Annotated in this window: 31 protein-coding genes (1 of these 31 running past the window's edge); 27 read left to right on the forward strand and 4 right to left on the reverse strand. The window is 71.5% G+C overall.

Going from position 1 to position 57671, the window contains the following annotated elements; translation table 11 throughout:
• Together ACIQRW_RS32380 and bldD are read right to left on the reverse strand one after the other, a co-directional pair.
• A partial coding sequence (locus ACIQRW_RS32380; RefSeq protein ID WP_403767195.1) for a helix-turn-helix domain-containing protein occupies window positions 1-591 on the reverse strand: 591 nt, incomplete at its 3' end.
• 201 nt (window positions 592-792) lie between these two features.
• Entirely contained in the window at window positions 793-1293 is a 501-nt protein-coding gene (gene bldD, locus ACIQRW_RS32385) for a transcriptional regulator BldD (RefSeq protein WP_003970358.1), read from the reverse strand.
• Window positions 1294-1515: 222 nt separating this feature from the next.
• On the opposite strand from bldD, the gene pyrR reads away from it, so the two are divergent.
• The 14 genes from pyrR (at window position 1516) to ACIQRW_RS32455 (ending at window position 18183) form a co-directional block, all read left to right on the forward strand.
• On the forward strand, window positions 1516-2100 hold the full coding sequence (gene pyrR / locus ACIQRW_RS32390) for a bifunctional pyr operon transcriptional regulator/uracil phosphoribosyltransferase PyrR (RefSeq protein WP_403767199.1): 585 nt from the start codon (window positions 1516-1518) through the stop codon (window positions 2098-2100).
• Window positions 2101-2194: 94 nt separating this feature from the next.
• A complete protein-coding gene (locus tag ACIQRW_RS32395) occupies window positions 2195-3181 on the forward strand; it encodes an aspartate carbamoyltransferase catalytic subunit (protein ID WP_403767416.1) in 987 nt (328 codons plus the stop codon).
• Window positions 3182-3183: 2 nt separating this feature from the next.
• On the forward strand, window positions 3184-4470 hold the full coding sequence (locus ACIQRW_RS32400) for a dihydroorotase (protein ID WP_403767202.1): 1287 nt from the start codon (window positions 3184-3186) through the stop codon (window positions 4468-4470).
• Window positions 4467-5075: a hypothetical protein gene (locus ACIQRW_RS32405; protein WP_403767204.1), complete on the forward strand. Its 609-nt coding sequence runs from the start codon at window positions 4467-4469 to the stop codon at window positions 5073-5075. Before ACIQRW_RS32400 ends, ACIQRW_RS32405 begins: the two co-directional genes overlap by 4 nt.
• Window positions 5072-6235, forward strand: coding sequence for a glutamine-hydrolyzing carbamoyl-phosphate synthase small subunit (gene carA / locus ACIQRW_RS32410; protein ID WP_403767207.1), 1164 nt, complete (start codon window positions 5072-5074; stop codon window positions 6233-6235). The genes ACIQRW_RS32405 and carA overlap by 4 nt, the downstream gene beginning before the upstream one ends.
• Entirely contained in the window at window positions 6228-9536 is a 3309-nt protein-coding gene (gene carB, locus ACIQRW_RS32415; RefSeq protein WP_403767210.1) for a carbamoyl-phosphate synthase large subunit, read from the forward strand. Before carA ends, carB begins: the two co-directional genes overlap by 8 nt.
• A gap of 85 nt (window positions 9537-9621) precedes the next feature.
• Entirely contained in the window at window positions 9622-10734 is a 1113-nt protein-coding gene (locus tag ACIQRW_RS32420) for a quinone-dependent dihydroorotate dehydrogenase (protein ID WP_403767213.1), read from the forward strand.
• Complete coding sequence (gene pyrF, locus ACIQRW_RS32425) at window positions 10731-11570, forward strand: orotidine-5'-phosphate decarboxylase (protein WP_403767215.1); 840 nt, start codon at window positions 10731-10733, stop codon at window positions 11568-11570. The genes ACIQRW_RS32420 and pyrF overlap by 4 nt, the downstream gene beginning before the upstream one ends.
• 244 nt (window positions 11571-11814) lie before the next feature.
• Window positions 11815-12138, forward strand: a complete 324-nt coding sequence (locus ACIQRW_RS32430) for an integration host factor (RefSeq protein ID WP_003970367.1) — start codon at window positions 11815-11817, stop codon at window positions 12136-12138.
• A gap of 38 nt (window positions 12139-12176) precedes the next feature.
• Entirely contained in the window at window positions 12177-12770 is a 594-nt protein-coding gene (gmk, locus tag ACIQRW_RS32435; protein WP_026290991.1) for a guanylate kinase, read from the forward strand.
• A 61-nt stretch (window positions 12771-12831) separates the two neighbouring features.
• Entirely contained in the window at window positions 12832-13104 is a 273-nt protein-coding gene (gene rpoZ / locus ACIQRW_RS32440; RefSeq protein WP_003970369.1) for a DNA-directed RNA polymerase subunit omega, read from the forward strand.
• Between the two features lie 148 nt (window positions 13105-13252).
• Window positions 13253-14497 (forward strand): bifunctional phosphopantothenoylcysteine decarboxylase/phosphopantothenate--cysteine ligase CoaBC, encoded by a 1245-nt coding sequence (coaBC, locus tag ACIQRW_RS32445; protein ID WP_403767219.1) that lies wholly within the window; start codon window positions 13253-13255, stop codon window positions 14495-14497.
• Between the two features lie 199 nt (window positions 14498-14696).
• Complete coding sequence (gene metK / locus ACIQRW_RS32450; RefSeq protein WP_403767222.1) at window positions 14697-15905, forward strand: methionine adenosyltransferase; 1209 nt, start codon at window positions 14697-14699, stop codon at window positions 15903-15905.
• 133 nt (window positions 15906-16038) lie between these two features.
• The gene (locus tag ACIQRW_RS32455; RefSeq protein ID WP_403767225.1) at window positions 16039-18183 is read left to right on the forward strand and encodes a primosomal protein N'; all 2145 of its coding nucleotides are present in this window, start codon (window positions 16039-16041) and stop codon (window positions 18181-18183) included.
• A gap of 84 nt (window positions 18184-18267) precedes the next feature.
• Here the strand turns inward: ACIQRW_RS32455 and ACIQRW_RS32460 are convergent, their stop codons facing one another.
• Window positions 18268-18828: a hypothetical protein gene (locus ACIQRW_RS32460; protein WP_403767228.1), complete on the reverse strand. Its 561-nt coding sequence runs from the start codon at window positions 18826-18828 to the stop codon at window positions 18268-18270.
• Window positions 18829-19096: 268 nt separating this feature from the next.
• On the opposite strand from ACIQRW_RS32460, the gene fmt reads away from it, so the two are divergent.
• The 4 genes from fmt to ACIQRW_RS32480 all read left to right on the forward strand — a co-directional run bounded on the left by fmt (window position 19097) and on the right by ACIQRW_RS32480 (window position 23603).
• Window positions 19097-20029 (forward strand): methionyl-tRNA formyltransferase, encoded by a 933-nt coding sequence (gene fmt, locus ACIQRW_RS32465; protein WP_403767231.1) that lies wholly within the window; start codon window positions 19097-19099, stop codon window positions 20027-20029.
• A 138-nt stretch (window positions 20030-20167) separates the two neighbouring features.
• On the forward strand, window positions 20168-21601 hold the full coding sequence (locus ACIQRW_RS32470) for an RsmB/NOP family class I SAM-dependent RNA methyltransferase (protein ID WP_403767234.1): 1434 nt from the start codon (window positions 20168-20170) through the stop codon (window positions 21599-21601).
• Window positions 21602-21790: 189 nt separating this feature from the next.
• The gene (gene rpe / locus ACIQRW_RS32475) at window positions 21791-22474 is read left to right on the forward strand and encodes a ribulose-phosphate 3-epimerase (protein WP_403767237.1); all 684 of its coding nucleotides are present in this window, start codon (window positions 21791-21793) and stop codon (window positions 22472-22474) included.
• A 133-nt stretch (window positions 22475-22607) separates the two neighbouring features.
• Window positions 22608-23603 carry a sugar-binding transcriptional regulator gene (locus ACIQRW_RS32480; RefSeq protein WP_398067517.1) on the forward strand — a complete coding sequence of 332 codons (996 nt, stop codon included), beginning with the start codon at window positions 22608-22610 and terminating at the stop codon, window positions 23601-23603.
• 77 nt (window positions 23604-23680) lie between these two features.
• On the opposite strand, the gene ACIQRW_RS32485 is transcribed toward ACIQRW_RS32480, so the two are convergent.
• Window positions 23681-24757: a terpene cyclase gene (locus tag ACIQRW_RS32485; RefSeq protein WP_403767240.1), complete on the reverse strand. Its 1077-nt coding sequence runs from the start codon at window positions 24755-24757 to the stop codon at window positions 23681-23683.
• Between the two features lie 308 nt (window positions 24758-25065).
• On the opposite strand from ACIQRW_RS32485, the gene ACIQRW_RS32490 reads away from it, so the two are divergent.
• The 9 genes from ACIQRW_RS32490 to ACIQRW_RS32530 form a co-directional block, all read left to right on the forward strand.
• Window positions 25066-26532: a GuaB1 family IMP dehydrogenase-related protein gene (locus ACIQRW_RS32490; protein ID WP_403767243.1), complete on the forward strand. Its 1467-nt coding sequence runs from the start codon at window positions 25066-25068 to the stop codon at window positions 26530-26532.
• A 166-nt stretch (window positions 26533-26698) separates the two neighbouring features.
• Window positions 26699-28156, forward strand: coding sequence for an aldehyde dehydrogenase family protein (locus ACIQRW_RS32495; RefSeq protein WP_403767246.1), 1458 nt, complete (start codon window positions 26699-26701; stop codon window positions 28154-28156).
• Between the two features lie 141 nt (window positions 28157-28297).
• A complete protein-coding gene (locus tag ACIQRW_RS32500) occupies window positions 28298-28756 on the forward strand; it encodes an Lrp/AsnC family transcriptional regulator (protein ID WP_007453204.1) in 459 nt (152 codons plus the stop codon).
• Between the two features lie 426 nt (window positions 28757-29182).
• Window positions 29183-29980 carry a carbon-nitrogen hydrolase family protein gene (locus ACIQRW_RS32505; protein WP_403767249.1) on the forward strand — a complete coding sequence of 266 codons (798 nt, stop codon included), beginning with the start codon at window positions 29183-29185 and terminating at the stop codon, window positions 29978-29980.
• Window positions 29981-30028: 48 nt separating this feature from the next.
• The gene (locus ACIQRW_RS32510) at window positions 30029-31723 is read left to right on the forward strand and encodes a flavin monoamine oxidase family protein (protein ID WP_403767252.1); all 1695 of its coding nucleotides are present in this window, start codon (window positions 30029-30031) and stop codon (window positions 31721-31723) included.
• Between the two features lie 902 nt (window positions 31724-32625).
• Window positions 32626-35484, forward strand: coding sequence for an AAA family ATPase (locus tag ACIQRW_RS32515; RefSeq protein ID WP_403767419.1), 2859 nt, complete (start codon window positions 32626-32628; stop codon window positions 35482-35484).
• A gap of 263 nt (window positions 35485-35747) precedes the next feature.
• The gene (locus ACIQRW_RS32520; RefSeq protein WP_403767255.1) at window positions 35748-36149 is read left to right on the forward strand and encodes a nuclear transport factor 2 family protein; all 402 of its coding nucleotides are present in this window, start codon (window positions 35748-35750) and stop codon (window positions 36147-36149) included.
• Window positions 36150-36881: 732 nt separating this feature from the next.
• The gene (locus ACIQRW_RS32525; RefSeq protein ID WP_403767258.1) at window positions 36882-52238 is read left to right on the forward strand and encodes a type I polyketide synthase; all 15357 of its coding nucleotides are present in this window, start codon (window positions 36882-36884) and stop codon (window positions 52236-52238) included.
• Window positions 52235-57671, forward strand: the 5' portion of a protein-coding gene (locus tag ACIQRW_RS32530) for an SDR family NAD(P)-dependent oxidoreductase (protein ID WP_403767261.1). 1076 nt of this gene lie beyond the right edge of the window; 5437 of the gene's 6513 nt are visible here — the first part of the coding sequence; its start codon is at window positions 52235-52237; its stop codon lies beyond the right edge, outside the window. Before ACIQRW_RS32525 ends, ACIQRW_RS32530 begins: the two co-directional genes overlap by 4 nt.

Consider the following 57671-nt stretch of genomic DNA (forward strand, 5'->3'; position numbering starts at 1 on the left):
GTAGAGGGCCTGGTAGACGGTCTCGTGGACCACGTGCATCTCCGGCCGGTCGGGGAACTGTGCCCGCAGAGCGTGGCATATCTGCTCCGGGCTCCGCTTCTCGTCCAGCATTGCCTGGACGGCGGCCCGCAGCCCGGGGTCCTGGAGGATCTTGCGGGGCTTGGGGCGCGGACGGCGGGCATCCGCGCGGGCCTGGGCCGCATGCGGACGGTACTGGCCGTTGCCCGGGTGCCGGTTGCGGCGGATCTCCCGGCTGACCGTCGAGGGGCTACGGCCCAGCTCGGCCGCGATCGCCCGGACCGTCGCCTTCTCCCGCAGCCGGTCGGCGATGTGGATCCGCTCGTCCTCACGCAGGTGCCTGGACATGCCGGAAGGCGGTACCACCGACGAAATCGGTGGTACCGCCTTCTGCCGGCGGTCAGCGCCGCGGCCATTACGCCACTTGTTGCCGGTCCGCCGGTCAACACCGACGATCCGGCAAGCTTCCGTGTTGCTGTATCCCTGCGCCACGAGCCGGGAGTATGCCTCCCGCTCCCGACGCAGCTTCACAGGCCCCTGCGCGGTCCGCACCTCACGGATCCCGAAGTCCATCGCACCCCTTGAGCTGGGGTGTTGCAACGACCAATAGAATCTAAGGCCCCGACCGTGGGCCCTTCGTCGTACCCGGGAGCCCGCGCCGGGTCCGTCGTCCCCGGGCAGGGGCGCGGACACGGAAACGCCGGGCGGGCGGGGGCCCGAAGGTCCCCGCCCACCCGGCGGCACGTTTCTGCTGTGGGGTCCCGCCCCGCTCGCTCAGCCCTCGTCGTGGGAGACCGCGCGGCGCGCGTCCGCGTCCAGCACGCCCCAGCTGATGAGCTGCTCCGTGAGCACGGAAGGCGACTGGTCGTAGATGACGGCGAGCGTGCGCAGGTCGTCCTGGCGGATCGAGAGCACCTTGCCGTTGTAGTCACCGCGCTGGCTCTGGATGGTCGCCGCGTAGCGCTGCAGCGGACCGGCCTTCTCCGGCGGGACGTGGGCGAGGCGCTCCAGGTCCAGGACGAGCTTCGGCGGCGGCTCCGCGGCCCCGCCCGGCGTCGTACCGGGCAGCAGCTCCTGCACCGGGACCCCGTAGAAATCCGCCAGCTCGGCGAGGCGCTGTACGGTCACGGCACGGTCGCCGCGCTCGTACGAACCGACCACGACGGCCTTCCAGCGACCCTGGGACTTCTCCTCCACGCCGTGGAGGGAAAGGCCCTGCTGGGTGCGGATGGCACGGAGTTTGGCCCCGAGCTGTTTTGCGTATTCGCTGGACATATGGCTCCCCGGACGCTGGAACAGTGTGCGGCTCCGCCGCGTGGCTGGTAACTCACTGTGAGGTTACGCAGCGTTACTTGGATGCGTCAAGCCGAATGGTCCGGACCGGTACCTCCCGGGGGCGGGGCCAGGGCCGAGCGCAAGCCCTGGTAGCGTGGATGACGCAATTTCGACGTCCTTTAACGATCCGTCCCGTGAGGCGGAGAAGGAGGTCCGTTTCTTATGGACGCACAGCACGACCACACCGGCAACGTGGCACGCCCCGTTCTCGAGGCCCCCGACATCGCCCGTGTTCTGACCCGTATCGCCCACGAGATCGTCGAACGCGCCAAGGGCGCCGACGATGTGGTGCTGCTCGGCATCCCGACCCGAGGCGTCTTCCTCGCCCGTCGGCTGGCCGAGAAACTCCAGGAGATCACCGGCCGGAAGACGCCGGTCGGATCGCTCGACATCACCATGTACCGCGACGACCTGCGGATGCGCCCGGCGCGCGCCCTGGCCCGTACCGACATCCCCGGCGAGGGGATCGAGGGCAGCCTGGTCGTCCTGGTCGACGACGTGCTCTTCTCCGGCCGCACCATCCGCGCCGCCCTCGACGCGCTCGGCGACATCGGCCGCCCGCGCGCGGTGCAGCTCGCGGTCCTCGTCGACCGCGGCCACCGGGAGCTCCCGATCCGCGCGGACTACGTCGGCAAGAACCTCCCCACGTCGCTGCGGGAGACGGTCAAGGTCCAGCTCGCCGAGGAGGACGGCCGCGACGCCGTGCTGCTGGGCGTCAAGCAGGCCACCCCCGCGGACACGCAGTAGCGCGAGCCCTCCCGTACGCCCTTTCGGGGACGTACGGCCGCTCCCGCGCGCCCGCATGCCTGAAACTCCCTCCAGCACCCCGGAGAACCCCCAGATGATGCGTCACCTCATCTCGGCCGCCGACCTCACCCGCGACGACGCCGTCCTGATCCTCGACACCGCCGAGGAGATGGCCCGGGTCGCGGACCGGCCGATCAAGAAGCTCCCCACCCTGCGCGGCCGTACCGTCGTCAACCTCTTCTTCGAGGACTCGACCCGCACCCGCATCTCCTTCGAGGCGGCCGCCAAACGGCTGTCCGCCGACGTCATCAACTTCTCCGCCAAGGGCTCGTCCGTCTCCAAGGGCGAGTCCCTGAAGGACACCGCGCTGACTCTGGAGGCGATGGGCGCCGACGCCGTCGTCATCCGGCACGGCGCCTCCGGAGCCCCCTACCGGCTCGCTACCTCCGGCTGGATCGACGGGGCCGTGGTCAACGCCGGCGACGGCACCCACGAACACCCCACCCAGGCCCTGCTGGACGCCTTCACGATGCGCCGCCGGCTCGTCGGCGCCGATGCCGGGCTCGGCCGCGACCTGGACGGCCGCCGCATCACGATCGTCGGCGACATCCTGCACAGCCGCGTCGCCCGCTCCAACGTCCACCTGCTCACCACGCTCGGCGCGCACGTCACCCTGGTGGCCCCGCCCACCCTGGTGCCCGTCGGCGTCGAGAAGTGGCCCTGCGACGTCAGCTACAGCCTCGACAACGTGCTGGCGAAGTCCGATGCGGTGATGATGCTGCGTGTGCAGCGTGAACGGATGAACGCCGCGTACTTCCCGACCGAGCGCGAGTACTCCCGCCGCTACGGCCTGGACGGCGAGCGCATGGCGAAGATGCCCGAGCACGCCATCGTCATGCACCCCGGCCCGATGGTCCGCGGCATGGAGATCACCGCCGAGGTCGCCGACTCCGACCGCTGCACGGTCGTCGAGCAGGTCGCCAACGGCGTCTCCATCCGCATGGCCGTGCTCTACCTGCTGCTCGGCGGCTCCGACACCGCACTGTCCGCCGCCCCCGCCCGTACCGAGGAGAACAAGTAACCATGAGCAAGATTCTTATCCGCGGTGCGCGGATCCTCGGCGGCGAGCCTAGGGACGTACTGATCGACGGCGAGACCGTCACCGAGGTGGGCACCGGCCTCGACGCCGCCGGGGCCACCGTGATCGAGGCCGAGGGGCAGATCCTGCTGCCCGGCCTGGTCGACCTGCACACCCATCTGCGCGAGCCCGGCCGCGAGGACTCCGAGACCGTCCTCACCGGCACCAGGGCCGCGGCCGTCGGCGGCTTCACCGCCGTGCACGCCATGGCCAACACCTTCCCCGTCGCCGACACCGCCGGCGTCGTCGAGCAGGTCTGGCGCCTCGGCAAGGAGTCCGGCTACTGCGACGTGCAGCCCGTGGGCGCCGTCACCGTCGGCCTGGAGGGCAAGCAGCTCGCCGAGCTCGGCGCGATGCACGACTCCGCCGCCGGCGTGAAGGTCTTCTCCGACGACGGCAAGTGCGTCGACGACGCGGTGATCATGCGCCGGGCCCTGGAGTACGTGAAGGCCTTCGACGGCGTCGTCGCCCAGCACGCCCAGGAGCCCCGCCTCACCGAGGGCGCCCAGATGAACGAGGGCATCGTCTCCGCCGAACTCGGGCTCGGCGGCTGGCCCGCCGTCGCCGAGGAGTCGATCATCGCCCGCGACGTCCTCCTCGCCGCCCACGTCGGCTCCCGCGTCCACATCTGCCACCTCTCCACGGCCGGCTCCGTCGAGATCGTCCGCTGGGCCAAGTCCAAGGGCTGGAACGTCACCGCCGAGGTCACCCCGCACCACCTCCTCCTCACCGACGAGCTGGTCCGCACCTACAACCCGGTCTACAAGGTGAACCCGCCGCTGCGCACCGAGGCCGACGTCATGGCCCTGCGCGAGGCGCTCGCCGACGGCACCATCGACTGCGTCGCCACCGACCACGCCCCGCACCCGCACGAGGACAAGGACTGCGAGTGGGCCGCGGCCGCCATGGGCATGGTGGGCCTGGAGACCGCGCTCTCGGTCGTCCAGCAGACGATGGTGGACACCGGCCTGATCGACTGGGCGGGCGTCGCGGACCGCATGTCCTTCCGCCCCGCGGCCATCGGCCGGCTCGAAGGGCACGGCCGCCCCGTCTCGGCGGGTGAGCCCGCCAACCTCACTCTGGTCGATCCGGCATACCGTGGAGCCGTGGACCCCGCGGGCTTCGCGTCCCGCAGCCGAAACACCCCCTACGAGGGCCGTGAGCTGCCGGGCCGCGTCACCCATACCTTCCTGCGGGGCCGTGCCACGGTCGTCGACGGGAAGCTCGCGTGACTACTCTGACCCCCCTGTACCACCTGGCCGCCGAGCAGAAGTCGGCGGAAGTGACGGACTGGGCCGCCCGCATCGCCTGGGTGATCGGCCTGCTCGTCTTCATCGCCTTCGTCTACTGGCTGATGCGCCAGGGCTGGAAGTGGCGCGCCAGCCTCCAGTCCGGCCTGCCGGAGCTCCCGGAGACCCCCGAGGACTTCGCCTCCGACGAGACGCTGCTGACCCTTCAGGGGCGCTACCACGCCTCCACCACCGCCGGGCAGTGGCTCGACCGGATCGTCGCGCACGGCCTCGGCACCCGCAGCCGCACCGAGCTGACGCTCACCGCCCGCGGCCTGGACGTCGTACGCCCCGGGGCGGCCGACTTCTTCATCCCGGCCGACGCCCTGCGCGAGGCCCGCCTCGACAAGGCGCTCGCGGGCAAGGTCCTGCCCGAGGGCGGCCTGCTGATCATCACCTGGGCGCACGGCGAGACGCTGATCGACTCCGGCTTCCGCTCCGACCGCGCCGCCGAGCACCAGGCCTGGGTCGACGCCGTCAGCCGGCTCACCGGCGCACCGGCCGCCACGGAACTCACCAGCACCACTACGGAAGGCACCGCACGATGACGATCTCCACCCGGGGGGACCAGACCCCCGCCGTACTCGTCCTGGAGGACGGTCGCGCCTTCCGCGGCCGTGCCTACGGGGCCGTGGGGGAGACCTTCGGCGAAGCGGTGTTCTCCACCGGCATGACCGGCTACCAGGAAACGCTGACCGACCCCTCGTACCACCGCCAGGTCGTCGTCATGACGGCCCCGCACGTCGGCAACACCGGCGTGAACGACGAGGACCCCGAGTCCGCTCGCATCTGGGTCTCCGGCTACGTCGTCCGCGACCCCGCCCGTAAGCCCTCCAACTGGCGCTCCCAGCGCTCGCTGGACGAGGAGCTGGTGGCGCAGGGCGTCGTCGGCATCAGCGGCGTCGACACCCGCGCCCTCACCCGCCACCTGCGCGAGCGCGGCGCGATGCGCGTCGGGATCTTCTCCGGCCCTGCGCTCACTGGCGGCTCCGCCGCGGGGATCCCCGACGAGGGCACGCTCCTCGCCAGGGTCCGCCAGGCCCCCGAGATGACCGGCGCCGACCTCTCCGCCGAGGTCGCCACCAAGGAGGCCTACGTCGTCCCCGCGATCGGCACCAAGAAGTTCACCGTCGCCGCGATCGACCTCGGCATCAAGGGCATGACCCCCCACCGGTTGGCCGAACGCGGCATCGAGGTGCACGTGCTGCCCGCCACCGCCACCCTGGAGGAGGTGTACGCCGTGAACCCGGACGGCGTCTTCTTCTCCAACGGCCCCGGCGACCCCTCCACCGCCGACCACCCGGTCGCCCTCATGCGTGGGGTCCTGGAACGGTCCACCCCGCTCTTCGGCATCTGCTTCGGCAACCAGATCCTCGGCCGCGCGCTCGGCTTCGGCACCTACAAGCTGAAGTACGGCCACCGCGGCATCAACCAGCCGGTGCAGGACCGCACCACCGGCAAGGTCGAGGTCACCGCGCACAACCACGGCTTCGCCGTCGACGCCCCGCTGGACGAGGTGTCCGACACGGAGTTCGGCCGCGCCGAGGTCTCCCACGTCTGCCTGAACGACCAGGTGGTCGAGGGCCTCCAGCTTCTGGACCGGCCCGCCTTCAGCGTCCAGTACCATCCCGAGGCGGCCGCGGGCCCGCACGACGCCGCGTACCTCTTCGACCGTTTCACCACCCTGATGGAGGGCCAGCGTGCCTAAGCGCTCCGATATCCAGTCCGTCCTGGTCATCGGCTCCGGTCCGATCGTCATCGGCCAGGCCGCCGAGTTCGACTACTCCGGCACCCAGGCCTGCCGCGTCCTCAAGGCCGAGGGCCTGCGCGTCATCCTGGTGAACTCCAACCCGGCGACGATCATGACCGACCCGGAGATCGCCGACGCCACCTACGTCGAGCCGATCACCCCCGAGTTCGTCGAGAAGATCATCGCCAAGGAGCGCCCCGACGCGCTCCTGCCCACCCTCGGCGGCCAGACCGCGCTGAACACCGCGATCTCCATGCACGAGAACGGCGTGCTGGAGAAGTACGGCGTCGAGCTCATCGGCGCCAACGTCGAGGCGATCAACAAGGGCGAGGACCGCGACCTCTTCAAGGGCGTCGTCGAGGCCGTCAAGGAGAAGATCGGGTACGGCGAGTCCGCCCGCTCCGTCATCTGCCACACCATGGACGACGTCATCGCCGGCGTCGACACCCTCGGCGGCTACCCCGTCGTCGTCCGCCCCTCCTTCACCATGGGCGGCGCCGGCTCCGGCTTCGCCCACGACGAGGAGGAGCTGCGCCGCATCGCCGGACAGGGCCTCACGCTCTCGCCGACCACCGAGGTGCTCCTGGAGGAGTCCATCCTCGGCTGGAAGGAGTACGAGCTGGAGCTGATGCGCGACAGGAACGACAACGTCGTGGTCGTCTGCTCCATCGAGAACTTCGACCCGATGGGCGTCCACACCGGCGACTCCATCACCGTCGCCCCGGCGATGACCCTCACCGACCGCGAGTACCAGCGGCTGCGCGACGTCGGTATCGCGATCATCCGCGAGGTCGGCGTCGACACCGGCGGCTGCAACATCCAGTTCGCCATCGACCCCGCCGACGGCCGGGTCATCGTCATCGAGATGAACCCGCGCGTCTCCCGCTCCTCGGCGCTCGCCTCCAAGGCCACCGGCTTCCCGATCGCCAAGATCGCCGCCAAGCTGGCCGTCGGCTACACCCTGGACGAGATCCCCAACGACATCACCGAGAAGACGCCGGCCTCCTTCGAGCCGACCCTCGACTACGTCGTCGTCAAGGCCCCGCGCTTCGCCTTCGAGAAGTTCCCCTCCGCCGACTCCACCCTCACCACCACCATGAAGTCGGTGGGCGAGGCCATGGCGATCGGCCGGAACTTCACCGAGGCCCTCCAGAAGGCCCTGCGCTCCCTGGAGAAGAAGGGCTCGCAGTTCACCTTCACCGGCCCGGTCGGCGACAAGGCCGAGCTGCTGGCCGAGGCGGTCCGCCCCACCGACGGCCGCATCAACACCGTCATGCAGGCGATCCGGGCCGGAGCCACCCAGGAGGAGGTCTTCGACTCCACGAAGATCGACCCCTGGTTCGTCGACCAGCTCTTCCTGATCAAGGAGATCGCCGACGGGCTGGCCTCCGCCGAGCGCCTGGACGCCGGCCTGATCGCCGAGGCCAAGCGGCACGGCTTCTCCGACACCCAGATCGGCGAGATCCGCGGGCTGCGCGAGGACGTCGTCCGCGAGGTCCGGCACGCGCTCGGCATCCGCCCGGTCTACAAGACGGTCGACACCTGCGCCGCCGAGTTCGCCGCGAACACGCCGTACTTCTACTCCTCCTACGACGAGGAGAGCGAGGTCGCGAGCCGCACCAAGCCGGCCGTGATCATCCTCGGCTCGGGGCCCAACCGCATCGGCCAGGGCATCGAGTTCGACTACTCCTGTGTGCACGCCTCCTTCGCCCTGAGCGACGCGGGCTACGAGACCGTCATGGTCAACTGCAACCCGGAGACCGTCTCCACCGACTACGACACCTCCGACCGGCTCTACTTCGAGCCGCTCACCCTGGAGGACGTCCTGGAGATCGTGCACGCCGAATCGCTGGCGGGCCCGATCGCCGGTGTCATCGTGCAGCTCGGCGGCCAGACCCCGCTCGGCCTCGCGCAGGCCCTCAAGGACAACGGCGTGCCCGTCGTCGGCACCTCCCCGGAGGCCATCCACGCCGCCGAGGACAGGGGCGCCTTCGGCCGGGTCCTGGCCGAGGCCGGACTGCCCGCGCCCAAGCACGGCACCGCCACCACCTTCGGCGAGGCCAAGGCCATCGCCGACGAGATCGGCTACCCGGTCCTGGTCCGCCCGAGCTACGTGCTCGGCGGGCGCGGCATGGAGATCGTGTACGACGAGACGCGCCTCGCCTCGTACATCTCCGAGTCCACCGAGATCAGCCCCACCCGGCCGGTCCTGGTCGACCGCTTCCTCGACGACGCCATCGAGATCGACGTGGACGCCCTCTACGACGGCACCGAGCTGTACCTCGGCGGCGTCATGGAGCACATCGAGGAAGCCGGCATCCACTCCGGCGACTCGGCCTGCGCCCTGCCCCCGATCACGCTCGGCGGCTTCGACATCAAGCGGCTGCGCGCCTCCACCGAGGGCATCGCCAAGGGCGTCGGCGTGCTCGGACTGATCAACATCCAGTTCGCGCTCTCCGGCGACATCCTCTACGTCCTGGAGGCCAACCCGCGCGCCTCCCGCACGGTCCCCTTCACCTCGAAGGCGACCGCCGTGCCGCTCGCCAAGGCCGCCGCCCGCATCTCGCTCGGCGCGACCATCGCCGAGCTGCGCGCGGAGGGCCTGCTGCCGAAGACCGGCGACGGCGGCACCCTGCCGCTGGACGCGCCGATCTCCGTCAAGGAGGCCGTGATGCCGTGGTCGCGCTTCCGCGACATCCACGGCCGGGGCGTCGACACGGTCCTCGGCCCGGAGATGCGCTCCACCGGCGAGGTCATGGGCATCGACTCGGTCTTCGGCACGGCGTATGCCAAGTCGCAGGCCGGCGCCTACGGCCCGCTGCCCACCAAGGGCCGCGCGTTCATCTCGGTCGCCAACCGCGACAAGCGCTCGATGATCTTCCCGGCCCGCGAGCTGGTCGCCCACGGCTTCGAGCTGATGGCCACCTCCGGCACCGCGGAGGTCCTCAAGCGCAACGGCATCAACGCCACCGTCGTGCGCAAGCAGTCCGAGGGCACCGGTCCGAACGGCGAGAAGACCATCGTCCAGCTCATTCACGACGGCGAGGTCGACCTCATCGTCAACACGCCGTACGGCACCGGCGGCCGGCTCGACGGCTACGAGATCCGCACCGCGGCCGTCGCACGCTCCGTACCGTGCCTGACCACGGTCCAGGCGCTCGCCGCCGCCGTCCAGGGCATCGACGCCCTGAACCACGGTGACGTCGGGGTCCGTTCCCTCCAGGAACACGCGGAACACTTGATCGCGGCCCGCGAATAGCAGCCCGGAGAGGGGGACACCGTCAAACGGTGTCCCCCTCTTTGCGAGCCACGTCGAGCACACCGAGCACCAAGGACATCTCCTCATGTACAAGCTCTTCTTCCGGCTGGTCTTCAAGCGGATGGATCCCGAGCAGGCCCACTACGCCGCCTTCCGCTGGATCCGCCTCGCCGCCCGGATCCCCGTCCTGCGCACCTTCGTCGCCGCCGCCCTCGCCCCGCGCTTCAAGGAGCTGCGCACCGAGGCTCTCGGCCTGCGGATGCACGGTCCCTTCGGCCTCGCCGCCGGCTTCGACAAGAACGCCGTCGCGATCGACGGCATGGCGATGCTCGGCTTCGACCACATCGAGATCGGCACCGTCACCGGCGAACCGCAGCCCGGCAACCCCAAGAAGCGCCTCTTCCGGCTGGTCGCGGACCGCGCGCTGATCAACCGCATGGGCTTCAACAACGAGGGCTCCGCCGCCGTCGCCGCCCGTCTGGCCGCCCGCAACCCCGTCTTCCGCACCACGGTCGGCGTCAACATCGGCAAGACCAAGGTCGTCCCGGAGGCCGAGGCCGCCGCCGACTACGTGAAGTCCACCGAGGCCCTCGCCGGCCACGCCGACTACCTGGTCGTCAACGTCTCCTCGCCCAACACCCCCGGCCTGCGCAACCTCCAGGCCACCGAGTCGCTGCGGCCGCTGCTCACCGCCGTACGCGAGGCCGCCGACCGCACCGTCACCACCCGGCGCGTCCCCCTGCTCGTCAAGATCGCCCCGGACCTCGCGGACGAGGACGTCGACGCCGTCGCGGACCTCGCCGTGGAGCTGGGCCTTGACGGCATCATCGCCACCAACACCACCATCGCGCGGGAAGGCCTGGGCCTGAAGTCGGCCCCCGGCCTGGTGGGGGAGACCGGCGGACTGTCCGGCGCGCCCCTCAAGGAGCGCTCGCTGGAGGTCCTGAGCCGCCTGTACGCCCGTGTGGGGGACCGGATCACGCTGGTGGGCGTCGGGGGCGTCGAGAACGCCGAGGACGCCTGGCAGCGCATCCTCGCCGGGGCCACCCTCGTCCAGGGCTACAGCGCCTTCATCTACGAAGGTCCCTTCTACGCCCGGGCGATCCACAAGGGCCTCGCCGCCCGGCTCGCCACCTCTCCGTACGCCACCCTCGCCGAGGCCGTCGGCGCCGAGACCCGGAAGAAGGCCGCCCTGTGACGCTCGAACCCTTCGGCGCCCGCCTGCGCCGTGCCATGGACACCCGCGGGCCGCTCTGCGTCGGCATCGACCCGCACGCCTCCCTGCTCACCTCCTGGGGCCTGAACGACGACATCGCCGGCCTGGAGCGCTTCACCCGGACCGTCGTGGAGGCGCTGGCCGACCGGGTCGCCGTCCTCAAGCCGCAGTCCGCGTTCTTCGAGCGCTTCGGCTCGCGCGGCGTCGCCGTCCTGGAGAAGGCCGTCGAGGAGGCACGCGCCGCCGGGGCGCTCGTTCTGATGGACGCCAAGCGCGGCGACATCGGCTCCACCATGGGCGCCTACGCGGCGACCTACCTGGACAAGGACTCCCCGCTCTTCTCCGACGCGGTCACCGTCTCCCCGTACCTGGGCTTCGGCTCGCTGCGCCCGGCGCTCGACGCGGCCGCCGTCTCCGGCGCGGGCGTCTTCGTCCTCGCCCTCACCTCCAACCCGGAGGGCGCCGAGGTCCAGCGGGCCACGGCGGCCGACGGCCGCTCGCTCGCCCAGCTGATGCTCGACCACATGGCCGCCGAGAACGCCGGGGCCGTCCCGCTCGGCTCGGTCGGCGCGGTGGTCGGCGCGACGCTCGGCGACGCCGGGGTGAACCTGGCGATCAACGGGCCGCTCCTCGCGCCCGGCATCGGCGCCCAGGGCGCGACCCCGGCGGATCTTCCGGCGGTGTTCGGCGACGCGGTGGGCAACGTGGTCCCCAGCGTGAGCCGGGGCGTGCTGCGCCACGGCCCGGACGTGTCCGGGCTGCGCGAAGCCGCCGAACGGTTCGCGGACGAGGTCCGCGGCGCCGTATCCGGCAGCTGACCCTGACACGTTTACAGCGTGTTGACGAAATACTGACGAGAAACCTGGTCGATATGTCGCGAAAATCCTGGTCGGCCACAGCTGACCAGGACTTTTCGTCTGTTCTCGCTGACTACAGCGGTCCTTGCCGCTAGTCTCCGTCGAGAGCGGCCGAGCACAGTGTGTTCTCCGCTCACCTGGTGGGTGGCGTCCAGCTTCCCCGCCGGTCCGTATCCGACAGATCGACATCCGAGGTGACGTAGGCGTGGCTCTTCCGCCCCTTACCCCTGAACAGCGCGCAGCCGCGCTCGAAAAGGCCGCCGCGGCTCGCCGGGAGCGGGCCGAGGTCAAGAATCGACTCAAGCACTCCGGCGCTTCCCTCCACGAGGTCATCAAGCAGGGCCAGGAGAACGACGTCATCGGGAAGATGAAGGTCTCCGCACTGCTGGAATCCCTGCCGGGCGTCGGCAAGGTCCGCGCCAAGCAGATCATGGAGCGTCTCGGTATCTCCGAGAGCCGCCGGGTCAGGGGTCTTGGCTCCAATCAGATCGCATCCTTGGAGCGTGAGTTCGGCGGCAGCCCCGCCTGACGTTCTCAGGCACTCCTGAGAGCGGGGATAATCGCCCCATGGCTGCAACATCCCGGGGGACGTCCCCCGTACCCCCGGACGTACGTCCGCGGCTGACCGTGCTCTCCGGCCCCTCAGGGGTCGGCAAGAGCACGGTCGTCGCTCATATGCGCACCGTGCACCCCGAGGTCTGGCTCTCCGTGTCGGCGACGACACGCAAGCCACGCCCCGGGGAGCGCAACGGTGTGCACTACTTCTTCGTGGACGACGAGGAGTTCGACAAGCTCGTCGCCAACGGCGAACTGCTGGAGTGGGCCGAGTTCGCGGGCAACCGCTACGGCACGCCCCGGCGCGCCGTGCTCGACCGCCTGGAGGCCGGCGAACCGGTCCTGCTGGAGATCGACCTCCAGGGCGCCCGGCTGGTCCGCCAGTCGATGTCCGACGCGCGGCTGGTCTTCCTGGCCCCGCCGAGCTGGGAGGAGCTGGTGCGCCGGCTCACCGGCCGGGGCACCGAGGCCCCCGAGGTCATCGAGCGCCGGCTCGCCGCCGCGAAGATCGAACTGGCCGCCGAGGCCGAGTTCGATACGACGCTCGTCAACACCTCCGTCGAGGACGTGGCGCGTGAGCTGCTAACGTTGATGCTTCAGGCCTAGATCTCCGCGTTCGCTCAGATCACGTTGATCTTTGATCTACACCCCCTTCGGAAGGCAGAGAGTGTCCTCTTCCATCACCACGCCCGAGGGCATCATCAACCCGCCGATTGATGAGCTCCTCGAAGCCACCGACTCGAAGTACAGCCTGGTGATCTACGCGGCCAAGCGCGCCCGCCAGATCAACGCGTACTACTCGCAGCTCGGTGAAGGCCTCCTTGAGTACGTCGGTCCGCTCGTCGACACCCACGTGCACGAGAAGCCGCTCTCGATCGCACTCCGCGAGATCAACGCGGGCCTGCTGACCTCCGAGGCCATCGAGGGCCCCGCGCAGTAACGCAGGAGCACCACGGCACCTTCACTCCAGGCCCGGCGGCCCGTCCGCCGGGCCTGAGGTGTGTCCGGGGCCGGGTGAACGCGTTCTGCGCGGTGAGGCAGCATGGGACGCACACGTTGCCTTACGTTGCCGAGTGCGGGGAGACGCAGTGGACAAGCCGAAGGTCGTCCTGGGGGTCAGCGGGGGCATCGCCGCCTACAAGGCGTGCGAACTGCTGCGCCGGCTGACCGAGTCCGGCCACGACGTACGGGTCGTCCCGACCGCCGCGTCGCTGCACTTCGTGGGGGCCGCCACCTGGTCGGCGCTCTCCGGTCACCCGGTCTCCGACGAGGTCTGGCAGGACGTCCACGAGGTCCCGCACGTGCGGATCGGGCAGGGCGCCGACCTCGTGGTGGTCGCCCCGGCCACCGCGGACATGCTGGCCAAGGCCGCCCACGGGCTCGCCGACGACCTGCTCACCAACACGCTCCTGACCGCCCGCTGTCCGGTGGTCTTCGCCCCCGCGATGCACACCGAGATGTGGGAGCACCCGGCCACCCAGGAGAACGTCGCCACCCTGCGCCGCCGGGGAGCCGTCGTCATCGAGCCCGCCGTCGGGCGGCTCACCGGCGTCGACACCGGCAAGGGCCGGCTCCCCGACCCCGGCGAGATCTTCGAGGTCTGCCGCCGGGTGCTGGCGCGCGGGGTCACCGAGCCCGACCTCGCGGGCCGCCATGTGGTGATCAGCGCCGGCGGCACGCGCGAGCCGCTCGACCCGGTGCGCTTCCTGGGCAACCGCTCCTCCGGCAAGCAGGGGTACGCGCTGGCGCGCACCGCCGTGGCCCGGGGGGCGCGGGTCACCCTGATCGAGGCCAACACCGGGCTCCCCGACCCGGCCGGGGCGGACGTCCTCCGCGTCGGCACGGCCGTGCAGCTGCGCGAGGCCGTGCTGAAGGCCGCCCCCGACGCGGACGTCATCGTGATGGCGGCCGCGGTGGCCGACTTCCGCCCCGCCGCGTACGCCTCCGGCAAGATCAAGAAGAAGGACGGCGAGGAGGCGCCCGTCGTCACCCTGGTCCGTAATCCCGACATCCTCGCCGAGGTCTCCGGCGAGCGGGCCCGCCCGGACCAGCTCGTCGTCGGATTCGCCGCCGAGACCGACGACGTGCTGCTCAACGGCCGTGCGAAGCTCCGCCGCAAGGGCTGCGACCTCCTCGTGGTCAACGAGGTCGGGGAGCGCAAGACCTTCGGCTCGGAGGAGAACGAAGCGGTCGTCCTCGCCGCCGACGGCCAGGAGACGCCGGTACCGTACGGCCCCAAGGAAGCGCTTGCCGACACGGTCTGGGATCTGGTTTCGGGAAGGTTCCGGCCGATTTCACAATCAACCCTCCGGGTGAGCCAAATCGTCCCATAAGGCCTAAAACGCAGGTCGGGAAGGGTGGATTGTCCTACTGGTTCCCCGGGTGGCGCACGTCACGAACCTCCCAAAGGGCGAGACACCTGACCCGGTCGCCGGATGCGACCGATAAACTGGCCGACGGTACGGGCCGAGCGCAGCTCTCGGTCGTGCCACCCATGATCAGCCAGCAGCCGCTGCAACCCCAGGGAGCGATGTGTCCCGCCGTCTCTTCACCTCGGAATCCGTCACCGAGGGTCACCCCGACAAGATCGCTGACCAGATCAGCGACACGATTCTCGACGCGCTCCTGCGCGAGGACCCCACCTCGCGTGTCGCCGTCGAGACCTTGATCACCACAGGTCTGGTGCATGTCGCGGGCGAGGTCACCACCAAGGCCTACGCCGACATCCCCAACCTCGTGCGCAACAAGGTTCTGGAGATCGGTTACGACTCCTCCAAAAAGGGCTTCGACGGTGCTTCCTGTGGCGTCTCGGTGTCTATCGGCTCGCAGTCGCCGGACATCGCACAGGGCGTCGACACCGCGTACGAGCAGCGGGTCGAGGGTGATGAGGACGAGCTCGACAAGCAGGGCGCCGGCGACCAGGGCCTGATGTTCGGCTACGCCTGCGACGAGACCCCGGAGCTGATGCCGCTCCCGATCCACCTCGCGCACCGCCTCTCCCGGCGACTGTCCGATGTGCGCAAGAACGGGACCATCCCCTACCTGCGCCCCGACGGCAAGACCCAGGTCACCATCGAGTACGACGGTGACAAGGCGGTCCGGCTGGACACGGTGGTCGTCTCCTCGCAGCACGCCTCCGACATCGACCTGGACTCGCTGCTCGCGCCCGACATCCGCGAGTTCGTCGTCGAGCACGTGCTCGCGCAGCTCGTCGAGGACGGCATCAAGCTGGACACCGAGGGCTACCGCCTCCTGGTGAACCCGACCGGCCGCTTCGAGATCGGCGGCCCGATGGGCGACGCCGGCCTGACCGGCCGCAAGATCATCATCGACACCTACGGCGGCATGGCCCGGCACGGCGGCGGCGCCTTCTCGGGCAAGGACCCGTCCAAGGTCGACCGCTCCGCCGCGTACGCGATGCGCTGGGTCGCCAAGAACGTGGTGGCCGCCGGGCTCGCCGCGCGCTGCGAGGTCCAGGTGGCGTACGCGATCGGCAAGGCCGAGCCCGTCGGACTGTTCGTGGAGACCTTCGGCACCGCCGCGGTCGACACCGAGAAGATCGAGAACGCGATCGGCGAGGTCTTCGACCTCCGCCCGGCCGCGATCATCCGGGACCTCGACCTGCTCCGCCCGATCTACGCCCAGACCGCCGCCTACGGCCACTTCGGCCGTGAGCTGCCCGACTTCACCTGGGAGCGCACCGACCGCGTGGACGCCCTGCGCGCCGCCGCCGGTCTGTAGCGAGACCCGCCCGCGTACGACAGCGGGGCGGGCGTCATCGAGTACGACAGCGGGGCCCGGACACCGAACGCGGTGTCCGGGCCCCGCTGCCGTGCCCCCGCCGCTGTCAGTGCTCTCTGGTAGGAATTCAGCTGTGAGCAGCGAGAACGAGCAGTCCGCCGAACCCGGTGCCGGGGCGCCGGAGCAGCTTGCGCTGATCCGGGAGACCGTGCGCCGGGCGAAGGTGCCGCGCGCCAAGCCGCGTACCTGGCGCGGCGCGGCCCTCGCCGAGGAGCTGCCCGTCGCCCGCGTCCTGGTCAACAAGGGCGTCCTCCACCTCGACCAGTACTTCGACTACGCGGTCCCCGAGGAGCTGGACGCCGACGCACAGCCGGGCGTCCGGGTGCGGGTCCGGTTCGGGGCCGGAGGGCGCAACATCCAGGGCGGGCGGCGCGAGGGCGGCGGGCTGATCGACGGCTTCATCGTCGAGCGCCGCGCCGACTCCGACTACCAGGGGGCGCTGGCCGCCCTCGCCTCCGTGGTCTCCCCGGAGCCGGTCCTCGGGCCCGACCTGCTCGCCCTCTGCCGCGCCGTCGCCGACCGGTACGCGGGCAGCCTCGCCGATGTCCTCCAGCTCGCCGTCCCGCCCCGCAACGGCCGCGCCGAGTCCAAGCCGTCCCCGGACCCGCTGCCCCCACCCCCCGCCCCGGAGCCGGGCACCTGGGAGCGGTACGGCCAAGGCCCGGCCTTCCTGCGCGCGCTGGCCGAGGGCGGCGCTCCGCGCGCGGTGTGGACTGCCCTGCCGGGCCCGCACTGGCCCGCCGAGATCGCCGGCGCCGTCGCCGCGACGCTCTCCTCCGGGCGCGGCGCGCTCGTCGTCGTTCCGGACGGACGGGCCGCCGGACGGGTCGACGCGGCCCTGACCGAGGCGCTCGGCGCGGGCCGGCACGCCCTGCTGACCGCCGACTCCGGCCCCGAGAAGCGCTACCGGCAGTGGCTCGCGGTGCGCCGGGGCTCGGTGCGGGCGGTCGTGGGGACCAGGGCCGCCATGTTCGCCCCCGTCCAGGACCTCGGCCTGGTCGTCGTCTGGGACGACGGGGACTCCAGCCACAGCGACGACAACGCCCCCTTCCCGCATGTCCGCGAGGTCCTGGAGCTGCGGTCGGCCCAGGGCCGCTGCGGCTTCCTCCTCGGCGGCACCAGCTGCACGGTCGAGGCCGCCCAGCTCGTGGAGAGCGGCTGGGCGCTGCCGCTCCTCGCGGACCGCGAGCGGCTGCGCCGGGCCGCGCCCCTCATCCGTACGGTCGGGGACGGCGAGCTGGCCCGGGACGGCGCCGCCCGTACCGCCCGGCTGCCCAGCCTCGCCTGGGGGGCGGTGCGCGACGGTCTGCGCAGCGGTCCGGTGCTGGTCCAGGTGCCCCGCCGGGGTTACGCCCCCCGCCTCGCCTGCGAACGCTGCCGCACCCCCGCCCGCTGCCGGCACTGCGCGGGCCCCCTCCAGGCCCCGGACCAGCAGGATCTGAACTGCGCCTGGTGCGGGCGGGCCGAGCGGGCCTGGCACTGCGCGGAGTGCGGCTCCGCCCGGCTGCGCGCCCAGATCGTCGGCGCCCGCCGCACGGCGGAGGAGCTGGGCCGGGCCTTTCCCGCCGTGACCGTCCGCACCTCGGGGCGCGACCACATCCTGGACGCGGTGCCGGACACCCCGGCCCTGGTCGTCTCCACGCCCGGCGCCGAGCCCGTCGCCGAAGGCGGCTACGCGGCGGCCCTGCTCCTGGACGGCTGGGCCATGCTCGGCCGGCCCGATCTGCGCGCGGGGGAGGAGGCGCTGCGCCGGTGGACGGCTGCGGGGGCGCTGGTGCGGGGCCAGGACGAGGGCGGCACGGTGGTGATCGTGGCCGAGCCGACGGAGCGCGCGGTGCAGGCGCTGGTCCGCTGGGACCCGGCGGGATTCGCCCGGCGGGAGCTGGCGGAGCGGGCCGAGCTGGGCTTCCCGCCGGTCTCCCGGATGGCCTCCGCGACCGGCCCCGCCGAGGCCCTGGCCGCGTTCCTCCGGACCGCCGGGCTGCCGCCGGAGGCCGAGATCCTGGGTCCGGTGCCGGTCCCGTCGGCCGAGCCGGGCAGGCCCCGCCGATCGGGGGACGCCCCGCCGGGCGAGACCTGGGAGCGGGCCCTGATCCGGGTGGTCCCGGGACGGGGGGCGGCGCTCGCCCGCGCCCTGAAGACGGCGCTCGCGGCCCGCATGGCCAAGGGGGCGACCGACCCGGTCCGCATCAGGATCGACCCGCCCGACATCGGCTGAGGCCGCGGGGGAGGCTCTTCGGGTCCGGACAGGGGGCTGCCCCGCCGTGCGACCGGCACGGTGGGGCAGAGGGGCGGCGTGCGGTCAGCCGTTGCGGGGGCCCGGGAAGGCGCCGGGACGCAGTTCCTCGCGGACCGGCTGGGCCGACGGCTGCGGCGGCATCGAGCGGGCCGCCGGGACCGAGGGCACCGGGGAGCCGGGCCCCCCGGCGGAGGATCCGGCCAGCCCCGTCCCGACGGAGACCGGGCGCGGCACGGCGGTGCTCTCGCCGCCCGTCTCGGCGGCGGGCTGCGGCGTGGCCCGGCGCGTTCCGTAACGGCGGTGCACGGCCTGCTTGGTGACGCCGAGGGCGGAGCCCACCGCGTCCCAGGAGAAGCCGAGCGAGCGGTCGAAGTCCACCGCGGCCGTGACCAGGGTCTCGACGCTGTCCCGCAGTTCCTGCGCGAGGCGGACGGTGGGGGCCGGGGCCCTGCCGTAGACGACGAAGCCCGCGGAGGGGCCGGAGCGGCGCGGACGGTAGACGTTGCCCAGCTGGGCGGTGAGGGTGCGCAGCGCGTCCACCTGCCGCCGGACCCGCTCGATGTCCCGCACCAGAAGATGCAGACTGGCCCGCGCTTGGGCGTCGTGGGTTGCGTGGTCGGCCATGAAGAAGCCTCTCGAACCGGCGTTGAAAGGGATCGGGCCGCATCATGGCGGCCCGCTTCGGTCAATCTCCTTTGACCAACGCCCGAGCCGGGTATGTGGTCACGCTATCGGGGCGTATGTGCATATGCACGGGGCGTGCGCGGCGCGCGTACGCCCCCCGCGCGGCGCTCGCCCGCAAGGGCCGGACCGGGCCCCGTCCGGAGGGAGACCCTAGACTGGTGTGCTGCTCGTCACCGTACGTCTTGGCCCGAGAGGCAGTCAGCCACCCATGAAGCTCGTCTTCGCCGGCACCCCTGAAGTCGCCGTCCCCGCACTGGACGCCCTGATCGCCTCCGGCCGCCACGAGGTGGCCGCCGTCGTGACCCGTCCGGACGCCCCCGCCGGGCGGGGCCGCCGGCTGGTCGCGAGTCCGGTGGCCGAGCGGGCGGAGGAGGCCGGGATCGAGGTGCTCAAGCCCGCGAAGCCCCGGGACGAGGAGTTCCTGGCCCGGCTGCGCGAGATCGCCCCGGACTGCTGCCCGGTCGTCGCCTACGGGGCCCTGCTGCCCAAGGTCGCCCTCGACGTGCCCGCCCGGGGCTGGGTCAACCTGCACTTCTCGCTGCTGCCCGCCTGGCGGGGCGCTGCGCCGGTCCAGCACGCGGTGATGGCCGGGGACGAGGTGACCGGCGCGTCGACCTTCCTCATCGAGGAGGGGCTGGACTCCGGCCCGGTCTACGGCGTCCTCACCGAGGAGGTCCGTCCCACCGACACCAGCGGCGACCTGCTCACCCGGCTCGCCTTCGCGGGCGCCGGGCTGCTCGCCGCCACCATGGACGGCATCGAGGACGGCACGCTGCACGCCGTGCCCCAGCCGCACGACGGCGTCACCCTGGCCCCGAAGATCACCGTCGAGGACGCCCAGGTCCAGTGGTCCGCGCCCGCCCTGCGGGTCGACCGGGTGGTGCGGGGCTGCACCCCGGCCCCCGGCGCGTGGACCCTGTTCCGCGGTGAGCGGCTCAAGCTGATCCAGGCCACGCCGGTCCCGGACCGCACCGACCTGGCCCCCGGCGAGCTGTCGGCGGCGAAGAACAACGTGTACGTGGGCACCGGATCGCACGCGGTCGAGCTGCTGTGGGTCCAGCCGCAGGGCAAGAAGCCGATGAAGGGCGCCGACTGGGCGCGCGGCGTCCGCATCGTCCACGGAGAGCTGCTCGGCCTGTAGGCAGGCGCCCCGAGCGGGCAGAGCCGGCCCGGGGCCCGGGGGGTGTTCGAGGGGCCCGGGCTGCCGTTCGGGCGCCCGGGGACGGCGACGTACGCTGGGAGGGTTCGCACCTCTCACCATCAGCGGAGCACCTTTCACGTGAACGACCAGCCGCGTCGCCGTCCCGCCAAGCCCCACCGCCGACCGCAGAAGGACCCGGTCCGTTTCCTCGCCTTCGAGGCGCTCCGGGCCGTCGACGAGCGTGACGCGTACGCCAACCTCGTGCTGCCCCCGCTGCTGAAGAAGGCCCGTGCCAAGGGCGACTTCGACGGCCGGGACGCGGCGCTGGCGACCGAGCTGGTCTACGGGACGCTCCGCCGCCAGGGCACGTACGACGCGATCGTGGCGGCCTGCATCGACCGGCCGCTGCGCGAGGTCGACCCGCCGGTCCTCGATGTCCTGAACATGGGCGTCCACCAGCTGCTCGGCACCCGTATCCCCACGCACGCGGCCGTCTCCGCCAGCGTGGAGCTGGCCCGGGTGGTGCTGGGGGAGGGGCGTGCGAAGTTCGTCAACGCGGTGCTGCGCAAGGTCACCGCGCACGACCTCGACGGCTGGGTGGAGAAGGTCGCCCCGCCGTACGACGAGGACGCCGAGGACCACCTGTCCGTCGTGCACTCGCACCCCCGCTGGATCGTCTCCGCCCTCTGGGACGCGCTGGGCGGCGGCCGGGCGGGCATCGAGGACCTGCTGGAAGCCGACAACGAGCGGCCCGAGGTGACGCTGGCGGCCCGCCCCGGCCGCTCCACCACTGACGAGCTGGCCGAGGCGCTCGGCGAGGACAACTCCCTGCCGGGCCGCTGGTCCCCGTACGCCGTCCGGATGGCCGAGGGAGGCGAGCCCGGCGCGCTGGAGGCCGTCCAGGAGGGCCGGGCGGGCGTCCAGGACGAGGGCAGCCAGCTCGTCGCCGCCGCCCTGGCCGCCGCACCCGTCGAGGGCCGTGACAGCCGCTGGCTGGACGGCTGCGCCGGCCCGGGCGGCAAGGCCGCCCTGCTCGCCGCCCTCGCCGCCGGGCGGGGCGCCGCCCTGCTCGCCGCCGAGAAGCAGCCGCACCGCGCCCGGCTGGTCGAGCGGACGCTCGCCGGCAACCCCGGCCCGTATCAGGTGATCACCGCGGACGGCACCCGTCCGCCGTGGCTGCCCGGCACGTTCGACCGGATCCTGATGGACGTGCCCTGCTCCGGCCTGGGCGCTCTGCGGCGTCGTCCGGAGTCCCGCTGGCGGCGTCGGGCCGAGGACCTGGAAGCGTTCGCCCCGCTCCAACGAGGCCTGCTGCGGGAGGCGTTGAAGGCTGTACGGGTCGGCGGAGTGGTCGGCTACGCGACCTGCTCGCCGCATCTCGCGGAGACCCGTGTGGTGGTCGAGGACGTCCTGAAGGGCCGGGGCGGGGAGCCGGTGGAGGCGGAGTGGATCGACGCCCGCCCGCTGATGCCCGGGGTGCCCGCGCTGGGGGACGGCCCCGACGTCCAGCTGTGGCCGCATCTGCACGGCACGGACGCGATGTACCTGGCGCTGCTGCGCCGGACCGGCTGAGCTTCCCGCGCGCGGACGGGCGGCCGTGTACCGGCCTTCGGTCCCGCATCGCCCGGTCTCGCCCCGAGAACGGCAAAGGAACAGTAAAGCGCTGGCAAAATGCGCAGAATGTGCGAAGTGTGATGGCCCTGTGAGGCTTCGGAGCGCATCGAGGCGGGGAACGGGCGGGAGACGTGGCAGGCTTGGGTCATGGCGCAGATCAACCCCAGCATCCTGTCCGCCGATTTCGCGCGTCTCGCCGAGGAGGCGAAGGCCGTCGAAGGCGCGGACTGGCTCCACGTCGATGTCATGGACAACCACTTCGTGCCCAACCTGACGCTCGGCGTGCCGATCGTCGAGGCGCTCAGCAAGGCCACGGACACCCCGCTGGACTGCCACCTCATGATCGAGGACGCGGACCGCTGGGCCCCTCAGTACGTGGAGGCGGGGGCCGGGTCCGTCACCTTCCACGCGGAGGCCGCGGCGGCTCCGGTGCGCCTGGCGCGGGAGATCCGGGCGAAGGGGGCGCGCGCCTCGATGGCGCTCAAGCCCGCGACGCCCATCGAGCCGTACGAGGACCTGCTCCCCGAGCTGGACATGCTGCTGATCATGACGGTCGAGCCGGGCTTCGGGGGCCAGTCCTTCCTGGACATCATGCTGCCGAAGATCCGCCGCACCCGGGAGCTGATCAACAAGCACGGTCTCGAACTGTGGCTCCAGGTCGACGGCGGGGTATCGGCCACCACCATCGAGCGCTGCGCCGAGGCCGGCGCCGACGTCTTCGTGGCGGGCTCCGCGGTCTACGGTGCGCAGGACCCGGCCGCGGCGGTGCGGGAGCTGCGGGCCCAGGCGGACGCGGCCACGGCCGGAGCCCCCTGGGCATGCGGACACTGAACCAAGGGCAGATGAACGCGGTCCGACAGGGCCGATCAAGGATCGCCGGATCTGACAGGATGAACGGCGTATCGGGCGTGTGAACAGCAGTGAGGAGATCGCGGTGTCTGGCATCTCGGCGGGTCGGTCAGCCATGCGGATGGGACCCGCGGAGCTGGTGCAGGCGGCGGCCATGGCCCGCCGGTTCTACCTGGAGGGCAAGTCCAAGATCCAGATCGCCGAGGAGTTCGGCGTGAGCCGCTTCAAGGTGGCCCGGGTCCTGGAGACGGCCCTCGAACGCGATCTCGTACGCATCGAGATCCGGGTGCCGGCCGAGCTGGACGCCGAACGCTCCGACGCCCTGCGGGCCCGTTACGGGCTGCGGCACGCGGTGGTCGTCGAGTCCCCGGCCGAGGAGCAGGAAGACGCCCCCGACCCGGAGAACCTCGGCGAGGTCGCGGCCGACCTCCTCGGCGAGCTGGTCGCCGAGGGCGATGTGCTCGGCCTGGCCTGGGGCCGCTCCACCATCCACATGGCGGCCGCCCTCGACCGGCTCCCGCCGTGCACGGTCGTCCAGCTGACCGGCGTGTACGACGCGGGCACCGCCGAGCGCGGCTCGGTCGAGGCGGTCCGCCGGGCGGCGCAGGTCTCCGGCGGCGAGGCGCACCCCATCTACGCGCCGATGCTGCTGCCCGACCCCGCGACGGCCGCCGCCCTGCGCGAACAGACCGGCATCGCCCGGGCCTTCGAGTACTTCGACAAGGTGACGGTCGCCGCCGTCTCCATCGGTTCCTGGGAGCCGGGCATCTCGACGGTCCACGACATGCTCTCGGACGCCGAACGCGCCCATTACGCCTCGCTCGGCGTCGCCGCCGAGATGTCCGCGCACCTCTTCGACTCCGAGGGCCGCCGGGTCGGCCGTGACCTGGGGGAGCGCTGCATCACCGTGGAGGCGGACCGGCTGCGCCGGATCCCCGAGGTGGTCGCGATCGCGGGCGGTCTGCGCAAGGCGGCGGCGATCGGCGCGGTGCTGCGCTCCGGACTCGTCACCAGCCTGGTGACGGACACCGCCGCGGCCGACTTCCTGCTCACCGAGTCCCCCGCGGGCGTCCGTCCGGCACTGGAGCGGGCCGACCCCGACGGGGAGTGACAGGCCGGAACACACCGAGGGCCGTGCACCGCATCCGGTGCACGGCCCTCGGCCCGTCCTGATCCGCCGGACAGCCCTTAGCCGGTCGGCGGGGCCTTGGCCACGCACGGGGCGGGGGCGGTGGTCTCGGTGCGCGCGGACGGAACGCCCAGCACGGTCTCCTCCAGATACTCCTCGGGCTCCTCGTACTGACCCACGTCGGCGGGGTTGTAGCGCGGCGTCTGGCGGGACCAGTCCAGGTTGCCGCGCATCCAGCTCCGCATCCCGTCGAGGTAGGGCACCAGCATCCCGGACAGCTCCGGATACAGCTCCAGCAGCTCGTCCTCGGCGGTCAGGAACCGCTCGGTCTCCATCGCGAGACGCTCCGCGACGTGGTCCAGCGCCTGCTGCTCCCCGAAGCCCCGGTGGTGGCGGACCAGGTGGACGAGATTGTGGATCTCGCCGAGCACCTGCTCCTTCTCGAAGGAGTACACGTCGTTGGCCCAGCACACGTGGTTGCACGCGGCTTCCAGGGCGGTGATGAAGCGGGGGTCGTTGTGGATCGACTCCGGGGCGTCGATGCCCGCCACGATCTCTATGAGGTCCATGCAGACATGGATGGCCCCGGTGTGCCGCCGCTTGGCGATGTACGTGTCCTCCGAGGGCACCACGTCCTCGGCGCGGTTCCCCGCCTCCCAGGTGGTGGCGGTCGTGAGGTAGGTGACCAGGTGCCAGGCGAACCGGGTCCGCCAGTGCGGGGCGGCGTTCGGCATCGTACGTTTCCACAGGTCGGCCAGGGCCGTCACGGCGGCCGGGACGTCCTCGCCCGGCAGCGGCTCGGGGGCGGAGCCGTCGACCACCGCGCGCATCCGGTCGACGACGTCTCTCACCCGGTCGGGTGAACGCCCGAGGTGGCCGTCGTCGAGCTGGTCGTCGACCAGGAAGAGCCAGACGAACCAGTCGGCCACCAGATCGAGGTGTTCCTCGTCGGCCGTCGGATAGACCATGCCGACGAACGCCCCGAAATCGGCCTGTTCGAATCGGTTCCTCGCGGACTCGCGGTGGACCAGGCCCGTCCGTCTGGTCCAGCTGTCCAGATGCCCACGGGTGTGCGCCACGTGCGGGTTGGTCCGCTGCGGGAACGGGCAGTAGATGTCCGGCAGTTCGCTGTCCACAGGCGGATCGGGATCCTCTCCGGTCAAACGGTGTGCCCAGGGGTGCCGACGAGCCGGATCGACGCTTCGGACACCCACGGGACCTGCGGGTTTGAAGCTACCTGACCCCTTGTCACCCGGTCCAGGGATGGTGATCACGAATGATTCGAATCCTGTTCGGGTAGGGTCCGTGGGTAAGGCAGGTTCCACTTGCCCGGAGCCCCCGGCCGCCTCTTCGCGCCTCTTCGGAGGAAGAGACGAACGCGGGGGTCCTTTGTTGTGTCTTCGTGGAAACGACCTGCACCGTTTCGTATGAAAAAATGAGTGTTATGCGTTTTCTTGAGCCGGGCACCGGTCGCTACACAGAGTCCCCCGCGGTCCCGTACGACCTCACGTACGACGATGTCTTCATGGTCCCGGGCCGTTCCGCGGTCGGCTCCCGGCAGGGCGTGGACCTCTCGTCGCCCGACGGGACCGGCACCACCATTCCGCTCGTGGTCGCCAACATGACCGCCATCGCGGGCCGCCGGATGGCCGAAACCATCGCCCGCCGGGGCGGCCTCGTCGTCATCCCCCAGGACATCCCGATCGAGGTCGTCACCGACGTCATCTCCTGGGTCAAGACGCGCCACCTCGTCCTCGACACCCCGATCGAGCTGGCCCCCGGCCAGACCGTCGCCGACGCGCTGTCCCTGCTGCCCAAGCGGGCCCACGGCGCGGGCGTCGTCGTCGACGCCGACCGCCGTCCGGTGGGCGTCGTCACCGACCACGACCTCACGGGCGTCGACCGCTTCACCCAGCTCTCCGAGGTCATGTCCAAGGACCTGGTGCTGCTCGACGCGGACATCGACCCGCGCGACGCCTTCAACAAGCTCGACGGCGCCAACCGCAAGCTCGCCCCCGCGGTCGACGCGCAGGGACGCCTCGTCGGCATCCTCACCCGCAAGGCCGCCCTGCGCGCCACGCTCTACACCCCCGCCACCGACGCCGAGGGCAAGCTGCGCATCGCGGCCGCCGTCGGCATCAACGGTGACGTGGCCGGCAAGGCCAAGCAGCTCCTGGACGCGGGCGCCGACGTCCTCGTCGTGGACACGGCCCACGGCCACCAGGAGTCCATGATCAGCGCGGTGAAGGCCGTCCGGGCGCTCGACCCGCGGGTGCCGATCGTCGCGGGCAACATCGTCGCCGCCGAGGGCGTGCGCGACCTGATCGAGGCGGGCGCGGACATCATCAAGGTCGGCGTCGGCCCCGGCGCCATGTGCACCACCCGGATGATGACCGGCGTCGGCCGCCCGCAGTTCTCCGCCGTCCTGGAGTGCGCCGCCGAGGCGAAGAAGCACGGCAAGCACGTCTGGGCGGACGGCGGCGTCCGGCACCCGCGCGACGTCGCGATGGCGCTCGCCGCCGGCGCGTCCAACGTGATGATCGGCTCCTGGTTCGCGGGGACGTACGAGTCGCCCGGCGACCTCCAGCAGTCCGCCGACGGCCGCCTCTACAAGGAGTCCTTCGGGATGGCCTCGGCCCGCGCCGTGAAGAACCGCACCTCGGACGAGTCCGCGTACGACCGCGCCCGCAAGGCGCTCTTCGAGGAGGGCATCTCCACCTCGCGGATGTTCCTCGACCCGACCCGCCCGGGAGTCGAGGACCTCATCGACTCGATCATCGCGGGCGTCCGCTCCTCCTGCACCTACGCCGGCGCCGGCTCCCTCGCGGAATTCGCCGAGAAGGCGGTCGTCGGCGTCCAGAGCGCCGCCGGTTACGCCGAGGGCAAGCCGCTGCACGCCAGCTGGAGTTGATCCCGGAAACACCGCAACGACCCTGCCCCCTCCGACACTTCGCGCCGGAGGGGGCAGGGTCGTTTTCGGGCATCCGGAGGCGGGTCGGGGGTGCGCTTCAACTTCGTTGAATGGTAAGTAATATGAAGCCCACTCAGCTGCCCGCCTCTCTGCGGTAAGGGATCTCATGTCCTTCTTCACTGACCTGGCCCACCAGTACATCGACGGCGAGTGGAGGCCGGGGAAGGGGTCCTGGGACATCATCGACTTCAACCCGTTCGACGGGGAGAAGCTCGCCTCGATCCCGGTCGCCACCGCCGACGAGGTCGACCAGGCCTACCGCGCCGCCGAGCGCGCCCAGCAGGCGTGGGCGGACACCAACCCGTACAGCAGGCGGACCGTCCTGGAGAAGGCGCTGCGCCTCGTCGAGGAGCGCGAGCCGGAGATCAGCGACGCGATCGTCGCCGAGCTCGGCGGCACCCGGCTGAAGGCCGCCTTCGAACTGCACCTGGCCAAGGAGTTCCTCCGCGAGGCGATCCAGCTGGCGCTGCGCCCCGCCGGACAGATCCTCCCCTCGCCGACCGAGGGCAAGGAGAACCGCGTCTACCGCGTGCCCGTCGGGGTCGTCGGTGTGATCAGCCCGTTCAACTTCCCGTTCCTGCTCTCCCTCAAGTCCGTCGCCCCCGCGCTGGCCCTCGGCAACGCCGTCGTCCTCAAGCCGCACCAGAACACCCCGATCTGCGGCGGCACCCTGCTGGCCAAGATCTTCGAGGACGCGGGGCTGCCCGCCGGGCTCCTGAACGTCGTGATCACCGACATCGCGGAGATCGGCGACACCCTGCTGGAGCACCCCGTTCCGCAGGTCATCTCCTTCACCGGCTCGGACAAGGTCGGCCGCCACGTCGCCACCGTCTGTGCCCGGAACCTCAAGCGCGCCGTCCTCGAACTCGGCGGCAACAGCGCCCTGATCGTGCTCGACGACGCGGACGTGGACTACGCCGTCGACGCGGCGGTCTTCAGCCGGTACGTCCACCAGGGCCAGGTCTGCATGGCCGCCAACCGCATCCTGGTCGACCGCGCCGTGGAGGCGGAGTTCACCGAGAAGTTCGTCGCCAAGGTCGCCTCGCTCACCGTCGGCGACCCCGCCGACCCGGCCACCCAGATCGGCCCGCTGATCAACTCCTCGCAGGCCGAGTCCATCTCCAAGCTCGTCGACCAGACCGTGGCGGCCGGGGCGACGGCCCTCCTGCACGGCCGCGCCGACGGCAACCTGGTCAGCCCCTCCGTGCTGACCGGTCTCGCCGCCGACTCGCCCGTCCTGCACCAGGAGATCTTCGGCCCCGTCGCCCTGCTGGTGCCCTTCGACGGTGAGGACGAGGCCGTCCGCATCGCCAACGACACCCCGTACGGCCTCAGCGGCGCCGTCCACACCGGCAACATCGAGCGCGGGGTGCGGATCGGCCAGCGCATCCACACCGGCATGATCCACATCAACGACGGCACCGTCCACGACGAGCCGATCGTCCCCTTCGGCGGCGAGAAGAGCTCCGGCCTCGGCCGGCTGAACGGCGACTCGATGGTCGAGGCCTTCACCACCCAGAAGTGGATCTCCATCCAGCACGGCCGCTCGCAGTTCCCCTTCTGAGCGCCTCCCCGCCCGGTCCGGGCCGGCCGGGGGCCCCATCGTGCCGGGCACGCCCGTGACGGCGGCGCATGGTCTACTGCGGGAGGCGGCACGCTCCGCCTCCCGCAAGCCGACCCATCGCAGAGAAGTGAACCGTCCGACGTGCGCCTGAACGACCTCGACGAACGCATCGTCCACGCCCTCGCCGAAGACGCCCGGCGCTCCTACGCCGACATCGGCGCGATCGTCGGCCTCTCCGCCCCCGCCGTGAAACGCCGCGTCGACCGGCTGCGGGCCGAGGGGGCGATCACCGGCTTCACCGTGCGGGTCGACCCGGCGGCGCTCGGCTGGGAGACCGAGGGTTTCATCGAGATCTACTGCAGCCGCAACACCTCCCCGGACGCCATCAAGCAGGGCCTCGCCCGCTATCCGGAGATCGCCTCGGCCTCGACGGTGACCGGCGAGGCGGACGCGGTGGTCCAGGTCTTCGCCGCCGACATGCGCCACTTCGAACAGGTCCTGGAGCGGATCGCGGGAGAGCCGTACGTCGAGCGCACCAAATCCGTCCTGGTGCTCTCGCCGCTGCTGCGGCGGTATTCGGCGGAGGGCCCGCCCGCCTAGGGCGTGTTTCGAAAGTAGCGCCGTCCGCCCGGAGGGCGGGCTCGGCGGCGTCTGGTGCGTGCGATCGCAAGGCGGAGGGTCGCCCCGATACTGGATGTATCGGGGTGATCCCGACAACGCGGCGAGGGATGGGGTCTCCCCTGCTCGAGCGGAGCCGAGAACTTGGGGAAGTGCCAGGCGTCGCCGAGCAGGCGGGACTTTCGAAACACGCCCTAGGGTGCGCTCCTCGGGGTCCCCCGGCAGTGGCGCACATCACCCCGCTGACCTGCGATGACGCCCCACGCAACGATTCGCCGCGCCAGGCCCTCCCCACGCAACGAATCAACGGTTGGTGCGCAACACTCGCGCCTTGTCCGGGCCGATCAGGGCCACGTACCTTCGATACGTCTCCCCACCCCGCCCGCACCGCCCCGCCCGAGGTCAGCCATGCCGTCGTTGCGCACCGCCCTGCTCCAGAGCTCCGGACGCCCGGGTGCCGTCGCCGAGAACCTGAAGGTGCTGGACGAGGCCGCCGCACGGGCCGCCGGTGCGGGGGCCCGGCTGCTGGTCTCGCCCGAGCTGTTCCTCACCGGATACGCCATCGGCGACGCCGTCCCCGAGCTGGCCGAGCCCGCCGACGGCCCCGGCGCCGAGGCCGTCGCCGAGATCGCCGTACGCCACGGCCTCGCGGTCCTCTACGGCTACCCGGAGCGCGACGGGGAGCGGATCTTCAACGCGTCCCAGCTCATCGGCCCCGACGGCGGGCGGCTCGCGAACTACCGCAAGACCCACCTGTTCGGCTGCTTCGAGCAGGAGTGGTTCACCCCGGGCGACCAGCCGGTCGTCCAGGCCGACCTCGACGGCATCCGCATCGGCCTGCTGATCTGCTACGACGTCGAGTTCCCGGAGAACGTCCGGGCGCACGCCCTGGCCGGCACCGATCTGCTGCTGGTGCCCACCGCGCAGATGCACCCCTTCCAGTTCGTCGCCGAATCCGTCGTCCCCGTACGGGCCTTCGAGAGCCAGATGTACGTGGCGTACGTCAACCGCACCGGGCCGGAAGGCGAGTTCGAGTTCGTCGGGCTCAGCTGTCTGGCCGGCCCCGACGGCACCGTGCGCACCCGCGCCGGACGCGGCGAGGAACTCGTCGTCGGCGAGGTGGACCCGGAGGTCCTGGCCGCTTCGCGCGCCGCCAACCCGTATCTGCACGACCGCCGCCCCGGCCTGTACGGCTCCCTCGCCTGAGCCCGCCTCCTCCCCGAACTTCCGTACCGCGCAAGGAGTCCGTACCCCATGACGTCCACGGTGCCCAACGCCGTCCAGCACACCGACGCGGCCGCCCCGCCGATCACCATGTTCGGGCCGGACTTCCCGTACGCGTACGACGACTTCCTCGCCCACCCGGCGGGCCTCGGGCAGATACCGGCGACCGAGCACGGCCAGGAGGTCGCCGTCATCGGCGGCGGGCTCTCCGGGGTCATCGCGGCGTACGAGCTGATGAAGATGGGCCTCAAGCCCGTCGTCTACGAGGCCGACCAGATCGGCGGCCGGCTGCGCACCGTCGGCTTCGACGGCTGCGACCCCTCGCTCACCGCCGAGATGGGCGCCATGCGCTTCCCACCCTCCTCCACGGCGCTCCAGCACTACATCGACCTGGTGGGCCTGGAGACCCGGCCCTTCCCCAACCCGCTCTCCCCGGCGACGCCCTCGACCGTCGTCGACCTCAAGGGCGAGTCGCACTACGCCGAGACCATCGACGACCTGCCGCAGGTCTACCGCGACGTGGCCGAGGCGTGGAGCGCCTGTCTGGAGGAGGGCGCCGACTTCTCCGACATGAACCGGGCGCTGCGCGAGCGCGACGTACCGCGCATCCGGGAGATCTGGTCGCAGCTCGTCGAGCGGCTCGACAACCAGACGTTCTACGGATTCCTCTGCGACTCCGACGCGTTCAAGTCCTTCCGGCACCGCGAGATCTTCGGGCAGGTCGGCTTCGGCACCGGCGGCTGGGACACCGACTTCCCCAACTCCATCCTGGAGATCCTGCGCGTCGTCTACACCGAGGCCGACGACCACCACCGCGGCATCGTCGGCGGCAGCCAGCAGCTCCCGCTGCGCCTGTGGGACCGCGAGCCGCGGAAGATCGTCCACTGGCCGCTCGGCACCTCGCTGGCCTCCCTGCACGAGGGCGAGCCGCGTCCCGCCGTGACCCGGCTGACCCGTACCGCGGGCAACCGCATCACGGTCACCGACGCCACCGGCGACATCCGCACCTTCCGGGCCGCGGTCTTCACCGGCCAGTCCTGGCTGCTGCTCTCCAAGATCGACTGCGACGACGCGCTCTTCCCGATCGACCACTGGACGGCGATGGAGCGCACCCACTACATGGAGTCGTCCAAGCTGTTCGTCCCGGTCGACCGGCCGTTCTGGCTGGACAAGGACGCGACCACCGGCCGCGACACCATGTCGATGACGCTCACCGACCGGATGACCCGGGGCACGTACCTCCTGGACGACGGCCCCGACAAGCCCGCCGTCATCTGCCTCTCCTACACGTGGTGCGACGACAGCCTGAAGTGGCTCCCGCTCTCCCCGAAGGAGCGCATGGAGGTCATGCTCAAGTCGCTCGGCGAGATCTACCCGAACGTCGACGTCCGGAGCCACATCATCGGCAATCCGGTCACCGTCTCCTGGGAGAACGAGCCCTGGTTCATGGGCGCGTTCAAGGCGAACCTGCCCGGCCACTACCGCTACCAGCGGCGGCTGTTCACCCACTTCATGCAGGACGGACTGCCCGCCGACAAGCGGGGCCTGTTCCTGGCGGGCGACGACATCTCCTGGACGGCCGGCTGGGCCGAGGGCGCGGTGCAGACCGCGCTGAACGCCGTGTGGGGCGTCATGCACCAGTTCGGCGGGGCGACCGACGCGACCAACCCCGGGCCCGGCGACGTCTTCGACGAGATCGCCCCGGTGGAACTCCCCGAGGACTGAGCGAAGGACCGGGCGTCTTCACCGAAGTGGCCGGCTTCACCGAAGTGGCCGGCTTTCGCCCCACCGCGGACCGGAGGTCCTGCGTCCGCCGGCTGCCTGGTCGGCGGCTGCGGTGTGTCGGGCCTGACCATGGGATGTCGTCCGTGAGCGCGGCAGGTGGGCGGTGCGCTGCGGCATGTCAGCGGTGTGCGCCCTGACGCGCCGACGGCGTGTGCGGCATCGAGAGGGAAACCCGTGGTCTCCTCGGGGAACCGTACCGCCGGAACCCGACTGGTTCCCGACCGGGAGCAAAAAGTCGCCACACCATAACTTTTCAGCCATCCTCGACGGCTTCGAGCCCGCCGTTGTGGAACCCCGCTGTTGATGTTGTGGCTGCTCATGCAGGATGGTGATCGATACGCACAGTGGGTTCCGATCACAGGTGGTCAGCAAAAGTCGTCTAGATTCTGCTACTCGTAAAGTGTTGGTCATATTCGTTCTTTATGATGGCCAAACCTTGCAGTGAGGGCTGTTGCTCCTCCTGGCCTCTGGGGCCTCGCACCTGACGCAACGCGAGTGACCGCAGGTCAGAGGGTGTTCCGTCGCCCCGCGGCAGGACGGTTGACGGGGTGCGCTGAGAACCAGACGGTTGGGGGAGTCGTTGTGGTTCGTACGACTGTGAGTGAACGTTTCACGCCGATCCACGGCACACGGTGCGCCGCATACTGCCGGCGTCCACCCCACCCCATGCCCGGGCCGCCCCCGACGTCGCACCCTTCCGGCCCGGAAAAACGGAAGCCTCTCGCGCGATCCGCTCGTCCTCCCCGACTCCACGGGTAAGGCCGGAGCCACGCGGACATCACCGGGGGGCCGTTCACGGGCGCCCCGGGTCGAATCAGAAGAAGAACGGGGGTTCCTCATTGTTGCGCCACAGGGAATCGGCAGGGTCGAACGACTTTCCTCTGATTGAACGGCAACACCACATTCAGAACCTCGACGACGCCGTTCGCGAGTGTCAGAAGAGCAACGGTGGCCTGCTCCTCGTCGAAGGAAGGTTCGGCACCGGAAAGACCTCCCTGTTAAGGACAGTCCGATCGTTGCCGTCCGTCGAGGGCTTCAGCGTCCTGCACGCCCGGGGCAACGAGACCGAGTCCGGATTCTCCTACGGGCTGGTGCGACAGCTCTTCGAGTACCTGCTCGCCTCCGCGACGCCGGAGGAACGCTCCGCTCTTCTGGCGGGGCCCGCCGCCATGGCGGCGGGCCTCTTCGAGCACGCGGAGAGCGGTGTCCGGGGCGAGGTCGCCGTCGACCGAGAGCACGATCTCCTGCGCGGCCTCTACTGGATGCTCGTCAACCTGTCGCGGCGTCAGCCCGTGCTCGTACTCGTCGACGACCTCCACTGGGCGGACGAACCCTCGCTCCGGTTCCTCCAGTACATCGAGTGCCGCCTGGGGCAGCACCCGATCCTCTGCGTCGCCGTCACCGCACTCGTGCACCACGGCAACGCACCCGAGGCCGAACACTTCATCACCATGCCCAGCATGCCCGCCATCTGCCTCGATGACCTGAGCCGGGACGGTGTGCGTGACCTGTTCTCCGCCGTCTTCAACCGCGACCCCGATCCCGACGTCGTCCGGGTGCTCCACGAGGTCACCGGGGGCAACCCCTTCTTCCTCAGCGAACTCCTCACCGAGTTCCGGCGCCAGGGCGACGACACCCCCGGCATCGGCGCCGCCGCCCGTACCGCCCCACGCACCCTGGCGCGCGCACTGCCCCGCTGGGTCGGGCTCGTTCCGCCGGAGTACCGCGAGAACGCCCACGTCCTCGCGCGCAGCCTCGCCGTACTCTGCACCAGCGGTGACTTCGCCCAACTGGCCTCCGCCACCGGCCTCCACCAGGACGAGGTCACCGATGCGGCCAGCGCCCTCATGGACATAGGTCTCCTCGCCCAGGGCACCCCCCTGCGCTTCCGGCACTCCGTCATGCGCAATGCCGTCTACGCCCATCTCCCCAACACCTTCCGCTTCCGCGCCCACTCCAGCGCCGCCAAAGCCCTCGACCGCGACGGCGCCCCCGCCGAACACGTCGCCGAGCACCTCCTGCACGCCCCACCCAGCGAGGACCGGCGCGCCGTCGACATCCTCGTCGCGGCCGGCGAGAAGGCACTCGCCAACGGCAACCCCTGCGCCGCCGTCGCCGTCCTGCGACGCGCCATGCAGGAGAAGGCCCCCGACGACATGCTCGCGGACCTCCTCCTCCGGCTCGGTGAGGCCGAACACCGGGCACGCGACCCCAAGGCCGTCGAACACCTCACCCAGGCCATGAGCCTGGCCAAGACGCCCACCGCCCGCGCCTCCATCGCGTTCAGCCTCAGCGGCGCCCTCAGCATGGCCATGCGCTTCGGGGAAGCCCTCGACCTGCTGCGCAGCGTGCATGCCGAGGTCGAACCCCACGACCGCGAACTCGCCCTGCGGCTCCGCTCCGAACTCATCAAGCTCGCCAGTCTGTCCCCCAACACCAAACCCGCAGCCGAACAGGACCTCGCCGCCATCATCGGCGCCGACGGCTCCGAGAACTCCACCAGTCTCATCCGTGCCCAGCAGGCCCAAGCAGCCCTGCTGAACGGCGAGTCGGCCAAGAAGGTCGCCGACCTGAGCGAGGACGCCCTGCCCTCCGGCGCCCTGGTCGCCGAGCCGGACGGCGGTGCCCAGGCCTCCTGGATCGCCGCCTTCTGCCTCCTGTGCTGCGGGCGGCTCACCCAGGCGCTCAGCATCCTCGACGAAGCCCTCCAGGAGGCGGAGGCCAAACACCTGCGGCTCGCCGCCGAGGACATCCGTGCCCTGCGCGCCCTGGTCAACATGCGCCGCGGCGCGCTCGGCGAGGCCGAGGTCGACGCGCTGAGCGCCCTCAAGGGCCTGGGCGCCGGATCGGTCCCCGCCCTCGGCCGCCCCCTCGCCGTACTCTCCCTGGTCGGTGTGCTCCTCCACCGCAACCAGCTCGGCGCCGCCGTGGAGGCGTACGAGCGGTACGGCATCCCCACGCACATACCCCAGTTCTCCATCTTCCTGCCCTTCATGATCGCCCGCGGTCAGCTCCGCATCGCCCAGGGGGAGATCGAGTCCGGTATGGGTGAACTGCTCCGCACGCACGAACTGCTGCAGGAGTGGGGAGCCAGATGCCCCGCCTTCTCCCCGGCGACCGAGGCCGTCCACGCACTGTGCGCCCTCGGACGGCGGGAGGAGGCCCATGCCCTCGCCGAGAAGCAGCTGGAGGCCGCCCGCGCTTTCGGCAGTGACCGGGAGATCGCTCTCGCCCTGTGCGCCCGGGCGCGGGCGACCGGCGGGGCGACGCACCTCGAAGACCTCGAACAGGCCGTCGAACTCTTCAGCGGTACGGCCGACGCCCTCGACGAGTGCGCCGCTCTGATCCAGTACGGCACCGCGCTACGGATCGCCGGACAGCCATCGGCGGCGCGCCGAAGACTCAGGGCGGCCAGCGATCTCGCCGACGGCATGGGTGCCACCGCACTGAGCAAGCAGGCCCGGCAGGAACTCGCCGTCATGGGGGTGCGGGTCCGCGAATCGGCCCGCACCGGGGTCTCCGGACTCACCCCCAGGGAGCACCGGGTGTGCCTGCTCGCGGCCGAGGGGAAACGCAACCAGGAGATCGCCCACATGCTCTTCGTGACCGTCAAGACCGTCGAGTGGCATCTCAGCCAGGTCTACCGGAAGCTGGGCGTCGCCTCACGCATCGAACTCCGCGACGCCCTGGGCCAGAACTGACCCGGATTGAACCCGGCTGACCCGGAACGGACCCGGCCGACCGGAACGCCCGCAAGCGACCCGGTATCCGGCCCCGGCACACGGCCCTGCCGTGCTGCCCCGGGGCCGAATACTGGGGGCTGGCTGGGGGCGAACCCGGCCCTGTCGCTCCGACCGGCCCACGAGAATCTCAGCGCGGCCACCGCAGACCTGACGGCGTCGGTGGCCGCGCGAGCGACCGTTCGCGTCGCCTCGCAGGCAACCGAAAGGCACTGGAGAACCCCGTGATCGACGAGACTCAGCGCAAGGCCACCGTCCTGGAGTACTTCGAGCGCGTCAACGCCAAGGACCTCGACGGCGTCGTCAAGCTCTTCGCCACCGACGCCGTCGTGGCAGACCCGGTCGGCGCTCCTCCCGTCACCGGCGAGGAGGCCCTCCGCGCCTACTTCCAGCGCGTCCTCCACGAGTTCGACACCCACGACGTCCCCGGCGTGCCCAGCGGAGCCCAGGACGGACAGAGCGTCGCCCTGCCGCTCAAGGCGACCATCAACAACCCGCAGGACCCCACCGGCGGTGGCCGCCTCGACGTCAACCTCGTCTCGGTCTTCACCATCGGTGAGGACGGTCTCATCCGCGAGATGCGCGCCTACTGGGGTCTGACCGACATCGCACCCGCCGGCGCCTGACAACCCCTGGGTGCCCACGTGCCCCCGGGGATACGCCTGGGGCAGGTGGGAACAACGATGCTGGGGTGGCGGCCAGGGGTGAACCCCGAAGCCAGGCCGCCACTTCTGGCGCAGAATCGATCCGTAGAACAGAACAGAACGTCACATCGGAGGTCGGGGAGCGGGGCCGGACACCGGTCAAGCACCCTTCCGGCCGTGACCCACCACCGGCCCGGAACCCGAACTCACGACACCACGCCCGCCAGGGCCGCCGCACCGTACCGCCGTCGACCCACCTCACCAGCCGGAACACATCATCGCCCGACACGGATCCGACAGAGCTCCGACATGGTCCGCACCGATCCGCAATGGACGGAAAGGGTTTCGGAAGAGTCGGAAAGGGTTCGCAAGGGTCCAGAAGGGTCCGGTAGAGGCCGACAGGGTTCGAAGCGCACCGACACGGTGCGCACGGACCGACGCACAGCACCAACCATCGACACCGCACGACTCGGGGGACTACCAGTGAAGGATCATCCGCTCCGGCATGCCGAACCATCGCCGCGACCACGGTCCGTCGCGGGAGCCCGGTCCCAGTAAGAGGACCGCCATCCACCGCATGCCGTGACCTCCCGGCAGCGGACCTTCACCGACACCGCAGGCGCCGTGAGGCCTCCGCGCGCCCTGCTGCCGTGCCAGCGATCTCCCCACTGCCGTGCCGTCCCCGTGCCCCTTCCGCCTGTGGAGTTGTGTTACATGCCTGCCACCTCGCCCAACGAAGAGAAGCTCCGCGACTACCTGAAGCGCGTCACGGCCGATCTCCGGCAGGCCCGGCAGCGTCTGAGCGCGGCAGAGTCCCGCAACCGCGAGCCCATCGCCATCGTGGGCATGGCCTGCCGCTTCCCCGGGGGCATCGGCTCCCCGGAGGACCTGTGGCGCATGGTCGCCGACGGGGCCGAGGGAATCTCCGCGCTCCCCACCGACCGCGGCTGGGACCTCGACGCACTCTTCGACGCCGACCCGCTCCGGGCCGGCACCAGCTACATCCGCGGGGGCGGATTCCTGCACGGCGCGGCCGAGTTCGACGCGGGGTTCTTCGGGATCTCCCCGCGCGAGGCCCTCGCGATGGACCCCCAGCAGCGGCTGCTGCTGGAGACCGCCTGGGAGACCGTGGAGCGCGCCGGCATCGTTCCCGCCGCACTGCGCGGGGAGAACGTCGGCGTGTTCGTCGGCGCGGTCCCGCAGGACTACGCCCCCCGCCACGGCGACCCGGCCGCCGAGGATGTGGAGGGATACCTGGCCGTCGGCAACACCACCAGCGTGATGTCCGGCCGGGTCGCGTACACCCTCGGCCTGCGCGGCCCGGCCGTGACCGTCGACACCGCGTGCTCGTCGTCGCTGGTCGCCCTGCACCTTGCCGTGCAGGCGCTCCGCCAGGGCGAGTGCACCATGGCCCTCGCCGGCGGCGTCACGGTGATGGCCGCCCCCAACTGGATCGTCGATCTCAGCCGTCAGCAGGGCCTGGCCCCCGACGGCCGCTGCAAGGCGTTCGCCGAAGGCGCCGACGGCTTCGGCCCCGCGGAGGGCGTCGGCCTCCTCCTGGTGGAACGCCTCTCCGACGCCCTGCGCAACGGGCACCGCGTGCTGGCGGTGGTGCGGGGTTCGGCCGTGAACCAGGACGGTGCCTCCAACGGCCTCACCGCCCCCAACGACGAGGCGCAGGAGGACGTCATCGGCCGCGCTCTCGCCAACGCCGGCGTCTCCGCCCGCGATGTGGATGCGGTGGAGGCGCACGGTACGGGGACCCGGTTGGGTGATCCGATCGAGGCGCAGGCGTTGTTGGCGACGTATGGGCAGGGGCGTGAGGGGGTTGATGCGCTGCTGTTGGGGTCGTTGAAGTCGAACATCGGTCATGCGCAGGCGGCTGCGGGTGTGGCTGGTGTGATCAAGATGGTGATGGCGATGCGGCATGGTGTGTTGCCGCGGACGTTGCATGTGGATGAGCCGTCCTCGCATGTTGATTGGTCCGCGGGGGACGTGTCGTTGTTGACGGAGTCCCGGGAGTGGCCGGAGACGGGTCGTCCGCGCCGCGCGGGCGTCTCCTCCTTCGGTATCAGTGGCACCAACGCCCACGTCATCCTCGAACAGGCCCCCCGGCCGGACGCGACGGACGCGACGGACGAGGCAGAGACCGGGGCCGCGCCCGGGACGATGCCGGAGTCGGCGTCGGGCACGGCCACCCCCGCCCCCGCAGTGCCCTGGACGCTCTCCGCCCGCACCGCCGAAGGCCTGCGCGAGCAGGCCGCCCGCCTGCTCGCCCACCTGGAGGAGCACGACGGCGCCCGCCCGGCCGACGTCGGCCACTCGCTCCTCGCCACACGATCGCTGTGGGACCACCGCGCCGTGGTCGTCGGCACCGACGACACCTCCCTCCGTACCGCCCTGGCAGCTGCGGCGGCGGGTGAGCCGGGTGTGGTGTCGGGTGTTGCGGGTGCGGTTGCGCGGCCGGTGTTCGTGTTTCCGGGGCAGGGGGCGCAGTGGTCGCGGATGGGGTTGGAACTGGCGGATGCCTTCCCGGTGTTCGATAAGTCGCTGCGTGAGTGTGCTGCGGCGCTTACCCCGTTCGTGGGGTGGGATCTGCGGGTGGAGTTGGCGGGTGATCTGGCCCGGGTTGATGTGGTGCAGCCTGCTTCGTGGGCGGTGATGGTGTCGCTGGCCCGGTTGTGGGAGTCGTTCGGTGTGGTGCCGGCTGCGGTGGTGGGTCATTCGCAGGGGGAGATCGCTGCTGCTGTGGTGGCGGGTGCGTTGTCGTTGGAGGACGGTGCCCGGATCGTTGCTGAGCGCAGCCGTGTGATTGGTGAGCGTCTCGCCGGTCGGGGTGGGATGGCGTCGGTGGCGCTGCCGGCCGAGACCGTACGAGAACGGCTTAAGCGGTTCGGTGACCGTCTGGCGGTCGCTGCGGTCAACGGGCCTTCCTCCACGGTGGTTTCGGGTGAGCCGTCCGCGTTGGACGAGCTGCTGGCAGGCTTGGAGGGTGAGGAGGTTCGGGTCCGGCGTATTGCGGTGGACTATGCCTCGCACTCCTCGCACGTGGAGTCGATCCGAGACGTACTCGTTGACGTTTTGGCCCCGATTACGCCGCGTTCGGCGGCGGTTCCGTTCTATTCCACGGTGACTGGTGGTCTGCTGGACACCGAGGTTCTGGATGCCGCTTACTGGGTGCGGAATCTGCGGCAGACGGTCGAGTTCGAGGCGACGACGAAGGCGCTGATAGCCGACGGGCTGTCGGCCTTCGTGGAGTGCAGCGCCCATCCCGTTCTCGCCGTGGGGGTGGAGGAGTCCGGTGCGTCCATCGTGGTCGGGTCCCTGCGCCGTGATGACGGGGGAGCTCAGCGGTTCGTCACGTCGCTTGCGCAGGCCTTCGTCCACGGACTGCCCGTCGACCTGGGACTGCTCGTCGCTGACGGACGCACCGTCGACCTGCCGACGTACGCCTTCCAGGGCACGCACTACTGGCTGCGCCCGACGGCCGGCCGCGCCGACTTCAACGCCGCCGGACTGGGCGCCGCGCACCACCCGCTGCTCGGTGCCGTCGTCAGGCTCGCCGACACCGACGGCGCCCTGCTGACCGGGCGCCTCTCGCTCGCCGACCACCCGTGGCTCACCGACCACACCGTCGACGGACACGTCATCCTGCCCGGCGCGGCCTACGTGGAACTCGCCGTACGCGCGGGCGACGAGGTCGGCTGCGGACGGATCGCCGAGCTCACGCTCCAGGCACCGCTGGCCTTGGTCGACGGCCGGCCCGTCGCCGTCCAGGTCGCCGTCGGCGCCGCCGAGGCGGACGGCAGCCGCCCCCTGACCGTGCACGCCCGGACGGACGACTCCGGCGACGCCTCGTGGACGTGCCACGCCACCGGCACCCTCGTTCCCGCCGACGCCGCCGAGCCTTCCTTCGACCTCGTCGCCTGGCCGCCGCCCGGTGCCTCCGGCGTCCCCCTCGACACCTTCTACGACGACGTCACCGCCGCAGGGTACGGATACGGCCCCGCCTTCCAAGGGCTGCGCGCCGTGTGGACCGCCGGAGACGACGTGTACGCGGAGGTCACATCGGTCGCAGCCGAGGAAGCCGAACGATTCCTGCTGCACCCGGCGGTCCTCGACGCGGCGCTCCACGCGATCCTCGTCCATACCGGCCACGCCGGGGACACCGCTGCCCTGCGGCTGCCGTTCTCGTGGAGCGGCGTCGAGGTGTACGCCACCGGCACGGCGGACCTGCGCGTCCAGCTCACCCGAACCGGCGACGACACCGTGAGCGTGCGCCTCACCGACACCGACGGGGCGCCCGTCGCCCGCATCGAGTCGCTCGCCCTGCGCGCGCCGGCCACCGACGCGCTCGGCACGACGGGCGCCGCCGATCTCCTGCACGTCGTGTGGGACCCGATCGTCGGCCTTCCGGCCCCGACCGGCGCGACCGACGTCACCTTCCTGGACGCCGGGGCCCCGGATCTCGACACCCTCGGTGCCCTCGACGGCCCGGCTCCCGCCGTCGTCGCCCTCGCCCTGCCCGACGACGCCACCGACGTGCGCGACCTCGTCGGATCGGTACTCGCACTGGTCCGCCGTTGGCTCTCCGACGACCGCTGGAGCACCTCGCGCCTCGCCTTCGTCACCCTCCGCGACTCCCTGGTGCACGCCGCCGTCCGGGGTTTCGTACGGTCCGCACAGACCGAGCACCCCGGCCGTTTCCAGCTCCTCGACATCGAGCGGGACGCCGAGCCGTCGCAGGATGCCGTGACCGCCGCCCTCGCCACCGCCGAGCCGCAGCTCGCCCTCGGCCCGAACGGCATCAGCACACCCCGCCTCGCCCCCGTACCCGCCGGCCCGGACACCATTGACACCCCCTTCGACGCCGAGGGCACCGTCCTCGTCACCGGCGGCACCGGCACCCTCGGCAGCCTCCTCGCCCGGCACCTCGTCACCGCACACGGCGTGCGCCACCTGCTGCTCCTCAGCCGCGGCGGCCCCGACGCCCCCGGCGCAGCCGAACTGTCCGCCGACCTCGCGGCCCACGGCGCCAGGGTGCGCATCGTCGCCTGCGACGCAGCCGACCGCGACGCCCTCGCCGCGGCCCTCGCCGACATCGATCCCGCGCACCCGCTGACCGCCGTCGTCCACACCGCCGGTGCGCTCGCCGACACCGTCGTCACCTCCCTCACCGACGGCCACGTCGACCAGGTGCTCCGCCCCAAGTCCGACGCCGCCCAGCACCTCCACGACCTCACCGCGCACCTCGGCCTCTCCGCCTTCGTGCTCTTCTCCTCCGCCGCCGGCGTCCTCGGCACCGCCGGCCAGGCCAACTACGCGGCTGCCAACGCCTACCTCGACGCACTCGCCGTCCGGCGCCGGCAGGAGGGGCTGCCCGCCGTCTCGCTGGCCTGGGGCTACTGGGAGCAGGCCAGCGGCCTCACCGGCCACCTGGACCGCGGCGACGTGCTGCGCCTCGCCAGGACCGGCGTGGCACCCATGACCACCGCCCAGGGCCTCGCCCTCTTCGACGCCGCCCTGCACACCCCGCACGCGGCGGTCGTCCCGCTCGTACTGGACCGGGCCGCCCTGCGCGATGCCGCCCGCAGCGAAACGCTGTCGCCGCTCCTGCGCGCGTACGCGCCCCGTCCTCGGCGCCGCACCACCGCCGCCGCCCGGGGGACCTCCGTCGTCAGCGACCTCGCGCGTCGCCTCCTCGGGCTGACGCCCGAGCAGCGGGAGCACACCCTGACGGAACTGGTGCGCGCCCAGGCCGGAGCGGTGCTCGGCCACGACTCGGCGGCCGCCGTCGACGCCGGGCAGCCATTCCGTGCCCTCGGCTTCGACTCACTCGCCGCCGTCGAACTGCGCAACCGCCTCAACACGGCGACCGGCCTCCGCCTGCCGGCCACCGCCGTCTTCGACCACCCGACACCGGACCGTCTCGCCGCCCACATCGGCACCCTGCTCGACGGCGGTTCGGAGCCGCGCACGGAGCCGAGTGCCCCGCGTGCCTCCGCCGTCGACGAGCCGATCGCGATCGTCGGCATGGCCTGCCGTCTTCCCGGCGGCGTGGGCTCCCCGGAGGAGCTGTGGCAACTCGTCGCCGACGGCGTCGACGCCGTGTCCCCGTTCCCCACCGACCGCGGCTGGGACATGGACGCCCTGCTCGGAGCCACCGACGGGACCGGCGGCACCTCGTACGTCCGCGAAGGCGGATTCCTGTACGACGCCGCTGACTTCGACGCGGGGTTCTTCGGGATCTCGCCGCGTGAGGCGCTGGCGATGGACCCGCAGCAGCGGCTGCTGCTGGAGACGTCCTGGGAGGCGCTGGAGCGGGCCGGGATCGACCCCACCTCGCTCAACGGCACCCGCACCGGTGTCTTCACCGGCGTCATGTACCACGACTACGCCAGCCGTCTCGACCGCGTGCCGGACGAGGTCGGCGGCTACCTCGCCACCGGCACCTCCGGCAGCGTCGCCTCGGGCCGGGTCGCGTACACCCTCGGTCTCGAAGGCCCGGCCGTGACCGTCGACACCGCGTGCTCGTCGTCGCTGGTCGCCCTGCACCTCGCGGCGCAGGCGCTCCGTCAGGGCGAGTGCACCATGGCCCTCGCCGGCGGCGTCACCGTCCTCTCCAGCCCCAGTGTCTTCTCCGAGTTCAGCCGACAGCAGGGCCTCGCCACCGACGGGCGCTGCAAGTCGTTCGCCGACGCCGCCGACGGCACCGGCTGGGCCGAGGGCGTCGGCGTCCTTCTGGTGGAGCGCCTCTCCGACGCCCGCCGTAACGGCCACCGGGTGCTGGCGGTGGTGCGGGGTTCGGCCGTGAACCAGGACGGTGCGTCCAACGGGCTCACCGCCCCCAACGGCCCCGCCCAGCAGCGCGTCATCCGCCAGGCCCTGGAGAGCGCCCGCCTGTCCCCGACCGATGTGGATGCGGTGGAGGCGCACGGTACGGGGACCCGGTTGGGTGATCCGATCGAGGCGCAGGCGTTGTTGGCGACGTATGGGCAGGGGCGTGAGGGGGGTGATGCGCTGCTGTTGGGGTCGTTGAAGTCGAACATCGGTCATGCGCAGGCGGCTGCGGGTGTGGCTGGTGTGATCAAGATGGTGATGGCGATGCGGCATGGTGTGTTGCCGCGGACGTTGCATGTGGATGAGCCGTCCTCGCATGTTGATTGGTCCGCGGGGGACGTGTCGTTGTTGACGGAGTCCCGGGAGTGGCCGGAGACGGGTCGTCCGCGCCGCGCGGGCGTCTCCTCCTTCGGCGTCAGTGGCACCAACGCCCACGTCATCCTCGAAGCCGTCGAGCACGCGGACGCCCCCGCGCAGTCCAAGCCCGCCGTTGGCGGGGGAGCGACCCCGTGGGTCCTGTCGGCCGCCTCCGACGACGCCCTGCGCGCCACCGCCGAGAGGCTGCGCGCCCACCTCCGCTCCGCGACCGACGCCGATCAGGACCTGCTCTCCGTCGCCGGCGCCCTGTTGCGTTCGCGGGCGCGGCTGGAGCATCGCGCGGTGGTCGTGGGCCATGACCGTGAGGAACTGCTCGCCGGCCTGTACGCGGTCGCGGCGGGTGAGCCGGGTGTCGTGTCGGGTGTTGCGGGTGCGGTTGCGCGGCCGGTGTTCGTGTTCCCGGGGCAGGGGGCGCAGTGGTCGCGGATGGGGTTGGAACTGGCGGATGCCTTCCCGGTGTTCGATAAGTCGCTGCGTGAGTGTGCTGCGGCGCTTGCCCCGTTCGTGGGGTGGGATCTGCGGGTGGAGTTGGCGGGTGATCTGGCCCGGGTTGATGTGGTGCAGCCTGCGTCGTGGGCGGTGATGGTTTCTCTGGCCCGGTTGTGGGAGTCGTTCGGTGTGGTGCCGGCTGCGGTGGTGGGTCATTCGCAGGGGGAGATCGCTGCGGCTGTGGTGGCGGGTGCGTTGTCGTTGGAGGACGGTGCCCGGATCGTTGCTGAGCGCAGCCGTGTGATCGGTGAGCGTCTCGCGGGCCGGGGCGGTATGGCGTCGGTGGCGCTGCCGGCCGAGACCGTACGAGAGCGGCTCCAGCGGTTCGGTGACCGTCTGGCGGTCGCCGCCGTCAACGGACCTTCTTCCACGGTCGTTTCGGGCGAGCCGTCCGCGCTCGACGAGCTGCTGGCAGGCTTGGAGGGTGAGGAGGTTCGGGTCCGGCGTATCGCGGTGGACTATGCCTCGCACTCCTCGCACGTCGAGTCGATCCGAGAGGAACTACTTGACGTTCTGGCCCCGATTACGCCGCGTTCGGCGACGGTTCCGTTCTATTCCACGGTGACCGGTGGTCTGCTGGACACCGAGGTTCTGGACGCCGCTTACTGGGTGCGGAATCTGCGGCAGACGGTCGAGTTCGAGGCGACGACGAAGGCGTTGATTGCCGACGGGCTGTCGGCCTTTGTGGAGTGCAGCGCCCATCCCGTCCTCGCTGTGGGGGTGGAGGATTCCGGCGCGTCCACCGTCGTCGGGTCCCTGCGCCGTGATGACGGGGGAGCTCAGCGGTTCGTCACGTCGCTTGCGCAGGCCTTCGTCCACGGACTGCCCGTTGATTTCGGTCCGTTGACGCATGGCTCCGAGGCGGTGGATCTGCCGACGTATCCGTTCCAGCGCAGTCGCTTCTGGCTGGAGTCGGGTGAGCTGCCGGCGTCGGTGGGTGTGTCGCGGGACGAGGTCGAGGACCGGTTCTGGGAGGCCGTCGAGCGCGAGGACCTGGAGTCGCTGGCGGTTTCGCTGGATCTTGATGGTGAGGATCTGCGGCCTCTGCTTCCGGCCCTGGCGTCCTGGCGGCGGGCCGGCCCCCAGGAGTCCGTGATCGACTCCTGGCGCTACAAGACCGCCTGGCGGCCCGTTTCCGGCACTTCCGTGCCCGTGCTGTCCGGAACCTGGATCGTCGTGGTGCCCGACTCCGTCGGCGGTGACGACACGACCGCCTCCCTCGTCCGCATGCTCGGTGGGCGGGGCGCCGACATCGTCACTCTGACCGTCACGGAGGACGACACGGACCGGACTCGGCTCGCCGCGCGCGTCCGGGAGGCGCTGACCGGGCGCCACGATCTGCGGGGCGTCCTGTCGCTGTGGGCGCTCGACGAGACGCCCACAGCGACGCAGCCGCTGGTGTCGGCGGGCCTCGCGGGCACCGTCTCCCTCGTGCAGGCACTGTGCGACCTCGACAGCGCCGCCCCGCTCTGGTGCCTCACCCGGGGTGCCGTCGCCACCGGCCCCTCCGAGACGCTGACCAGCGCCGTACAGGCGCAGGTGTGGGGCGTCGGACGGGTCGCGGCTCTCGAACAGTCCGGCGTCTGGGGCGGCCTGGTGGACCTCCCCGACATCGCCGACGAGCGCGCGCTGCGCAGGCTCTGCGGCATCCTCGCGGAGCCGGCCGGGGAGGACCAGCTCGCCGTCCGCGCTGCCGGAGTCCTCGCCCGGCGCATGGTGCGCGCCTCTCTCGGCCGCACAGCTCCGCCCCGCCGCTGGCGGCCCGACGGCACGGTGCTCATCACGGGCGGACTCGGTGCCCTCGGCGCCCACGTGGCACGGTGGCTCGCCCGCGAGGGCGCCCCGCATCTCGTCCTCACCAGCCGCCGCGGCGGCGACGCCCCAGGGGCCGAGGATCTGGCGCGGGAGCTCACCGCCCTCGGCGCACGGGTCACCGTCGCGGCCTGCGACATCGCCGACCGTGACGCCGTCGAAGCACTCGTCACCGGTCTCGCGGACCAGGGCGACCCCGTGCGCGCCGTCATGCACGCCGCCGTTCAGGCGGAACTCGCCCCGCTCGCCGACGCGACCCCCGACCACTTCGCCGCGCTCCTGGGAGCCAAGGTCGCCGGCGCCGAACATCTCGACTCACTGCTCGGCGAGGACGTGGACGCCTTCGTGCTCTTCTCGTCCATCGCCGGCTTCTGGGGCAGCGGCGACCACGCGGCCTACGCCGCGGCCAACGCCCACCTGGACGCTCTCGCCGAACGCCGCCGTGCCCGAGGCCTCGCTGCCACGTCGATCGCCTGGGGGATCTGGGACGCGTACAACGACTGGGACTCCCTGAGCGCCACCGAGCGTCGTACGATCACCGACCGTGCCGTACAGCAGGGCCTTCCGCTGCTCGACCCGGAGGCCGCGTGCACCGGACTGCGCCAGGCGCTCGACCACGACGAGACGTTCGTCGCGATCGCCGACATCGCCTGGGAGCCCTTCGCCACCCTCTTCACCTCGGTCCGTCCGAGCGCCCTGATACGGGAGATCCCCGAGGCGACCGCGTCGGATGCCGCCGCACCTGGTGGCGCCACCGGACACGACGCCGCGACGCTGCTCCGCAGGCTCGAAGGGCTGCCCCGCGAGGAGCGGGAACGTGAACTCGTCGACCTGGTGCGCTCCCAGGCCGCAGCCGTCCTGGGCCACGCCACGACCGACCAGGTGGGTCTGGACCGGGCCTTCCGTGACCTCGGCTTCGACTCGCTCACCGCCGTCGACCTCCGTAACCGCCTCAAGGCCGCCACCGGGGAGCGGCTGCCCGCGACCGTCGTCTTCGACCACCCGACCCCCGCCGAGCTGGCCGCCCACCTCCACGACCGCTGCTTCCCGGAAGCCGTCGGCTGGCCGGAGGTGGCCGCCCCGGCCGTGACGGCCGTCGCCGCGCTCCACGACGAACCGGTCGCGATCGTCGGCATGGCGTGCAGGCTGCCCGGCGGCGTCACCACCCCGGAGGAGCTGTGGCAGCTCCTCCGGGACGGCGGGGACGCGATCACCGGCTTCCCGGAGAACCGCGGTTGGGACCTGGACGGTCTCTACGACCCCGATCCCGCCACCCCCGGAAAGACCTACGCCCGCGACGGCGGATTCCTCCACGACGCCGCCGATTTCGACGCGGGGTTCTTCGGGATCTCGCCGCGCGAGGCGCTGGCGATGGACCCGCAGCAGCGGCTGCTGCTGGAGACATCCTGGGAAGCGATCGAGCACGCAGGCATCGACCCCACGATCCTCAAGGGCACCCGCACCGGCACCTTCATCGGCGCCAACCCGTCGGACTACCGGGCGGCCATGGGACAGGCGCCGGTGGGCTACGAGGGCCACCTCGTCACCGGAGGCCACAACAGCGTCGTCTCCGGCCGGATCGCCTACACCTTCGGTCTCGAAGGCCCGGCCGTCACCGTCGACACCGCGTGCTCGTCCTCGCTGACCGCGCTGCACCTCGCCGCGCAGGCAGTGAAGCAGGGCGAGTGCGACATGGCCCTCGCCGGCGGGGTGGCCATCATGTCCACCCCCGAGGGCTTCATCGGCTTCAGCCGCCAGCGGGGCCTGTCGCACGACGGCCGCTGCCGCACCTTTTCCAGCGACGCCGAGGGCATCGGCCTCTCCGAGGGCGTCGGAGTGATCCTCCTGGAGCGCCTGTCGGACGCCCGCCGCAACGGGCACCCGGTACTCGCCGTCATCCGTGGCTCCGCCACCAACCAGGACGGTGCGTCCAACGGCCTGAGCGCCCCCAACGGCCCCTCGCAGCAGCGGGTCATCCGCCAGGCCCTCGCCAATGCCGGCCTGACCACCGGTGACGTGGACGCCGTCGAAGCGCACGGCACCGGTACCACGCTGGGTGACCCGATCGAGGCGCAGGCGTTGCTGGCCACCTACGGCCAGGGCCGCGCGGGCGGGGACCCGCTGTACCTGGGGTCGCTGAAGTCCAACATCGGCCACCCGCAGGCTGCCGCAGGTATCGCGGGCGTGGTCAAGACCGTGCTCGCCCTCCAGCACGGCGTCCTGCCGCGGACGTTGCATGTGGAGGAGCCGTCGCCGGAGGTGGATTGGGCGTCGGGTGCGGTGGAGTTGTTGGTGAGTGAGCGTGGGTGGCCGGAGACGGGTCGTCCGCGTCGGGCGGCGGTGTCCGGGTTCGGTATCAGTGGGACGAATGCGCATGTGGTGTTGGAGCAGGCGCCTGTGTCGTCGGATCTGTCGGAGCCCGGCTCCGAGGTGGAGCCACCTGAGGCCGGTGGTGCTGTGGTGCCGTGGGTGGTGTCGGCGCGGTCCGAGGCGGCGTTGGTGAGCCAACTGCGGCGCTTGGCGGATCACTTGGCTGACCGGCCTGGTGTGGGTGTGGTGGATGTGGGTGCGTCGTTGTTGGGGCGTGCGGATCTGGATCATCGGGTGGTGTTCGCGGGGCGTGATCGGGAGGCCTTGCTGTCCGCTGCGGTGGCAGGTCCGGGCACGGATGCCGGTGTGGCGGTGAAGGACGGCCGGGTGGGGTTCCTGTTCGCTGGTCAGGGGTCTCAGCGGGTTGGTATGGGGCGGGAGTTGGCTGCTGCTTTTCCGGTGTTCGACGGGGTGTGGCAGGAAGTGTGGTCGTTGTTGGGGTTGTCGCCGGATGAGGTGGTGGTGGAGCGGACGGGGTGGGCGCAGCCTGCGTTGTTTGCTTTTGAGGTGGCGTTGTTCCGGTTGGTGGAGTCGTGGGGTGTGCGGCCGGAGGTGGTGGTTGGTCATTCGGTGGGGGAGATCGCTGCGGCTCATGTGGCGGGGGTGTTGTCGCTGGGTGATGCGGTGCGGTTGGTGGAGGCGCGTGGCCGGTTGATGCAGGGGTTGCCGGAGGGCGGGTCGATGGTTGCCGTCGCAGCTCCGGAGGCCGAGGTGCTGGGGGCGATCGCGGCTCATCCGGGTGGGGGTGCGGTGTCGGTGGCGGCGGTGAACGGTCCGTCGTCGGTGGTGGTGTCGGGTGCGCGGGATGTGGTGGAGGCGGTTGTTGCCGGGTTTGTCGGGCGGGGTGTTCGGGTGCGGCGGTTGGGGGTGTCGCATGCGTTTCATTCGCCGTTGATGGAGCCGATGCTGGGTGAGTTCCGGCAGGTTTTGGACACGCTTGATTTCCACGCTCCGTTGGTTGGTTTTGTGTCGACGGTTGGGGGTGGTGGTGATGTCGGGTCGGTGGAGTACTGGGTGCGGCATGCCCGTGCTGAGGTGCGGTTCGCTGATGCGGTGGGGGAGTTGGAGGGTCGTGGGCTGACGGCTCTGGTCGAGATCGGTCCGGACGCGACGCTGACGGGGATGGCGGGTCAGGCGCTTGCTGATCCGGGTGCGTTGGTGTTGGTGGCGTTGTGCCGTAAGGATCGTGACGAGGCCGTGTCGGTGGTCGAGGGGATCGGCAGGGTGTGGGCGTGTGGGGTTCCGGTGGACTGGGCGCCGCTGTGTGTGGGTGGCCGGCGGGTTGATCTGCCGACGTATGCCTTCCAGCGCAGCCACTACTGGCTTCCCAAGGCCCATGTGTCGGGCGATGCGGAAGGCCTCGGGCTCTCCAACACCGGACACCCCCTCCTCACCGCCGCCCTCCCCATGGCCGAGGGGGGGAGTGTGGTCCTGTCCGGGCGGGTCGGGCGTGGTGCGCAGTCCTGGGTGGCCGATCACCAGGTCGGTGGTGTGGTCCTCTTGCCGGGCACCGCGTTCGTGGAGCTTGCGGTGCGTGCCGGGGACGAGGTCGGGTGCGGTCGTGTCGAGGAGCTGACGCTCCAGGCCCCGCTGATCCTTCCCGAGCGGGGCGGTGTGCGTCTCCAGGTCGTGGTTGAAGGTCCGGATGCCACGGGCGGCCGACCCGTCGCCGTGCACTCACGGCCCGACGACGGCGACACCTGGACCCTCCACGCCACCGGACTGCTGACCGAGCCCGGCGAGGTGCCCGCCGACGACGCGGAGACCTGGCCGCCGGCCGACGCGGAACGCATCGAACTGACCGGGTTCTACGAGAGCCTGGCCGATCGTGGCTACCACTACGGGAACGCCTTCCGGGGCCTGACGTCCGCGTGGCGCCATGGCTCGGACCTCCTTGCCGAGGTGGCTCTGCCCGAGGACAACGACGCCGCTTCCTACGGCATCCACCCCGCTCTGCTGGACGCCGCACTGCACCCCGCGCTCCTCGATGCGGCGGGCCCCGACGACGAGAACGTCCGACTGCCGTTCTCGTTCAACGGAGTGGAGCTGCACGCCTCCGGCGCGGCAGCGGCACGGGTACGCATCGCCTGGGCCGGAGCCGATACCGTCGCGCTCACGCTGCTCGACGCGGCGGGACACACCGTGGCCGTGGTCGACGGCCTCGTCTCGCGCCCCGTGAAGGGCGAGCTCGGTGCGGCGGCCGGCGGCAACACCCTGTTCCACCTGGACTGGAAGCAGACCGCCGACGCCACGACCGCCGTCCCCGCGGGCGGCGGCGGACGGTGGGCTGTTCTCCAGCACACGGACGCCGACGTACTGTCCGCCCTCAAGGGCGCGGCGGAGACCGTCGACATGTGTGCCGACCTGGACGAGCTGATCGCGCTCATGGACGCGGGCACCGCCGTCCCCGACACCGTGGTGCTGGCCACGGCTTCCATCACCGCAGAAGTCGATGACCGCCTGGCCGGAGCGGTGCGCCGCCGCACTGCCGAGGCACTGGCCACCGCACAGCGATGGCTCGCCGACGAGCGTTTCGCGGGATCCCGGCTCGTCTGCGTCACGCGCGGTGCCGTATCGGTCGCAGGCGACGCCGTCACCGACCTGCCGGGCGCCGCCCTGTGGGGTCTGATGCGCTCCGCGCAGGCCGAGCACCCCGGCAGGTTCGCCCTCGTCGACATCGACGACTCCGTCGCCTCGTGGGACGTACTCGCCGAGGCAGCCGCCTCCAGCCACGGACAAGTCGCGCTCCGGGCAGGTACGCGGCTCACGCCGGTGCTCGCCGCCGCAGGAGCCGCACCCGAGGACACCCCGGACGTCCGTCTGGACGCCGGCACCGTGCTCGTCACCGGAGGCACCGGCACCCTCGGCGGACTCGTGGCCCGTCACCTGGTCACCCGGCACGGCGTGCGCCGACTGCTGCTGACCAGCCGGCGCGGACGGGACGCGGACGGCGCGGCCGAGCTCGTCGCCGATCTCACCGCCGCCGGGGCGACGCACGTCACGGTCGCCGCGTGCGACACCGCCGACCCTGCCGCCCTCGCCGACGTGCTCGCCGGTTTCGGCGGCGACAACCCGCTGAGCGGTGTGGTCCACGCCGCGGGCGTGACGGACGACGGCACCGTCGGCGGCCTCACCCCCGAACAGCTCGAACGGGTCCTGCGGCCCAAGGTCGACGCCGCGGTCAACCTGCACCGGCTGACGCAGCACATGGACCTCGCCGCCTTTGTCCTCTTCTCCTCGTTCAGCGGTGTGCTGGGCAGCGCGGGACAGGCCAACTACGCCTCCGCCAACGCCTTCCTCGACGCCCTCGCCCAGCACCGCAGGGCCCTCGGGCTCCCCGGTGTGTCCCTGGCCTGGGGCCTGTGGGAGCAGAGCAGCGGTATCACCGCCCGCCTGGACCGCGGGGACCTGGCGCGCGGCAGCCGGGCGGGCGTCCGCGCCCTGACCACCGAGCAGGCACTCGCCCTGTTCGACCGGGGGCTCACAGCGGACCGGGCGCTGCTCGTCCCGGTGGCGCTCGACCAGCGGGCGCTGGCCGCCCGCGCGGTCACCGAACCCGTGCCCCAGCTCTTCCGCGACCTGGTCCGGGTGCCCGCCCGCCGCGTCGCGGCGGCACACCCCGGCACCGGCGGCCAGGACGGGCCGTCGCTCGCCGAGCGCCTCGCCGCTGTACCGGCCGAGAAGCGTGACGCGCTGCTGCTGGACGTCGTCCGGGGCCACGCCGCGACGGTGCTCGGGCACGGGAGCCCCGGCACCGTGGGTGCGGAGACCGGCTTCCTCGACCAGGGCTTCGACTCCCTCACGGCCGTCGAACTGCGCAACCGGCTCGCCCTCGAATCCGGACTGCGCCTGCCCGCCACCGTCATCTTCGACTACCCGACGCCGACGGCTCTCGCCCGCTACCTCGGCGCGGAGCTCTCCGCGGCCGACGGAGCGGACACCCGGGCAGCCGAGGAGGGCCGCGTTCGCCAGGCGCTCTCCGCCATCCCCCTCAACCGGCTCCGGGAGGCCGGCGTGCTCGACACGCTGGTTCGCCTCGCCGGACTGGGAACCGTGGACGCCGGCATCGGGGCACCCGCCGCCGACGGGGACTCCGGGGGCACGGCAGAGGGCGACGGAACCGCCGGGATCGACGACATGGACCTCGACGACCTCCTCCGCCTCGCCGAGAACGACCAGTGAACCCCGACCGCGCCGAAGCCAAGGAACGAGCCATGACTCCATCCCAGGACAACGCCGCCGACCGGTCGGACCAGGACAAGGTCGTCGGAGCCCTCCGGAACACGCTGAAGGAGGCCGAGCGGCTGCGACGGGAGAACGCCCGGCTGACGGCCGCCGCCGCCGAGCCCGTCGCGATCGTCGGCATGGCCTGCCGCTTCCCCGGTGGCGTCGGCTCCCCGGAAGAGCTGTGGGATCTGGTCGCCGAGGGCCGCGACGCGGTGTCCGGCTTCCCTGCCGACCGCGGCTGGAACCTCGACACGTTGTACGACCCGGACCCGGACGCCCCGGGGAAGTCGTACGTGCGTGAGGGCGGGTTCCTGTACGACGCGGCGGAGTTCGATGCGGGGTTCTTCGGGATCTCGCCGCGTGAGGCGTTGGCGATGGATCCGCAGCAGCGGCTGCTGCTGGAGACGTCCTGGGAAGCGATCGAGCGGGCCGGGATCGACCCCACATCCCTCAAGGGCACCCGCACCGGCGTCTACGCGGGGATCATGTACCACGACTACGGCGCCCCGATGGACCAAGTGCCCCAGGACGTGGAGGCGTTCATCGGCACAGGCAACGCGGGCAGTGTTCTGTCCGGCCGGATCGCCTACAGCTTCGGCCTCGAAGGTCCCGCCGTCACCCTCGACACCGCGTGCTCGTCGTCGCTGACCGCTCTGCACCTTGCGGTGACCGCCCTGCGACAGGGCGAGTGCACGATGGCCCTCGCCGCTGGGGTGACCGTGCTCGCCACACCCGACGTGTTCATCGGTTTCAGCCGGCAGCGCGGCCTGTCGCCGGACGGGCGGTGCAAGGCGTTCGCGGCTTCCGCCGACGGCACCGGCTGGGCGGAGGGTGCGGGCGTCCTGCTCGTCGAGCGTCTCTCGGACGCCGTCCGCAACGGCCACCCGGTGCTGGCCGTCGTCCGCGGCACCGCCGTCAACCAGGACGGTGCCAGCAGCGGTCTCACCGCCCCCAACGGCCCCGCCCAGCAGCGCGTCATCCGCCAGGCCCTGGCCGCCGCCCGGCTCTCCGCCTCCGAGGTCGACGCGGTGGAGGCGCACGGGACCGGTACCACGCTGGGTGACCCGATCGAGGCGCAGGCGTTGCTGGCCACGTACGGCCAGGACCGTACGGACGGGGACCCGCTGTACCTGGGTTCACTGAAGTCGAACATCGGCCATGCCCAGGCAGCCGCCGGCATGGGCGGCGTCATGAAGATGGTCATGGCGATGCGCCACGGGGCGCTGCCCAAGTCCCTCCACCTGGATGACCCGACGCCCAAGGTCGACTGGAACAGCGGAGACATCGCCCTGCTCACCGAGCGCCGCGGCTGGCCGGAGACGGGCCGTCCGCGCCGGGCGGCGGTGTCCTCCTTCGGTGCCAGCGGGACGAATGCGCATGTGGTGTTGGAGCAGGCGCCTGTGTCGTCGGATCTGTCGGAGCCCGTCTCCGAGGTGGGGCCGGCTGTGTCGGGTGGTGCTGTGGTGCCGTGGGTGGTGTCGGCGCGGTCCGAGGCCGCGTTGGCGGGTCAGGTGGAGCGGTTGGCGGCCTTTGTGGGTGCGCGGCCTGGTGTGGGTGTGGTGGATGTGGGTGCGTCGTTGTTGGGGCGTGCGGATCTGGATCATCGGGTGGTGTTCGCGGGGCGTGATCTGGATGGGTTGAGGGCGGCCCTGTCGTCCGGTGTTGGTGGTGTGGCCGGCGTGGCCGGTGTGGGTGACGGCCGGGTGGGGTTCCTGTTCGCTGGTCAGGGGTCTCAGCGGGTTGGTATGGGGCGGGAGTTGGCTGCTGCTTTCCCGGTGTTCGGTGGGGTGTGGCGGGAGATCTGGTCGTTGTTGGGGTTGTCGCCGGATGAGGTGGTGGTGGAGCGGACGGGGTGGGCGCAGCCTGCGTTGTTCGCTTTTGAGGTGGCGTTGTTCCGGTTGGTGGAGTCGTGGGGTGTGCGGCCGGAGGTGGTGGCGGGTCATTCAGTGGGGGAGATCGCTGCGGCTCACGTTGCCGGGGTCTTGTCACTGGGTGATGCGGTGCGGCTGGTCGAGGCGCGTGGCCGGTTGATGCAGGCATTGCCGGAGGGCGGGTCGATGGTCGCCGTCGCAGCCCCGGAATCGGAAGCGCTGGAGGCGATCGCGGCTCATCCGCGTGGGGATGCGGTGTCGGTCGCGGCGGTGAACGGTCCGTCGTCCGTCGTGGTGTCGGGCGCGCAGGACGTGGTGGAAGAGGTTGTCGCCGGGTTCGTCGCGCGGGGTGTTCGGGTACGGCGGTTGGGGGTGTCGCATGCGTTTCACTCGCCGTTGATGGAGCCGATGCTGGGCGAGTTCCGGCAGGTTTTGGACACGCTTGATTTCCACGCTCCGTTGGTTGGTTTTGTGTCGACGGTTGGGGGTGGTGGTGATGTCGGGTCGGTGGAGTACTGGGTGCGGCATGCCCGTGCTGAGGTGCGGTTCGCTGATGCGGTGGGGGAGTTGGAGGGTCGTGGGCTGACGGCTCTGGTCGAGATCGGTCCGGACGCGACGCTGACGGGGATGGCGGGTCAGGCGCTCACCGATTCCGACGCGTTGGTGTTGGTGGCGTTGTGCCGTAAGGATCGTGACGAGGCCGTGTCGGTGGTCGAGGGGATCGGCAGGGCGTGGGCGTGTGGGGTTCCGGTGGACTGGGCGCCGTTGTGTGTGGGTGGCCGGCGGGTTGATCTGCCGACGTATGCCTTCCAGCGCAGCCACTACTGGCTTCCCAAGGCCCATGTGTCGGGCGATGCGGAAGGCCTCGGGCTCTCCAACACCGGACACCCCCTCCTCACCGCCGCCCTCCCCATGGCCGACGGAAGAGGGCTCGTGCTCACCGGACTCCTGTCCCGTGCCTCCCATGCCTGGGTGGCCGATCACCAGGTCGGTGGTGTGGTGCTCCTGCCGGGCACCGCGTTCGTGGAGCTTGCGGTGCGTGCCGGGGACGAGGTCGGGTGCGGTCGTGTGGAGGAGCTGACGCTCCAGGCCCCGCTGATCCTCCCCGAAGAAGGCCCTGTGCGCATCCAGGTCGTCGTCGGTGACGACGACGAGACCGACGGGCGCCCGGTCTCGGTCTTCTCGCTCGCGGAAGACGCCGACGACGGCGACTGGAACCTCCACGCCACCGGCAGGCTCGCCCCGACCCGCTCCACGGCGGAACAGGACCTTGCTGCTTGGCCGCCCGCCGATGCCGAGCCCGTCGAGCTGGCCGACTTCTACGCCGCGCTGGCGCAGGAAGGACCCGGTTACGGGCCGGTCTTCCGGGGCCTGCGGGCCGCCTGGCGGAGCGCCGGTGAGGTCTTCGCGGAGGTGGCCCTGCCCGACGGGGTGGAGGCCGCTGGTTTTGGTGTGCACCCGGCACTGCTGGACGCCGCCCTGCACCCCATCGGCCTCGGCGGACTCGTCGACGCTCAAGGCGGGGCGATGCTGCCGTTCTCGTTCGACGGGGTGGAGATCCACGCCACCGGTGCGACGCTCCTGCGCGTGCGGCTCTCCCCGGTCGGCGGGAACGCCGTGTCGTTGCTGATGACCGACGCCTCGGGCCGGCCGGTCGCGTCCGTCGACATGCTCGCCCTGCGGCCCGTCTCGGCGGAGGCGCTACGCGCGGCGTCGGTGGGCCAGGACTCGCTGTACCGCGTCGACTGGGTGCCCGCTGTCCGCACCGGCGGTGGCCAGGCGCCGCAGACCGTCGCCGAGTTGGTCCCCGGCGCGTCCGGCGCGCCCGACGCGTACGCCATAGACGTAACCGACGTACCCGATACAACTCACGTAACCGACGTACCCGATGCAACTCACGCAACTGATGGGCTCCAACCTCCGGAGCTGGTGATCGCCCGGGTACCCCGGGACCTCGGCGTCCGTGAGGCCGTGGACCGGACCATCGCCCTGGCCCGTCTGCGGCTGCGCGACGAGAACCTCGGGGCCGACGCGCCCCTGCTCGTCGTCACGCACGGCGACGACGCGGCCCACGCGGCCGTGCGTGGCCTCGTCAGGAGCGCTCAGGCCGAACACCCGGGACGGTTCCTGCTGCTCGACACCGACGACGACACCCTCCCGGCCCACGAGCTCGCCGCCCTGGTCGCACCCGGCGAGGACCACATCCGGCTGCGCGGCGGCGAGGTGCGGGTGCCGCGACTGGCCCGGGCCGGCGGCTCCGACACGCTGCGGCCCCCGGCCGACGGGCCGTGGCGGCTGGAGACCGCGAAGGCCGGATCGCTCGACGCCCTCCGTCTCGCTCCCGCCCCCGAGGCGGACGCGCCGCTGGAGCCCGGACAGGTCCGGATCGCCGTACGGGCCTCCGGCGTCAACTTCCGCGACGTGCTGATCGCGCTCGGCATGTACCCGGGTGAGTCCGCGCCCTGGCTCGGCGACGAGGCCGCCGGCGTCGTCCTGGAGACCGGGCCCGGCGTCACGCATCTCGCGCCGGGCGACCGTGTCCTGGGCATCGTCCCGCGCGCCTTCGCCACCCGGACCGTCGCCGACGCGCGCATGGTCGTCCGCGTGCCCGATGCCTGGTCGTACGAGACCGCGGCCTCCGTACCCCTCGTCTTCCTGACGGCGTGGATGGGGTTGGTGGATCTTGCGGGTGTGCGGGCGGGTGATGCGGTGCTGGTGCATGCGGGTGCTGGTGGGGTGGGGATGGCGGCGGTGCAGGTGGCGCGTCATCTGGGTGCGGAGGTGTTCGCGACGGCGAGTCCGGGGAAGTGGGGTGCGCTGCGGGAGCTGGGTCTGGACGAGGCGCGCATCGCGTCGTCCAGGTCGCTGGAGTTCCGCGAGCGGTTCCTCACCGCGACCGGCGGCCGGGGCATGGACGTCATCCTCAACGCCCTGTCGGGTGAGTTCGTTGACGCCTCGCTCGATCTGCTGCCCCGGGGCGGCAGGTTCATCGAGATGGGCCGTACCGACATCCGTGACCCCGAGACAATCGCCGCTGACCACAGGGGCGTTGTCTACCGGGCGTTCGATCTGATCGAGGCGGGTGCGGAGCGGATCGGTGGGTGGCTGGCCGAGGTGGTGGGTCTGCTGGAGGGGGGTGTGCTGGAGCCGTTGCCGGTGGCGTCGTGGGATGTGCGTCGTGCGCGGGAGGCGTTCCGTCATGTGAGTCAGGCTCGGCATGTGGGCAAGGTGGTGCTGACGGTGCCCCGGGTGCTGGATGTCGGGGGCACGGTGCTGGTGACGGGTGGTACGGGCACGCTGGGCGGTTTGGTGGCCCGGCATTTGGTGTCCGTGCACGGTGTGCGTCATCTGGTGCTTGCTTCGCGTCGGGGTGGTGCGGCCGAGGGTGTGGCCGAGCTGGTCGTGGAGCTGGAGAAGAGTGGTGCGGTGGTGACGGTGGCGGCGTGCGATGCCGCTGACCGGGACCAGCTCGCGGCGACCCTCGCGGCGATCCCCGCCGAGCACCCCCTCACCGCCG

The sequence above is a fragment of the Streptomyces sp. NPDC091287 genome (assembly GCF_044768525.1).
In the GTDB taxonomy this organism is placed as follows: Bacteria; Actinomycetota; Actinomycetes; order Streptomycetales; family Streptomycetaceae; genus Streptomyces.

Bases quoted from the DNA above. Each gene is read 5' to 3' on its own strand.
- ACIQRW_RS32495 (WP_403767246.1), top strand. From the start codon at position 26,699: ATGTCCTTCTTCACTGACCTGGCCCACCAGTACATCGACGGCGAGTGG.
- ACIQRW_RS32460 (WP_403767228.1), bottom strand. From the start codon at position 18,828: ATGGCCGACCACGCAACCCACGACGCCCAAGCGCGGGCCAGTCTGCAT.
- ACIQRW_RS32525 (WP_403767258.1), top strand. From the start codon at position 36,882: ATGCCTGCCACCTCGCCCAACGAAGAGAAGCTCCGCGACTACCTGAAG.
- rpe (WP_403767237.1), top strand. From the start codon at position 21,791: ATGGCGCAGATCAACCCCAGCATCCTGTCCGCCGATTTCGCGCGTCTC.
- fmt (WP_403767231.1), top strand. From the start codon at position 19,097: ATGAAGCTCGTCTTCGCCGGCACCCCTGAAGTCGCCGTCCCCGCACTG.
- carA (WP_403767207.1), top strand. From the start codon at position 5,072: ATGACGATCTCCACCCGGGGGGACCAGACCCCCGCCGTACTCGTCCTG.
- gmk (WP_026290991.1), top strand. From the start codon at position 12,177: ATGGCTGCAACATCCCGGGGGACGTCCCCCGTACCCCCGGACGTACGT.
- ACIQRW_RS32505 (WP_403767249.1), top strand. From the start codon at position 29,183: ATGCCGTCGTTGCGCACCGCCCTGCTCCAGAGCTCCGGACGCCCGGGT.
- ACIQRW_RS32400 (WP_403767202.1), top strand. From the start codon at position 3,184: ATGAGCAAGATTCTTATCCGCGGTGCGCGGATCCTCGGCGGCGAGCCT.
- ACIQRW_RS32395 (WP_403767416.1), top strand. From the start codon at position 2,195: ATGATGCGTCACCTCATCTCGGCCGCCGACCTCACCCGCGACGACGCC.
- ACIQRW_RS32480 (WP_398067517.1), top strand. From the start codon at position 22,608: ATGCGGATGGGACCCGCGGAGCTGGTGCAGGCGGCGGCCATGGCCCGC.
- ACIQRW_RS32510 (WP_403767252.1), top strand. From the start codon at position 30,029: ATGACGTCCACGGTGCCCAACGCCGTCCAGCACACCGACGCGGCCGCC.
- pyrR (WP_403767199.1), top strand. From the start codon at position 1,516: ATGGACGCACAGCACGACCACACCGGCAACGTGGCACGCCCCGTTCTC.
- ACIQRW_RS32420 (WP_403767213.1), top strand. From the start codon at position 9,622: ATGTACAAGCTCTTCTTCCGGCTGGTCTTCAAGCGGATGGATCCCGAG.
- bldD (WP_003970358.1), bottom strand. From the start codon at position 1,293: ATGTCCAGCGAATACGCAAAACAGCTCGGGGCCAAACTCCGTGCCATC.
- ACIQRW_RS32490 (WP_403767243.1), top strand. From the start codon at position 25,066: ATGCGTTTTCTTGAGCCGGGCACCGGTCGCTACACAGAGTCCCCCGCG.